Origin of the sequence: Andreprevotia sp. IGB-42, assembly GCF_009848685.1 — a bacterium.
GTDB lineage: Bacteria > Pseudomonadota > Gammaproteobacteria > Burkholderiales > Chitinibacteraceae > Andreprevotia.
Map to the genome: position 1 here is coordinate 54,805 of NZ_WXTX01000001.1, position 56,185 is coordinate 110,989.

At 61.3% G+C, this 56,185-nt stretch carries 56 protein-coding genes (2 of these 56 running past the window's edge); 16 read left to right on the forward strand and 40 right to left on the reverse strand.

What is annotated here, in order from left to right; genetic code table 11:
• The 3 genes from IGB42_RS00305 to IGB42_RS00315 all read left to right on the forward strand — a co-directional run.
• Positions 1-628: the 3' portion of an NAD(P)H-binding protein gene (locus tag IGB42_RS00305; RefSeq protein WP_159664950.1), read on the forward strand. 605 nt of this gene lie to the left of the window's left edge; the window shows 628 of its 1,233 coding nt (coding positions 606-1,233); the start codon falls outside the window, past its left edge; its stop codon occupies positions 626-628.
• A gap of 1 nt (position 629) precedes the next feature.
• The gene (locus IGB42_RS00310; protein WP_159664957.1) at positions 630-1,097 is read left to right on the forward strand and encodes a DUF2269 domain-containing protein; all 468 of its coding nucleotides are present in this window, start codon (positions 630-632) and stop codon (positions 1,095-1,097) included.
• A gap of 95 nt (positions 1,098-1,192) precedes the next feature.
• Positions 1,193-1,393: a Lar family restriction alleviation protein gene (locus IGB42_RS00315; RefSeq protein WP_159664962.1), complete on the forward strand. Its 201-nt coding sequence runs from the start codon at positions 1,193-1,195 to the stop codon at positions 1,391-1,393.
• Positions 1,394-1,487: 94 nt separating this feature from the next.
• Here the strand turns inward: IGB42_RS00315 and tyrS are convergent, their stop codons facing one another.
• On the reverse strand, positions 1,488-2,720 hold the full coding sequence (gene tyrS, locus IGB42_RS00320) for a tyrosine--tRNA ligase (RefSeq protein ID WP_159664965.1): 1,233 nt from the start codon (positions 2,718-2,720) through the stop codon (positions 1,488-1,490).
• 132 nt (positions 2,721-2,852) lie between these two features.
• On the opposite strand from tyrS, the gene IGB42_RS00325 reads away from it, so the two are divergent.
• The 3 genes from IGB42_RS00325 to IGB42_RS00335 all read left to right on the forward strand — a co-directional run bounded on the left by IGB42_RS00325 (position 2,853) and on the right by IGB42_RS00335 (position 8,074).
• Positions 2,853-3,953 (forward strand): anhydro-N-acetylmuramic acid kinase, encoded by a 1,101-nt coding sequence (locus IGB42_RS00325; RefSeq protein ID WP_159664970.1) that lies wholly within the window; start codon positions 2,853-2,855, stop codon positions 3,951-3,953.
• 89 nt (positions 3,954-4,042) lie between these two features.
• Complete coding sequence (locus IGB42_RS00330) at positions 4,043-6,097, forward strand: methyl-accepting chemotaxis protein (RefSeq protein ID WP_159664975.1); 2,055 nt, start codon at positions 4,043-4,045, stop codon at positions 6,095-6,097.
• A 102-nt stretch (positions 6,098-6,199) separates the two neighbouring features.
• Positions 6,200-8,074 (forward strand): MFS transporter, encoded by a 1,875-nt coding sequence (locus IGB42_RS00335; RefSeq protein WP_159664980.1) that lies wholly within the window; start codon positions 6,200-6,202, stop codon positions 8,072-8,074.
• Positions 8,075-8,217: 143 nt separating this feature from the next.
• Here IGB42_RS00335 and IGB42_RS22615 read toward each other — a convergent pair whose 3' ends face one another.
• From IGB42_RS22615 to IGB42_RS00355, 4 genes are all read right to left on the reverse strand, one after another.
• Positions 8,218-8,616: a CstA-like transporter-associated (seleno)protein gene (locus IGB42_RS22615; RefSeq protein ID WP_159664984.1), complete on the reverse strand. Its 399-nt coding sequence runs from the start codon at positions 8,614-8,616 to the stop codon at positions 8,218-8,220.
• The gene (locus IGB42_RS00345; protein ID WP_159664989.1) at positions 8,609-10,681 is read right to left on the reverse strand and encodes a carbon starvation CstA family protein; all 2,073 of its coding nucleotides are present in this window, start codon (positions 10,679-10,681) and stop codon (positions 8,609-8,611) included. Before IGB42_RS00345 ends, IGB42_RS22615 begins: the two co-directional genes overlap by 8 nt.
• A 224-nt stretch (positions 10,682-10,905) precedes the next feature.
• Positions 10,906-11,886, reverse strand: a complete 981-nt coding sequence (locus tag IGB42_RS00350) for a DUF72 domain-containing protein (RefSeq protein WP_159664994.1) — start codon at positions 11,884-11,886, stop codon at positions 10,906-10,908.
• A 188-nt stretch (positions 11,887-12,074) separates the two neighbouring features.
• Positions 12,075-12,401 carry a multidrug efflux SMR transporter gene (locus IGB42_RS00355; RefSeq protein WP_159664997.1) on the reverse strand — a complete coding sequence of 109 codons (327 nt, stop codon included), beginning with the start codon at positions 12,399-12,401 and terminating at the stop codon, positions 12,075-12,077.
• Between the two features lie 250 nt (positions 12,402-12,651).
• Between IGB42_RS00355 and IGB42_RS00360 the strand changes: the two genes are divergently transcribed.
• A complete protein-coding gene (locus IGB42_RS00360) occupies positions 12,652-13,920 on the forward strand; it encodes a glycoside hydrolase family 18 protein (protein WP_159665000.1) in 1,269 nt (422 codons plus the stop codon).
• 63 nt (positions 13,921-13,983) lie between these two features.
• Here IGB42_RS00360 and IGB42_RS00365 read toward each other — a convergent pair whose 3' ends face one another.
• The 12 genes from IGB42_RS00365 to gluQRS form a co-directional block, all read right to left on the reverse strand.
• Positions 13,984-15,165, reverse strand: a complete 1,182-nt coding sequence (locus IGB42_RS00365; protein ID WP_159665003.1) for an O-succinylhomoserine sulfhydrylase — start codon at positions 15,163-15,165, stop codon at positions 13,984-13,986.
• Positions 15,166-15,300: 135 nt separating this feature from the next.
• Positions 15,301-16,854 (reverse strand): amidophosphoribosyltransferase, encoded by a 1,554-nt coding sequence (gene purF / locus IGB42_RS00370; RefSeq protein WP_159665006.1) that lies wholly within the window; start codon positions 16,852-16,854, stop codon positions 15,301-15,303.
• Between the two features lie 98 nt (positions 16,855-16,952).
• Positions 16,953-17,444 (reverse strand): CvpA family protein, encoded by a 492-nt coding sequence (locus IGB42_RS00375; protein WP_159665009.1) that lies wholly within the window; start codon positions 17,442-17,444, stop codon positions 16,953-16,955.
• Between the two features lie 8 nt (positions 17,445-17,452).
• Entirely contained in the window at positions 17,453-18,175 is a 723-nt protein-coding gene (locus IGB42_RS00380; protein ID WP_159665012.1) for an SPOR domain-containing protein, read from the reverse strand.
• A 3-nt stretch (positions 18,176-18,178) separates the two neighbouring features.
• Complete coding sequence (gene folC, locus IGB42_RS00385; protein ID WP_159665015.1) at positions 18,179-19,456, reverse strand: bifunctional tetrahydrofolate synthase/dihydrofolate synthase; 1,278 nt, start codon at positions 19,454-19,456, stop codon at positions 18,179-18,181.
• Positions 19,456-20,328 (reverse strand): acetyl-CoA carboxylase, carboxyltransferase subunit beta, encoded by an 873-nt coding sequence (gene accD / locus IGB42_RS00390; protein WP_159665018.1) that lies wholly within the window; start codon positions 20,326-20,328, stop codon positions 19,456-19,458. Before accD ends, folC begins: the two co-directional genes overlap by 1 nt.
• Before the next feature lie 41 nt (positions 20,329-20,369).
• Positions 20,370-21,173 carry a tryptophan synthase subunit alpha gene (gene trpA / locus IGB42_RS00395; RefSeq protein ID WP_159665021.1) on the reverse strand — a complete coding sequence of 268 codons (804 nt, stop codon included), beginning with the start codon at positions 21,171-21,173 and terminating at the stop codon, positions 20,370-20,372.
• Between the two features lie 18 nt (positions 21,174-21,191).
• Positions 21,192-22,403 carry a tryptophan synthase subunit beta gene (gene trpB, locus IGB42_RS00400; RefSeq protein WP_159665024.1) on the reverse strand — a complete coding sequence of 404 codons (1,212 nt, stop codon included), beginning with the start codon at positions 22,401-22,403 and terminating at the stop codon, positions 21,192-21,194.
• A 7-nt stretch (positions 22,404-22,410) separates the two neighbouring features.
• A complete protein-coding gene (locus IGB42_RS00405) occupies positions 22,411-23,046 on the reverse strand; it encodes a phosphoribosylanthranilate isomerase (RefSeq protein ID WP_159665027.1) in 636 nt (211 codons plus the stop codon).
• The gene (gene truA, locus IGB42_RS00410; protein ID WP_159665030.1) at positions 23,046-23,831 is read right to left on the reverse strand and encodes a tRNA pseudouridine(38-40) synthase TruA; all 786 of its coding nucleotides are present in this window, start codon (positions 23,829-23,831) and stop codon (positions 23,046-23,048) included. Before truA ends, IGB42_RS00405 begins: the two co-directional genes overlap by 1 nt.
• A gap of 164 nt (positions 23,832-23,995) precedes the next feature.
• Positions 23,996-26,713, reverse strand: coding sequence for a FimV/HubP family polar landmark protein (locus IGB42_RS00415; protein WP_159665033.1), 2,718 nt, complete (start codon positions 26,711-26,713; stop codon positions 23,996-23,998).
• Between the two features lie 254 nt (positions 26,714-26,967).
• The gene (gene gluQRS / locus IGB42_RS00420; protein ID WP_159665036.1) at positions 26,968-27,921 is read right to left on the reverse strand and encodes a tRNA glutamyl-Q(34) synthetase GluQRS; all 954 of its coding nucleotides are present in this window, start codon (positions 27,919-27,921) and stop codon (positions 26,968-26,970) included.
• Between the two features lie 68 nt (positions 27,922-27,989).
• Between gluQRS and fdxA the strand changes: the two genes are divergently transcribed.
• The 6 genes from fdxA (at position 27,990) to IGB42_RS00450 (ending at position 31,804) form a co-directional block, all read left to right on the forward strand.
• Positions 27,990-28,313, forward strand: coding sequence for a ferredoxin FdxA (fdxA, locus tag IGB42_RS00425; RefSeq protein ID WP_159665039.1), 324 nt, complete (start codon positions 27,990-27,992; stop codon positions 28,311-28,313).
• Between the two features lie 129 nt (positions 28,314-28,442).
• On the forward strand, positions 28,443-28,805 hold the full coding sequence (rpsF, locus tag IGB42_RS00430; protein WP_159665042.1) for a 30S ribosomal protein S6: 363 nt from the start codon (positions 28,443-28,445) through the stop codon (positions 28,803-28,805).
• Positions 28,806-29,108, forward strand: a complete 303-nt coding sequence (gene priB / locus IGB42_RS00435) for a primosomal replication protein N (RefSeq protein ID WP_159665045.1) — start codon at positions 28,806-28,808, stop codon at positions 29,106-29,108.
• A gap of 8 nt (positions 29,109-29,116) precedes the next feature.
• A complete protein-coding gene (gene rpsR, locus IGB42_RS00440) occupies positions 29,117-29,344 on the forward strand; it encodes a 30S ribosomal protein S18 (RefSeq protein WP_084090305.1) in 228 nt (75 codons plus the stop codon).
• A gap of 17 nt (positions 29,345-29,361) precedes the next feature.
• Positions 29,362-29,811, forward strand: coding sequence for a 50S ribosomal protein L9 (gene rplI, locus IGB42_RS00445; RefSeq protein WP_159665048.1), 450 nt, complete (start codon positions 29,362-29,364; stop codon positions 29,809-29,811).
• A 169-nt stretch (positions 29,812-29,980) separates the two neighbouring features.
• Complete coding sequence (locus tag IGB42_RS00450; protein WP_159665051.1) at positions 29,981-31,804, forward strand: GGDEF domain-containing protein; 1,824 nt, start codon at positions 29,981-29,983, stop codon at positions 31,802-31,804.
• A gap of 50 nt (positions 31,805-31,854) precedes the next feature.
• On the opposite strand, the gene rfaE1 is transcribed toward IGB42_RS00450, so the two are convergent.
• The 14 genes from rfaE1 to IGB42_RS00520 form a co-directional block, all read right to left on the reverse strand.
• Positions 31,855-32,796, reverse strand: a complete 942-nt coding sequence (gene rfaE1 / locus IGB42_RS00455; protein ID WP_159665054.1) for a D-glycero-beta-D-manno-heptose-7-phosphate kinase — start codon at positions 32,794-32,796, stop codon at positions 31,855-31,857.
• A 9-nt stretch (positions 32,797-32,805) separates the two neighbouring features.
• Positions 32,806-34,122: a UDP-glucose/GDP-mannose dehydrogenase family protein gene (locus tag IGB42_RS00460; protein ID WP_159665057.1), complete on the reverse strand. Its 1,317-nt coding sequence runs from the start codon at positions 34,120-34,122 to the stop codon at positions 32,806-32,808.
• Entirely contained in the window at positions 34,119-34,814 is a 696-nt protein-coding gene (gene pyrF / locus IGB42_RS00465; protein WP_159665061.1) for an orotidine-5'-phosphate decarboxylase, read from the reverse strand. The genes IGB42_RS00460 and pyrF overlap by 4 nt, the downstream gene beginning before the upstream one ends.
• On the reverse strand, positions 34,814-36,001 hold the full coding sequence (gene lapB, locus IGB42_RS00470; RefSeq protein ID WP_159665064.1) for a lipopolysaccharide assembly protein LapB: 1,188 nt from the start codon (positions 35,999-36,001) through the stop codon (positions 34,814-34,816). Before lapB ends, pyrF begins: the two co-directional genes overlap by 1 nt.
• A gap of 51 nt (positions 36,002-36,052) precedes the next feature.
• On the reverse strand, positions 36,053-36,355 hold the full coding sequence (locus IGB42_RS00475) for a lipopolysaccharide assembly LapA domain-containing protein (RefSeq protein WP_159665067.1): 303 nt from the start codon (positions 36,353-36,355) through the stop codon (positions 36,053-36,055).
• A gap of 164 nt (positions 36,356-36,519) precedes the next feature.
• Complete coding sequence (locus IGB42_RS00480) at positions 36,520-36,804, reverse strand: integration host factor subunit beta (RefSeq protein ID WP_035054101.1); 285 nt, start codon at positions 36,802-36,804, stop codon at positions 36,520-36,522.
• 18 nt (positions 36,805-36,822) lie between these two features.
• Positions 36,823-38,496, reverse strand: a complete 1,674-nt coding sequence (gene rpsA, locus IGB42_RS00485) for a 30S ribosomal protein S1 (RefSeq protein ID WP_174764154.1) — start codon at positions 38,494-38,496, stop codon at positions 36,823-36,825.
• A 200-nt stretch (positions 38,497-38,696) separates the two neighbouring features.
• Positions 38,697-39,371: a (d)CMP kinase gene (gene cmk / locus IGB42_RS00490; RefSeq protein ID WP_159665073.1), complete on the reverse strand. Its 675-nt coding sequence runs from the start codon at positions 39,369-39,371 to the stop codon at positions 38,697-38,699.
• A gap of 94 nt (positions 39,372-39,465) precedes the next feature.
• Positions 39,466-40,332: a prephenate dehydrogenase/arogenate dehydrogenase family protein gene (locus IGB42_RS00495; protein WP_159665076.1), complete on the reverse strand. Its 867-nt coding sequence runs from the start codon at positions 40,330-40,332 to the stop codon at positions 39,466-39,468.
• On the reverse strand, positions 40,329-40,991 hold the full coding sequence (locus IGB42_RS00500; protein ID WP_159665079.1) for an META and DUF4377 domain-containing protein: 663 nt from the start codon (positions 40,989-40,991) through the stop codon (positions 40,329-40,331). The genes IGB42_RS00495 and IGB42_RS00500 overlap by 4 nt, the downstream gene beginning before the upstream one ends.
• Positions 40,992-41,137: 146 nt before the next feature.
• Positions 41,138-42,154: a 3-deoxy-7-phosphoheptulonate synthase gene (gene aroF, locus IGB42_RS00505; protein WP_159665082.1), complete on the reverse strand. Its 1,017-nt coding sequence runs from the start codon at positions 42,152-42,154 to the stop codon at positions 41,138-41,140.
• Between the two features lie 166 nt (positions 42,155-42,320).
• Positions 42,321-43,484 (reverse strand): MFS transporter, encoded by a 1,164-nt coding sequence (locus tag IGB42_RS00510; RefSeq protein WP_159665085.1) that lies wholly within the window; start codon positions 43,482-43,484, stop codon positions 42,321-42,323.
• A 7-nt stretch (positions 43,485-43,491) separates the two neighbouring features.
• Positions 43,492-44,061, reverse strand: coding sequence for a CDP-diacylglycerol--glycerol-3-phosphate 3-phosphatidyltransferase (gene pgsA / locus IGB42_RS00515; protein ID WP_159665088.1), 570 nt, complete (start codon positions 44,059-44,061; stop codon positions 43,492-43,494).
• A gap of 94 nt (positions 44,062-44,155) precedes the next feature.
• Positions 44,156-44,956, reverse strand: a complete 801-nt coding sequence (locus IGB42_RS00520) for a thioredoxin family protein (RefSeq protein ID WP_159665091.1) — start codon at positions 44,954-44,956, stop codon at positions 44,156-44,158.
• 142 nt (positions 44,957-45,098) lie between these two features.
• Between IGB42_RS00520 and IGB42_RS00525 the strand changes: the two genes are divergently transcribed.
• Together IGB42_RS00525 and IGB42_RS00530 are read left to right on the forward strand one after the other, a co-directional pair.
• Complete coding sequence (locus IGB42_RS00525; RefSeq protein WP_159665094.1) at positions 45,099-45,572, forward strand: DUF4442 domain-containing protein; 474 nt, start codon at positions 45,099-45,101, stop codon at positions 45,570-45,572.
• Positions 45,573-45,619: 47 nt separating this feature from the next.
• Positions 45,620-46,078 (forward strand): GNAT family N-acetyltransferase, encoded by a 459-nt coding sequence (locus tag IGB42_RS00530; RefSeq protein ID WP_159665096.1) that lies wholly within the window; start codon positions 45,620-45,622, stop codon positions 46,076-46,078.
• 106 nt (positions 46,079-46,184) lie between these two features.
• Here IGB42_RS00530 and uvrC read toward each other — a convergent pair whose 3' ends face one another.
• The gene (gene uvrC, locus IGB42_RS00535) at positions 46,185-48,038 is read right to left on the reverse strand and encodes an excinuclease ABC subunit UvrC (protein WP_159665098.1); all 1,854 of its coding nucleotides are present in this window, start codon (positions 48,036-48,038) and stop codon (positions 46,185-46,187) included.
• 233 nt (positions 48,039-48,271) lie between these two features.
• Between uvrC and IGB42_RS00540 the strand changes: the two genes are divergently transcribed.
• On the forward strand, positions 48,272-49,621 hold the full coding sequence (locus IGB42_RS00540) for a sodium-dependent transporter (RefSeq protein ID WP_159665100.1): 1,350 nt from the start codon (positions 48,272-48,274) through the stop codon (positions 49,619-49,621).
• 20 nt (positions 49,622-49,641) lie between these two features.
• Here the strand turns inward: IGB42_RS00540 and IGB42_RS00545 are convergent, their stop codons facing one another.
• The 8 genes from IGB42_RS00545 to IGB42_RS00580 all read right to left on the reverse strand — a co-directional run.
• Positions 49,642-50,772 (reverse strand): MFS transporter, encoded by a 1,131-nt coding sequence (locus IGB42_RS00545; RefSeq protein ID WP_159665102.1) that lies wholly within the window; start codon positions 50,770-50,772, stop codon positions 49,642-49,644.
• 79 nt (positions 50,773-50,851) lie between these two features.
• Positions 50,852-51,184: an EscU/YscU/HrcU family type III secretion system export apparatus switch protein gene (locus IGB42_RS00550; protein WP_159665104.1), complete on the reverse strand. Its 333-nt coding sequence runs from the start codon at positions 51,182-51,184 to the stop codon at positions 50,852-50,854.
• 3 nt (positions 51,185-51,187) lie between these two features.
• Positions 51,188-52,318, reverse strand: coding sequence for a flagellar hook-length control protein FliK (locus IGB42_RS00555; RefSeq protein WP_159665106.1), 1,131 nt, complete (start codon positions 52,316-52,318; stop codon positions 51,188-51,190).
• A 39-nt stretch (positions 52,319-52,357) separates the two neighbouring features.
• Positions 52,358-52,762 carry a DUF2802 domain-containing protein gene (locus tag IGB42_RS00560; RefSeq protein ID WP_159665109.1) on the reverse strand — a complete coding sequence of 135 codons (405 nt, stop codon included), beginning with the start codon at positions 52,760-52,762 and terminating at the stop codon, positions 52,358-52,360.
• A 148-nt stretch (positions 52,763-52,910) separates the two neighbouring features.
• The gene (fliT, locus tag IGB42_RS00565; protein ID WP_159665111.1) at positions 52,911-53,228 is read right to left on the reverse strand and encodes a flagellar protein FliT; all 318 of its coding nucleotides are present in this window, start codon (positions 53,226-53,228) and stop codon (positions 52,911-52,913) included.
• Complete coding sequence (gene fliS / locus IGB42_RS00570; protein ID WP_159665113.1) at positions 53,215-53,679, reverse strand: flagellar export chaperone FliS; 465 nt, start codon at positions 53,677-53,679, stop codon at positions 53,215-53,217. Before fliS ends, fliT begins: the two co-directional genes overlap by 14 nt.
• A gap of 31 nt (positions 53,680-53,710) precedes the next feature.
• On the reverse strand, positions 53,711-56,026 hold the full coding sequence (gene fliD / locus IGB42_RS00575) for a flagellar filament capping protein FliD (protein WP_159665115.1): 2,316 nt from the start codon (positions 56,024-56,026) through the stop codon (positions 53,711-53,713).
• 39 nt (positions 56,027-56,065) lie between these two features.
• Positions 56,066-56,185, reverse strand: partial view of a flagellar protein FlaG gene (locus IGB42_RS00580; RefSeq protein WP_159665117.1) — the 3' portion only. The gene runs 267 nt beyond the window's last position; only the last 120 of its 387 coding nucleotides appear in the window; its start codon lies beyond the right edge, outside the window; the stop codon is at positions 56,066-56,068.

Consider the following 56,185-nt stretch of genomic DNA (forward strand, 5'->3'; position numbering starts at 1 on the left):
CCCGCAAGCACTGCCCTTTGCGGTGTATCTGCGAGCGCTGGCAGGGCGTAGCGCGCTACCGGTGCTGCGCATGCCACAGTGGCTATGCCGGGCAACCGCGCTGCTGGCGGAAAAACTGCCGGGTGGGTTGCTCACCCGCGACAGTCTTGCCATGCTGGCAGCCGGCAATACCGGCGATGGCAGCCGCTTTGCCGCGCTGGTAAACCGTCCGCTACGTGATCCAGCCCGCTTTGCGGGTGCAACGATGCAACTGCGGGCGCAACGGGCAGTCGCGCGTGGCTGGCTACGCACCGGGCTGGCTTTCGTGTGGTTTGCCACCGCAGTGGTATCGCTCTGGGTATATCCGGTAGCAGATAGTCACCAGTTGCTGGCCGCCTGCCATGTGCCGCCGGCATGGTTCGAGCCCATGCGGATCGGCGCGTCGCTATTGGATGCCACATTTGGCGTGCTCACCTTGCTGCGGCCCGGCCGCCGGTTATGGCAGTTGCAACTGGTATTGATTGCTGGCTACAGCGTGCTGGTCGGCCTGTTTCTGCTTGAATTCCTGGCCCATCCGTTCGGGCCGCTCACCAAGAATGCCGGCCTGATGGCCGCATTGTTTGCGCTGCTTGCCACCGAGGAGAAATGACATGGAATACCTGATCATCAAGACACTGCACATCCTCTCGGCCACGCTGATGTTCGGTACCGGTTTCGGCACCGCCTTCTACATGTTCTTTACCAACCGCAGCAAAAATGTACAGGCGATTGCCGTGGTCACACGCTGGGTAGCCCGTGCGGACTGGTGGTTTACCACGCCGGCAGTGATCTTCCAGCCACTGTCGGGCATGTGGATGATGCAGCAGGACGGCTGGACGGCAGGCTGGAACTGGGTGGGGCTTACACTGATCCTCTACACCGTAGCCGGGATTTGCTGGCTGCCGGTGGTATGGCTGCAACTGCGCATGCGCGATATGGCGCAGCTGGCTGCCGCGCAAGGCCAGACCGGATTGCCGGCGCGCTATTGGCGCTTCGAGCGCTGGTGGACGGTGCTGGGCTTTCCGGCGTTTGGCGGTTTGCTGGTGGTGTACTGGCTGATGGTAGCCAAGCCCTTCTGATGCCGCAGAGATCGGGCGTGCACGCATTTCATCGCCGGCCATGCAGCCCGCACGCCACACATTCGTTACAATGGCGTTTTGCCTGCGAGTTTTCCATGAGCGCTGTTCCTGCCGCCGCCCCCGTTACGCTGAAACCCTGCAAGAAATGCGGCGCACCCGGCGAACATGGCCGCTCTGGCTCCAGCCGTTTCTGGGTGCAATGTGCCAAGTTCGGCCGCAATGGCAACTGCAGCCAGATCAGCCAGCAAGGCGCCAACAAGAAAGAAGCCGCCGCGCTGTGGAATGCAATGAACTGAGCTTGCGCCAATACTGAAAACAACAAAGCCGCTTCATCGAGCGGCTTTGTTGTTTGCGGCGGCTGGCATGCATGGCTAATGTGCCCCTGCCTGATCAGGCCACCGTCACCCGGGCAAACTTGCGCTTGCCCACCTGCACCACCAGCGTTTCACCCTTGGCGATGATCAGGCTCTTGTCCTCGACCTTTTCGCCGTTGACTTTTACGGCGCCGGCCTGGATATCGCGCATCGCCTGGCTGGTGCTGGGTACCAGCTGGATTTCCTTCAGCAAGGTGGCAATCGCCACGCCGTCGCCCTCGGCATTGAAGGTGAACTCCGGCATTTCGTCCGGAATCGCATTTTTCTGGAAGCGTGTTTCAAAGTCTGCCAGCGCAGCGTCGGCTGCGGCCTGCGAGTGGAAGCGTGCCACGATTTCCTGTGCCAGCGCCACCTTGATATCGCGCGGGTTGCGCCCGCCTTCGATATCGGCCTTGAACCGGGCAATCTCGGCCAACGGACGGAAGCTCAGCAGCTCGAAGTAACGCCACATCAGCGTGTCCGATACGCTCATTACCTTGCCGAAAATCTCGTTGGCCGGCTCATCGATACCGATGTAGTTGCCCAGCGACTTGGACATCTTGTTCACGCCATCGAGGCCCTCCAGCAACGGCATCATCAGCACCACCTGCGGGGCTTGGCCATTCTGCTGCTGCAGCATGCGGCCCATCAGCAGGTTGAACTTCTGATCGGTGCCGCCCAGTTCCATATCGCAACCCATGGCCACCGAATCGTAGCCCTGCAGCAGCGGGTACATGAATTCGTGCACGGCAATCGGCTGCTGGCTGGCAAAGCGCTTGGAGAAATCATCGCGCTCCAGCATGCGCGCCACGGTGATCGACGATGCCAGCTTGAGCATGCCGGCCGCGCCCAGATCGGTCAGCCAGGCGCTGTTGAACAGCACCCGGGTTTTTTCCCGGTCCAGAATCTTGAACACCTGGCGCTCGTAGGTTTGCGCATTACGCTTCACGTCTTCTTCGGTCAGCGGCGGGCGCGTGGCATTCTTGCCGGTCGGGTCGCCGATGCGGCCGGTGAAGTCGCCGATCAGGAACTGCGCGGTATGGCCCAGGTCCTGCAGCTGGCGCATCTTGTTGATCAGCACCGTGTGGCCCAGATGCAAATCCGGCGCAGTCGGGTCGAAACCGGCCTTGATCTTCAGCGGCACGCCACTGATGCGGCTTTTTTCCAGCTTCTTGATCAGTTCGTTTTCCGGGATCAGCTCTTCCACGCCACGCTTGATGATGGCAAGGGCGGCTTCGGTTTCCGGGTGCAGTGCTTCTTGTTCGGCCATGGTCTTTCGTCTGTGCGGGGTCTGATTGCGCGGCGCAACGCAGCGCGGGAAGCGGCGATTTTACCGGAAACACCGCACTGCTGCCCGCCCGGGATTGACGACAGGGGCAGATCGCAGACTAAACTGCATGCCATGAGCACGCCACGCTACTTTATCGGTCTGATGACCGGCACCAGCCTTGACGGTGTAGACGCCACCATCGTCGATTTTGCCAACACCAAGCCGCGCCTCGTTGCCGCGCACGGGCACCCGTTGCCCGATGAGCTGCGCGATGCGCTGCTGCGCCTGCAAGCGCCCAGCGATAACGAACTGCATTTGGCGCAGCTGGTAGCCAACAAGCTGGCCGATGTCTACGCCGATGCCGTGGTTGCATTGCTGGCCAAGGCCGGCCTGCAGGCACGCGATATCGTCGCCATCGGCAACCACGGCCAGACCGTGCGCCACCGGCCCGATCTGGGCTTCACGTTGCAGCTGGGCAACCACGCCCGGCTGGCCGAGCTGACCGGCATCACCGTGGTCAGCGATTTCCGCAGCCGCGACATTGCCGCTGGCGGCCAGGGCGCACCACTGGTACCGGCGTTTCACCAGGCCATTTTCGGCGATACCACCCGCCACCGCGTCATCGTCAATATCGGCGGCATCGCCAACCTCACCGACCTGCCGCAAAGCGGCGCCGTCACCGGCTTCGATACCGGCCCGGGCAACGTGCTGATCGACATGTGGATACAGCGCCACCTGGGCGAGCGCTTCGATGCTGGCGGTGCCTGGGGCGCCAGCGGCACGGTTATTCCCGATCTGCTGGCATGGCTGCTGGCCGAGCCCTATTTCGGCCAGCCCGCGCCCAAGAGCACCGGGCGCGACCTGTTCGATATCGGCTGGCTGGAAGCACAGCTGACCGGCCGCAACGATAGCCCGGCCGATATCCAGGCCACGCTGACCGCACTGACTGCAGACAGCATCGTATCCGCAATCAAGCAAGCCGGCAGCACGGTGGCCGATGTCTACCTGTGTGGCGGCGGCGCTCACAACCCGCTGATGATGGCACGCATTGCCGCCGGCCTGCCCGGCATCCGCGTGGCCACCACCGAGCAACTGGGCGTGGATCCGGACTGGGTGGAGGCTTACGCATTTGCCTGGCTGGCGGAGCGCTGCCTGGCACGCAAGCCAGCCAACCTGCCTGCCGTCACCGGCGCCAGTGGCTTGCGCGTACTGGGCGCCATCTGGCCCGCCTGAACGGCCCAGTCAGCCTGCTGCTGACGATCAGGCAGCCAGAGCGGGGTTGATCAGCTATACCGGAAGCTGAAGCCACTCTGGAGCCGATCATGTCGCTCGCCTCAATCCGCCGTCGGCCCATCGTCGAACAGATCGTGCTGATGGCCGTGTTTGTATGCGTGCTGGTGTTTGCCGCACTGATCGCCATGACCAGTATCAGCGTGAACCGTGCCGCGCTGAGTGATGCGGAAAAAAATCTCAACGATCAGTTGCAGCTGGTGAAAGGCAGCCTGAAGCTTGCGTATGAAGGCGCGCTGCTGCGCTCCGAAGGCACGCTCGATCTGTTCCAGAAGCAGTTGCCCGGTGATTTCAACGTCGGCAGCGAAACCCAGCAAACCGGCAATGCCGCCGATGCCTACGTGGTGAAGGCCGGCGATCTGCTGATCAACGGCAACAGCGAACTGCTGACCCGGCTCAAAACCCAGACCGGCGCGGAAGCTGCGGTGATCGTCCGCTCGGCTGGCGGCAAGTTCGTGCGCGTGGCTACCTTGCTGAAGGACAAGGATGGCAAATCCATGCTGGGTTCCGCCATCAAGGACGACGACCCCATCTTGCAAACCATCGTGGGCGGCAACGATTACCTGGGGCTGGTGGTGCGCAATGACCGCTACTACCTCACCCGCGCCCGGCCCATCAAGGACGGCAGTGGCAAGGTGGCTGGCTGGTACCAGGCCCGCATCGACCTCTCCCGCGAGCTGGGCACGCTGCAGAAAGTGATCGAAACCATCAAGGTGGGCAAAACCGGTTACGTGTACGTGCTGGCGCCGGACAAGGAGAAAGTGGCGCGCTTCATCGTGCACCCGCAACTGGCTGGCAAGTTTGCCGCCGATGCACTGCAGGGTGATGCACTGGCCACCATCAAGCACCTGGTGGACAGCAAGGAAGGCATCTACCGCTACGAATGGCCGAACAAGGCCAAGGGCGATGCGCTGCAGACCAAGATCGTGGCGTTTTCATCGGTGCCCGATTGGGAATGGGTGGTTGCCTCAGGCAGCTATCTGGATGAATTCACCGAAGACAGCGTGGCACTGCGCAACAAGCTGATCATCGCCAGCGTGATCTTTGGCGCGCTGATCCTGGTGTTGCTCTACCTGGCGCTCAAATCACGCCTCAAGCCGCTTACGCAAATCGTGCATGCGGTAGACCGCTTCGGCGCCGGGGATCTGTCCGCCCGCATCGATATCAGCAGCAGCGAAACCAGCCGCAACGAGATCGAGCAGCTCACACTGCATTTCAACCATGCCGCGCATACGTTGCAGGCGCTGATCGGCGAAATCCGCAGCACCGCCAATGCCGTCGACCATACCGCCAGCGGGCTGGGTGGCGCGGTGGAACAGGTGGCCAATTCCAGCAGGAAGCAAAGCGAATCGGCCGCCAGCATGGCGGCCACGGTGGAGCAGATCACCGTCAGCATCGGCCATATTGCGGAGAACGCCGGCGAGGCAGTACAAACCGGCCAATCCGCGCTGCATGCCAGTGAAGATGGCAAGCGGCTGATGGAAAAAACCGTGGATGAAATGCAGCATATCGCCAGCGCCGCCGCTGATGCATCAGAGCGTATTTCCCGGCTGGGCGAGCGCTCCAGCGAGATATCCAGCATCGTTGGCGTGATCAAGGAAATTGCCGACCAGACCAATCTGCTGGCGCTCAATGCCGCCATCGAGGCAGCACGCGCTGGCGAGCAGGGCCGCGGCTTTGCGGTGGTGGCAGACGAAGTGCGCAAGCTGGCCGAGCGTACCGGCGCATCCACACTGCAGATCAGCAAGCTGGTTGGCGGCATCGTCGGCGATACCCGGCAGGTGGCGGACGAAATCATCGGCGTATCGAGCCGCATGCGCGAAGGCGTGCGCTCGGTGGAGGAAACCGGTGGCGCGCTGGACCGTATCCACGAACAGACCGACCGGGTTTCCGCCGTGCTGAAAGACATAGCCCAAGCCACGCGCGAACAGTCTGCCGCCAGCCTGCAACTGGCTCACGGCGTGGAAGCGGTGGCGCAAAGCGCGCAAGACAACTCCGGCATTGCACAAAGCAACAGCAGTGCCGCACGCGATTTGCGCGAGCAAGCACGCACGCTGCACAGCAAGCTGGATCAATTCACGATCTGAACGGCATCACCTGGTGATACGCAGCAATCTGCCCGCGCGGCGCGCGTTGCCGGTGGCATGTTTCGGTTAAACTGCCACGAACCTTAAATCCAAGTGGCGATCATGCAGCACTCCCAGTTTGACCTGTTCAAAACCCGGCGCTTCCTGCCGCTGTTCATTACGCAGTTCTTTGGCGCGTTCAATGACAACCTGCTGAAAAACGCCGTGGTGGTACTGATCAACTTCCATGGCATGCAGCTGCTCGGGCTGGCGCCGGAACTGATGATCCAGCTGGCGGCCGGGCTGTTCATCCTGCCTTTCTTCCTGTTCTCCGCCACCAGCGGCCAGTTGTGCGAAAAGTATGACAAGGCGCGCGTGGCGCGGCTGGTAAAGGTGCTGGAAATCGCCATCATGCTGATTGCCGCAGTCGGCTTCTGGCTGAACAGCGGCATCATCCTGATGTCGACCATTTTCCTGATGGGTATCCATTCCACGCTGTTCGGCCCGCTCAAATTCAGCGTACTGCCGCAATACCTGCAGCCGCGCGAGCTGGTGGGTGGCAACGGCCTGATCGAGATGGGTACCTTCGTTTCCATCATCATCGGCCAGGTGGCCGGCACGCTGCTGATCAATGCCGATCAAAGCCGCCTTGCCATCATTTCCGCGCTGCTGCTGTGTGCGGTGATCGGTTATCTTGCCTCGCGGCAGATGCCCCCTGCCCCCAGCGCCATCCCCGAACTGAAGGTGGACTGGAACTTTGCCCGCCAGACCTGGGGCATGATCGCGCACGCCAAGCGCAGCCGCCCGGTATGGCTGTCCTTGCTGGGTATCTCGTGGTTCTGGTTTCTGGGTGCGGTCTACCTGTCCAAACTACCTACCTACGCGTCCGACGTGCTGCATGGCGATGAAACCGTCTACACGCTGCTGATGACGCTGTTCTCGTTCGGCGTGGGCCTGGGCTCCATGCTGTGCGAGCGTTTGTCCGGCCAGAAAGTGGAGCTGGGCCTGGTCCCGTTCGGCTCGATCGGCCTGTGCCTGTTCGGCATCGACCTGTACTTTGCCACGCCGGCGTATTCCGCCGTGCAGCTCACCTGGAGCACCTTCCTGCACAGCCCCGCCAACTGGCGGCTGATGGCGGATTTCCTGCTGATCGGCACCTTCGGCGGCCTGTATATCGTGCCGCTGTATGCGCTGATGCAATCGCGCTCCGCGCCGGAATTCCGCTCGCGCGCCATTGCCGCCAACAACATCATGAATTCGCTGTTCATGGTGGTGTCCGCGATATTTGCCGCCGCACTCGCGCATTTCGGTGTGAGCATCCCGCACGTGCTGCTGATTGCCGCGCTGCTCAACCTGGTGGTGGCCGCCTACATCTATACGCTGCTGCCGGAATTCCTGATGCGCTTCCTGGTGTGGATCGCCACCCACACGCTGTACCGCATCAAGCCGGAAGGCCTGTCCAACATTCCGGAGGAAGGCGGTTGCGTGCTGATCTGCAACCACGTCAGCTTCATGGATGCGCTGATCCTGGCTGGTGCAGTACGCCGCCCGGTGCGCTTCGTGATGGATCACCGCATTTTCAAGATCCCCGTGCTCAGCTTCATCTTCCGCACCGCTGGCGCCATCCCGATTGCACCTGCCAAAGAAAACGCCGCGCTCAAGGCCAAGGCCTACGACCGCGTGGCCGAGTATCTGCAGGCTGGTGAGGTGGTATGCATCTTCCCGGAAGGCGGCATCACCCGCGACGGTGAAATCCAGCCTTTCCGCCCCGGCATCGAAGACATCATCCGCCGCACCCCCGTACCCGTGCTGCCGATGGCGCTGCAAGGCCTTTGGGGCAGTTTCTTCAGCCGCAAGGACGGCGCCGCAATGATGAAGCTGCCACGCGGTGTATGGTCCCGCATCGGCTTGCGCACCGGGCTGCCGGTGCCGGCAGCGGATGCCAACAAGGATGTGCTGGAAGCGCAAGTAAGGGCATTGCGGGGGGATTGGCGGTAAGCAGCTGACCGGCACGCGGCTCTGCCTACCAATTTAGGTTCAGCGCCAGCCGCGCGGGGTTTATGTGCCGGTGCCGCCGCGCGGAAACGGCACCAAAACCCACGCGCCGCAGGCGCCTAATCTAGAAACTGCTCATCTCGCCATCAACATGGGCATTTCCCCCCTGCCGCCCTGTCGGCACTGGGATAGCGTGCCTCCAGGCAATACCGGTAGAAATCATTCCGGCTCATCGGCACCGCTTCCGGGTGGCGCTCGCGCATGTGCTGCACGTAATACTCGTAATCATGAATGCCCACCATCAGGCGGCAAGTCTGCACCACCTTCTTCGCTGCATCCTTGAGCCCGCCCAGCCAATCCGCACCCAAGCTGTAACGCTCGAACTCGGCGCGGCTCATGGGCTGGCCGCTTTGGTGCCGGGCCAGATGCTGTGCCAGGTAGCGGGCATAATCATCGCCCTCCTCCGGCACAGCAATATCAGGCGGCGGCACCGTCGCCGGTTTGCCCGTTGCTGGCTTGCCCAACAGCGCGGATAGATCAAGCATGCTTGGCCACCCCCTCACCACGTAGCTGGATATCGCTCTCGCGCACCGTTGGCTGCCGAGCAGCCAGTGCACGGCGGATGTTGAAGAATGCGGAAACCAGCATCACCACCGCCACCAGCATGAAAAAGCCACACAGCGCCGCATTGATCTGGTTGTTGAATGCAATGCGCTGCATGTCCTCCACCGTCTTGGCTGGCGCGGTGATGGTGCCCGATGCGGCGGCAGCGTTGAACTTGTCCGCAATCGCCAGAAAGCCGATCTTGGGGTTGCTGCTGAAGATCTTCTGCCAGCCTGCCGTCATCGAGGTGATGAACAGCCACGCTGTCGGTAGCACCGTCACCCAGGCGTAGCGCTCCTTCTTCATCTTGAACAGCACCACGGTACCCAGGATCAGCGCCATCGATGCCAGCATCTGGTTGCCGATGCCGAACAGCGGCCACAACGTATTGATGCCCCCCAACGGATCGACCACGCCCTGGTAGACGAAGTAACCCCAGCCTGCCACCGCCACAGCGGTGCCGATCAGGTTGCCCGCCCATGAGCGGCTGCGGCCCAAGCCCGGTATCACCACGCCGGCCAGGTCCTGCACCATGAAGCGGCAGGCGCGCGTGCCGGCATCCACCGCGGTCAGAATGAACAGCGCCTCGAACAGGATGGCAAAGTGATACCAGAACGCCATCATGGCTTTGCTGTTGAAGATGTCGGTAATGATGTGCGCCATCCCCACCGCAAACGTGGGCGCACCACCGGCGCGGGAGAGAATGCTCTTCTCGCCCACATCGGCGGCAATCTGGTTCAACATCTCCGGCGTGATCAGGAAGCCCCAGCCGTTGATCACCTGCGATGCCGATTCCACTGTCTTGCCGATCAACGCCGCTGGCGAGTTCAAGGCGAAATACACGCCCGGATCGATCACCGAAGCGCAGATCAGCGCCATGATGGCCACGAACGATTCCATCAGCATCGCACCATAGCCGATCACGCGGATATGGCTTTCGCGCTCCACCAGCTTGGGCGTGGTGCCCGACGCCACAAGGGCGTGGAAGCCGGAGATCGAACCGCAGGCAATGGTGATGAACAGGAAGGGGAACAGGCTGCCGGCAAACACCGGGCCGCTACCATCGATAAAGCGTGATACCGCCGGCATTTTCAGGTCTGGCGCAGCAAACACGATGCCGATGGCCAGGCCGACGATCACGCCGATCTTCAGGAAGGTAGACAGGTAATCACGCGGCGCCAGCAGCAGCCACACCGGCAATACCGATGCCACGAAGCCATAAATCACCAGCGCCCAAGTCAGCTCGGTGCCGTGCAGCGTGAATAGCGGCCCCCAGGTGGGGCTGTGCGCGATGTCTTCGCCGTACACGATGGCCAGCATCATCAGCACGAAGCCGATCACCGAAATCTCGCCGATCCGCCCCGGACGTATGAAGCGCATGTAGATGCCCATGAACAGCGCAATCGGGATCGTCGCCGCGATGGTGAACGTGCCCCACGGGCTGTCGGCCAATGCCTTGACCACCACCAGCGCCAGTGCAGACAGGATGATGATCATCACCCCCAGTGCCCCCAGCATCACGATCACGCCGGCAAATTGCCCCAGCTCCTGCTTGGCCATTTCGCCCAGCGAGCGGCCGTCACGCCGGGTGGAAATGAACAACACCAGGAAATCCTGCACCGCACCCGCCAGCATCACCCCGATCAAGATCCACAGCGTGCCCGGCAGATAGCCCATTTGCGCCGCCAGAATCGGCCCCACCAGCGGGCCGGCTCCGGCAATGGCGGCAAAGTGATGGCCGAACAAAACCCACTTGTTGGTGGGCACATAATCGAGGCCATCATTGCGGCGTTCGGCCGGTGTCATGCGCCGGTCGTCCAGCTCGAACACCCTGTCGGCAATGAAGCGGCTGTAGAAGCGGTAGGCAATCGCGTAGCACGCCACTGCAGCCGTCACCAGCCACACCGCATTCACATGCTCACCCCGGCTGAGTGCCAATGTGGCAAATGCAAATACGCCCACCAGGCCCACCAGCAGCCATATCCCCCATTTCTTCACCGCATCCATGCTCGCTCCCGTGTCATCAAGCTTGCCGGGCAAAAATGGCCCCGGCATGTAGTCGAAACTATAGGACTACTTCTTTCTCAAGACTTGCGATAATCCGCCCACGCGTGTGCAGAACGGTATAGGGGATTTCCGGAATGCGCGTATCCCGCATGGGCAAACTGCGCTTTCCATGCCGGAGTACCCGGCCGGGCGTGCGCCGGGGCGGGAACGATCGCCAGCCGGCATCAATCCACTTTCTTCCTGGCGGCGAGCTTGCGCGGCTTCTTCTGATTGGCGGACTCTTGTGCACGCTGCGTTGCGCCGTCGAAATCCGGCATCGGCGTCAGGCCTTCGTCCTGCCCCAGCATATGCAGCAAGCGGCGGGCATTGAATGGTGCCTGCACTTTCATGGTGTTGTCGAAATAGCAGTACACGTCACGCGTGGCGCGCTTCAATGGCGGTTTGTCCAGCATCAGCGTGGTGTGTTCAGGTTGGCCGCCCGACGCCCACGCGCTGATCTTTTCCGCCCAGTTGGCGAGTACGGCATCGGAATAACCACTGGCGTACAGCGCATCGGCGCCATGCAGCCGCATGTAGATGAAATCCGCCGTCACATCTTCAAATTCCGGCCATTTGCCCGCCGTATCGGCAATCACCAGCGCTACCTTGTAGCGCCGCAGCATTGCGGCAAACTCGGCGCAGGCAAAGCTTGGGTGACGGATCTCCACCGCATGGCGCAAAGGCCGCTTCTTGTCGATCTCCACGCAGGCGCGCGGTTTCATCCATGCGCCGTGCTGGCGGGCCAGCGCCTGCGCTGCCTCGGTATCGTGCGGCAGCAGCTTCAGGAAGGCCTCGAAGCGTTCTGCATCAAAGCGGAAGCTGGGCGGAAACTGCCACAGGATGGGGCCGAGCTTTTCCTTGAGCATGAAGAGGCCGGAAGCAAAAAAATCGGCCAACGGCGCTTCGATATCCACCAGCCGGTGGATATGCGTGATCAACTGCGATGCCTTGATGCTGAAAACAAAGCCTTCCGGCGTATCTGCATACCAGTTGGCATAGCGCTCCGGCGTTTGCAGCGCGTAGAAGGAGCCATTGAGCTCGATGCTGGGCAAGGCGCGCGATGCAAAATGCAGCTCCAGCGCCTGCTTGAGGTCTGGCGGGTAAAACAGCTTGCGCCAGGGCGGATAACGCCATCCGGAAATGCCGATGCGGAACGATGCGGCCATGCTGCCTCCTTGTATGGGTAATCACTGCATAGCAAGCAGCAACCGGCATCGACAGGCAATTAATGACAGGCAGGCGGCACCATAAACGGAACAGGGTGCTTCGGATCACCGGCGCAGGCACGGCTGCTAACGTGCCACGCAGGGTTATGGCAAACCAGCGGTTTCAGATGGCGATCATCTGGCAGCGATCAGGCGATTTTCAGGCCAACGATACCGGCCAGAATCAGCAGGATGGAAACGATACGCATGGCATTGACCGGATCACCGAACCAGAAGATGCCGAGGATCACCGTGCCCACCGCACCGATGCCGGTCCAGATTGCATAGGCAGTACCCACGGGCAGGTGCTTCATCGCATACGCCAGCAGCGCCATGCTGGCGGCGGCAGTCACCGCAAACAGCAAGGTGGGCATGGGCTTGCTGAAGCCGTGCGAGGCTTTCAGCGCCAATGCCCAGGCCACTTCGAACAGGCCGGCCAGAATCAGCGAAATCCACGGGAACAGGGTTGGGGACATGATGTGCACTCCAGCAATGGGGCCGTCCCCGTACGGGCTTGTTTGCGGGGTCGTCCCCACTGCCGATATGACATCATTTTACCCAGCCCGTAGCCGGCAGGCTGTTAAAAATTGCCCCGCGGTATCGCCACGGCGTAGCAGCCACACCACATGCGTGCCCGATCGACAGCACGATACCGCCAATTCGTTTATCTTTGCTGCACGCTGCGGATGTCATGACAGCAGAAACAAACACAGAGGGTCTTTTTCCATGCAAAAAATCGCCACGCTTGTTGCAAGCGTTTTCATTCTGGCTGGTTGTGCAGGCACCATGCAGCAACAGGGCACTGCCGAGGCGGTTGCGCCCAAGCCAGCGCCGGTTGCCAAGCCCAAGGTCGCCACCGTACATGATCACAAGAAGGAAGTGGTTTCCTATATCCGTACCTGGGCCATGGGCACTTCGCCCGAAGCACAGGATGCGGGCCGCCACTGGACAGCCGAGGAAATCGACGGCGATCAGCTGACCACCCTCAACATCTCGTTTGGCCTGATCCGCAACGATACCGAGGTGTATATCAAGGATCTGGAACCGCAGCCGACATCGGACAAGAAAGGCACCATCCCGCCGTTCAGCACGCTGTGGACCGAAGTCGACAAACTGCAACAGAAGTACCCTGACCTGCGCATCAACTTGTCCATCGGCGGCTACGGTGCAGACGGCTTCAGCCAGTTGGCCAAGGCGCCGGAAAGCCGCGCCAAGTTCATTGCCAACGTGATGAAGATCGTCGAAGAACACAAGCTTTCCGGCGTGGATATCGACTGGGAATACCCGGTGGGCCCGGATTGGGACGTGGGCATCTTCACCCACCCGCGTGACCGCACCAACTATCCGGTGCTGCTGGAAGAAATCCGCGCCGCATTCGACAAGCTGGGCGCCAAGACCGGCAAGACGTATCGCCTGTCCGTCGCCGTGCCGGTCGGCCCGTGGTTCACGCAGAAGAACGACATCCTGCGCGTGGCCAAGGCAGTCGACTTCATCAAGGTGATGACGTATGACATGTACGGCGGCTGGAGCAAGTGGACCGGCCACCATGCCAACCTGTACCAGCGCACCGATGATCCGGCCTGGGGCGGCATCAGTGCCGACCAGGGCATCAAGGTTTACCTGAACTATGGCATCGATCCGAAAAAGCTGCTGCTGGGCGCCGCATTCTACGGTTACTCGTGGAGTGGCGTGCCGGACAAGGATCACGGCCTGTTCCAGACCTTCAAGAAGGGTGGCGATCCGGTATCCTTCACCGATGCCAAGGTACTGATGACCCAAGGCTACACCCGCTACTGGGATGATGTGGCCAAATCCCCGTGGCTGTACAACGGCGATGTGTTCGTCAGCTACGAGGATGAGGAAAGCATGAAGGCCAAGGCTGCCTACGCCAACGAAAAAGACCTCGGCGGCATCATGATCTGGGAATACGCGCACGACATGAGTGGCGATCTGGTTCGCGCCATCAACAAGGGCCTGGTCGATACAAAGAAGTAACCGTCAGCCAGAACGCAAAAGGCCACCGCGAGGTGGCCTTTTGCTTTACTGCGGCGCCGGCATTCAGGCCAGACCGCGCGCCAGATCGGCGATCAGGTCGTCGATGTTTTCCAGCCCCACCGAGATACGGATCAGCCCCTCGCGGATGCCTGCCGCCGCGCGCGCTTCCGGCGATACGCGGCCATGCGTGGTGCTGGCCGGGTGGGTGATGGTGCTGCGCACATCCCCCAAGTTGGCAGTGCGCGACAGCAATTGCACGCGGTCGACCAGTGCCCAGGCCGCCTCGCGGCCGCCCTTCACCTCGAACGACACGATGCCGCCACCGCCATGCTGCTGCTTCTGTGCCAGCGCATGCTGCGGGTGCGATGGCAGGCCCGGATAGTACACACGCTCGATTTCCGGGCGGCTTTCCAGCCATTGCGCCAGCTTGAGCGCATTTTCGCAATGCGCGCGCATGCGGATCGGCAGCGTTTCCATGCCCTTGAGGATCACCCAGGCATTGAATGGCGACAGGCTGGGGCCGGCCGTACGCAGGAACAGGTAAACCGGCTCGATCAACTCCTTGCTGCCCACGACCGCACCGCCCAGCACCCTGCCCTGCCCGTCCAGGTACTTGGTGGCCGAATGCACCACCAGATCAGCACCGAGCTTGAGCGGCTGTTGCAGGATGGGGGTGCAGAAACAGTTGTCCACTGCCAGCAGCGCACCGTTGGCATGGGCGATATCGGCAATCGCCGCGATATCGGCCACATCGGTCAGCGGGTTGGATGGGGTTTCCAGGAAAAACAGCCTGGTATTGGGCTTGGCAGCGGCTTGCCAGGCAGCCGGATCGGTCGGGCTGGCATAGCTGACTTCTACGCCGAACTTCATGAAATAGGCGTTGAACAGCTGGATGGTGGCGCCAAACAGGCCGCTCGATGCCACCACGTGATCACCTGCCTTCAGGTGCGCCATGCCCAGCGCCAGGATGGCGGCCATGCCCGATGCGGTGGCTATGGCGCGCTCGCCGCCTTCCAGCGCTGCCAGGCGCGCTTCGAAGGCGCTTACGGTGGGGTTGGTGAAACGCGAGTAGATGAAGCCGGGAATCTGGTTGGTGAACTTCAGCGATGCTTCTTCCGCGCTACCCACGCAGAAGCTGGAGGTCAGGTACATCGCATCGGAATGCTCGCCAAATTCGCTGCGCGTGGTGCCGGCGCGGATGGCCAGGGTATCGGGGTGCAGATCGTCGAAATCGAATTCTTGCATGATGGTGTTATCTCAAAAAACAGGCCCGTGCGACGGGCAGCAGATAAGTAGATATGGCAACGGGAGCATCAGCTCCCGTTTATACCCTGAATGACCAGCATCCGGCCGTCACAGAAGGTACGGCACTGCGGCGCATCAGATCAGGTTTTGTTCGGCCACACCGATATTCATGTCCAGTACACGGCTATCCGGATCGCCTTCCTTGCTTTCCTTGGATTTGGCCGACAGCGGCGACAGGCGCTTGGCTTCCAGCTCGTCCAGGTACTCGTCGGTGATATCACCGGTAATGTATTTGCCATCGAAACATGAGGTTTCGAACTCGGTAATCAGGCCATGGCTGGCATCGCGGCAGGCCACGATCAACGCATCCAGCTCCTGATAGATCACCGCATCCGCACCGATCTCGGCGGCGATCTGCGCATCGCTGCGGCCGGTAGCGATCAGCTCGGCACGTGTCGGCATGTCGATGCCGTATACATGCGGAAACTTCACCGGCGGCGCAGCAGACGCAAGGTAGACCTTCTTGGCGCCGCAATCGCGCACCATCTGCACGATTTCCTTGGAGGTGGTACCGCGCACGATGGAATCGTCCACCAGCAGCACGTTCTTGCCGCGGAATTCGACTGCGATCGGGTTGAGCTTCTGGCGCACCGACTTCTTGCGGCTGGCCTGGCCCGGCATGATGAAGGTCCGGCCGATATAGCGGTTCTTGATGAAGCCTTCGCGGTACGGAATCTTCAGGTCGTTGGCAAGCTCCAGCGCCGAATCACGGCTGGTATCCGGAATCGGGATCACCACGTCGATTTCCAGCTCGGGCGAGATGGCCTTGATCTTCTTTGCCAGGTGCTTGCCCATGTTGAGGCGGGCTTCATGCACCGAGATACCGTCGATGACGCTGTCCGAGCGCGCAAAGTACACGTGTTCGAAAATACAGGGCGCCAGTTGCGCGCTCTGATGGCACTGGCGGCTGGAAAGCTGGCCATCAAAGCTGATGAACAGCGCTTCGCCCGGTGCCACATCGCGCATCAGCTTGAAGCCCAGCGTATCGAGCACCACCGATTCGCTGGCCACGATGTACTCCGGGCCCTCCGGTGTTTCATGCACGCCCAGCGACAGTGGGCGGATACCGTGCGGATCTCGGAACGCGATCAGGCCGAAGCCGGCCACCAGCGCCACCACCGCATACGCACCGCGTACCCGGTCATGTACGGCGGTGATGGCATCGAACACGATGTCCGGCGTCAGGCGTGGGCCATCAGTGCGCTTGGACAATTCGTGCGCCAGCACGTTGAGCAGTGCTTCCGAATCGGAATTGGTATTGATGTGCCGCAAGTCGGTGCGGTACATCTCGTCTTTCAGCTGCTTGTCGTTGGTAAGGTTGCCGTTGTGCGCCAGCACCAGGCCAAACGGACTGTTCACATAGAAAGGCTGCGCTTCCGCGAGACTGGATGCCGAGCCTGCAGTCGGATAGCGCACATGGCCGATACCGGCATTACCCAGCAAGGAACGCATGTTGCGGGTACGGAACACATCGCGTACCAGGCCTTGGCCCTTGTGCATATGGAACATCGGACCGTCATCGGTCACGATACCCGCGGCATCCTGGCCCCGGTGCTGCAGGACCAGGAGCCCATCGTAGAGCATCTGGTTGACGGGGGTTTTGGCGACGAGGCCGACGATGCCACACATAATCCACAATCCTCTGAATCCGGCCGCGACAAGGTATCGCAGCCTCTACAAATCGGTACCGCACATGCGCACTGCCACGCCAGCCTTGCGGCCAGCGCTCAATCGAACTTGATCCGCTCCGCCAGTGCCTGTGGTATCCACGGCAGGCTGAGGCGGGCCAAAGCCTCGAACGGCGGGCTGAACATGGCGTTGCGCCAGGTGCTGGATGCGGGAAACGAGGTCAGCCCCGCCACCAGCACCAGCAACAGCACGAACAACGCCCCGCGCAGCAAGCCAAACACCGCACCCAGCAAGCGATCCACCGGGCTCAGGCCGGCCGATTTCACGAACTGGCTGATGGTGATGCGCAGCAGCGCGGTAAACAGCCATACCCCGGCAAAAATCGCGATCAGCGCCGCTAGGTAACGCAAGCGCTCGTCGGGTATCCCGGCCGGCATATAGATCGATATGGGGGCGGCGTAATAAATTGCCAGCCACGCCGCGACCGCCCAGCCAACCAGCGCCATCACTTCCTGCACCAGCCCGCGCATCACCGACAGCAAGATGGACAGGCCGATGATGGCCAGAACCGCGTAATCAAAACCCGTCACACCTGTCCTCAGTGCACCAGTTGCGGCGCGTAACCCAGCGCCGTGGCTTTTTGCACCAGCGCCTTGGCACGCGCTTCGTCAACCGGGCCGATACGGATGCGCGTCAACGCCACACCCTTGTTGTTCACAGGTTCTGCATAGGCGGGAATACCGTTCGCCTTGAGCTTGCCCAGAATGTCAGTGGCCTTGGCCTTGTCGCCATAGGCGCCGATCTGTACCAGTACCTGCCCGCCGCGGCTTGCCGCTGCCGGCTTGTCCGCCGGCTTGGCCTCGGCCTCGTCCAGCCCTTCCAGAATACGCTGTGGATCACGCGTGGGCTTGGGTGCTGCAGTCGGTTTGAGAGCGACGGTCGGCCTGGGTTTGTCTGCGGGCTTTTCGGTCGGCTTGATCACCGGCCTTTCCGTCGGGGCCTTGCTCGGTTCCACCTGGGAGTTGACCAATCTGCCCGGCAACGGCTCTGCAGCAACCGGGGTTTCAACAATCTGCGCCGGCGCAGAGGCCACCAGTTGCAATGCCGGTGTGACCAGCGCAGCCGCAGGGGCGCTCGCCGAGGTACTCGGCGCGCTGGCAATGATCTCCACCGGGTGGGTGAGCGCCGCAGGCGGCTCGCCATCCAGTACGGTCCAGAGCACGATCAGTGCAAAGATGACCAGGGTAACCGCGCCGATCAGCCGGCGGCGTGCACGTTTACGGAGTTGCAGAAGTTCTTCGCTAACGTTGTCTCGTGCCATGAGCTATCGACCGCGGGCCGCCATGACTTCGGCGACGGTGTAGAAGGATCCGAAGGCGAGGATTCTATCACTCTCGCCCGCCGTCTGTACGGCAGCTTGCCACGCTGCGGCAACGGATCCGAAAGATTCGACCCGCGCGCGCGCAGCACGCTGCATGATTCTGTCTGCCAGCGCAGCCGCCGGTTCTGCCCTTGGCAGGTCTGGAGCGGCCACGTACCAGCGGTCTATCCGGTCTGCCAGGATATCGATGACCTGATCGATATCCTTGTCGGCCATCATGCCGAATACCGCGTGCGTGGTTTCGGCGTAGCCCATCTGGTCCAGTGCGGATTTGAGTGCGCGCGCCGCATGCGGGTTGTGCGCCACGTCCAGCACGGTCAGCGGGCGCCCCGGCAGCACCTGGCAGCGCGCCGGCCATTCCACTTCCAGCAGGCCACGCTTGATATCGGCCAGCGTTACCGGCAGGCGGCCACGCAGCGCATCCAGCATGGACAGTGCCACGGCGGCGTTGCCAAGCTGGTAAGGGCCGCGCAATGCCGGCAGCGGCAGCGCATGCTTGCGGCTCTCGCCGTGCCAGAACATCCATTGCTGGCCTTCAGCTTCTTTCTGCCAGCCAAAATCCCTGCCGACCAGCGCCAGCGGTGCACCGATGCGTGCCGCTTCGTCCAGCACGCTCTGCGGCGGGTTGCTGTCGCCGCACACCGCCGGCTTGCCGTTGCGGAACACACCGGCCTTCTCGCGGCCGATATCCTCGCGGTTGTCACCCAGGTAGGCCTGGTGATCGATGTCGACACTGACCACGGCTGCCACATCGGCATCGAAAATGTTCACCGCATCAAGGCGCCCGCCCAGGCCCACTTCCAGGATGGCCACATCCACCTGTGCATCGATGAATACCTTCATCGCGGACAGCACGCCAAACTCGAAATAGGTCAGGGAGGTATCGCCGCGCGCGGTTTCGATCGCCCGGAAGCTATCCACCAGCGTGGCATCATCCACTTCCTGCAGATCGAGCGTCACGCGCTCGTTGTAGCGCAGCAGGTGCGGGGAGGTATGCGTGCCGACCTTGTAGCCCGCACCACGCAGGATGGTGGAGAGAAACGCACACACCGAGCCCTTGCCATTGGTGCCTGCTACGGTAAGCACCGGGAAGGTGGGCCGAAGGCCCATCACGTCACGCACCAGCGTCACGCGTGCCAGCCCCATGTCGATGGCCTTGGGGTGCAGTCCTTCCAGGTAGGCCAGCCAGTCTTCAAGCCGACTGGCGTCAAAAACCGCCATCAGGAAGCAACCGGTGCCGGCTGCTTCAGGAACAGCGTCAGCAGCTTCGCCAGTTGCAGGCGCATTTCACGCCGGTCCACGATCATGTCGATAGCGCCTTTCTCCAGCAGAAACTCCGAACGCTGGAAGCCTTCCGGCAGCGTTTCGCGCACTGTCTGCTCGATCACGCGCGGCCCGGCAAAGCCGATCAGCGCACCCGGTTCCCCCATCACCACGTCACCCAGAAAGGCAAACGAGGCCGATACGCCACCCATGGTGGGGTCGGTCAGGATGGAAATGAACGGCAGGCGCTTGTCGGCAAGCTTGGTCAGCGCGGCCGAAGTCTTGGCCATCTGCATCAGCGAATTCAGGCCTTCCTGCATACGGGCACCGCCCGATGCGGAAATGCAGATGAACGGCAGATCGTTCTCCAGCGCTACCTGCACGCCGCGCACGAAGCGCTCGCCCACCACCGAGCCCATCGAGCCGTTGACGAAACCGTATTCGAATACCGCCACCACCACCGGCACGTTGTGGATGGCGCCTTGCTGCACCACCATCGCATCGTCTTCGCCGGTACTTTCCTTGAACTGCTCCAGCTGATCCGCGTAGCGCTTGGTCGCCTTGAACTTGAGGATGTCGATCGGACGCACTTCGGAGCCGATTTCGAAACGGCCCTCGGCATCGAGCAACATGTCCAGCCGGCGCCGCGCGGAGATGCGGTTATGGAAACTGCACTTCGGGCAAACTTCGAGGTTGTTCTCAAGATCGGTGCGGTACAGCGTGGCACCACAGGCCGAGCACTTGTGCCACAGCCCTTCCGGCACCGCCGATTTGGCGCCCGGTTCACGGCTCTTGATTTTCGGGGGTAGCAGTTTTTGCAACCAGCTCATTGTTTACTCCTGTTTACTTGGCTTGAACGGCACGGGGCCGATCAGGCGCGAGCGGTATCCATGGCGGAACGAACGCCCTTGATGAAGCTGTTCAGGCGCTCGGCAAGGCCGTCCTCGCCCGCTTCCACTTCCTGCACCAGGCGCGAGCCGATCACCACGGCATCGGCCACACCGGCCACGCGGCGCGCGGTTTCGGCATCGCGGATGCCGAAACCCACACCGATGGGCAGCGAAATATACTTGCGCAGTTCCAGCAGCTTGGCAGCCACGCTATCCACATCCAGATGCGCGGCGCCGGTCACGCCCTTGAGCGATACGTAATAGACATAGCCGCGCGCCAGACGTTGCACTGCCTGTAGCCGCGACGGCGGCGTGGTGGGCGCCAGCAGGAAAATCAGGTCGATACCGTGCGTCTTGAGGATAGCCGCGCATTCCTCGGCTTCTTCCGGCGGCAGATCAACGGTCAGCACGCCATCCACGCCCGCCTCGACTGCAGCCTTGGCAAAGGTCTCGTAGCCCATGGCTTCAACCGGATTGGCATATCCCATCAGCACCACCGGGGTCTTGCTGTCGGTCTTGCGGAATTCCGCAGTCATTGCCAGCACATGGCGCAGCGATACGCGATGCGCCAGCGCACGCTCGGATGCGCGCTGGATCACCGGGCCATCGGCCATCGGATCGGAAAACGGTACGCCCAGCTCGATGATGTCGGCGCCGCCATCTACCAGCGCATGCATCAGGCCGACGGTTACGCCGGGATTCGGATCACCGGCGGTGATGAAAGGGATCAATGCCTGGCGACCTTGTGCCGCCAGAGCCTGCATCGTGGATTCAATTCGGGACATTGTGATGTTCTTCTTGGTTTAAAGCTGGATGCCGTCGAGCTTGGCGATGGTCGGGATGTCCTTGTCGCCGCGGCCAGACAGGTTGACCAGCAATACCTGGTCTTTGGGCAGCGTGGGCGCCAGGCGCGCGGCATAGGCCAGCGCGTGGCTGGATTCGAGCGCCGGGATGATGCCCTCAAAGCGGCACAGGTCATGGAAGGCCTGCAGCGCTTCCTTGTCGGTGGCGGCCACGTACTCGGCACGGCCGATATCCTTCAGGAAACTGTGCTCCGGGCCCACGCCCGGATAATCGAGGCCGGCAGAGATCGAATGCGTCTCGATGATCTGGCCGTCTTCGTCCTGCATCAGGTAGGTACGGTTGCCGTGCAACACGCCCGGCTTGGCGCCTGCGGTCAGCGGCGCAGCATGGCGACCGGTATCGAGGCCATCGCCACCGGCTTCAACGCCGATCAGGCGCACGCCCGGCACGTCCACATACGGGTGGAAAATGCCGATGGCGTTGGAACCGCCACCCACGCAGGCAATTACTGCATCGGGCTGGCGGCCGACCAGGTCGACCATCTGCACCTTGGCTTCTTCACCGATCACGCACTGGAAATCACGTACCAGCATCGGGTACGGGTGCGGGCCGGCGCAGGTGCCGATGATGTAGTAGGTAGAATCGACATTAGTGACCCAGTCACGCATCGCTTCGTTCATCGCGTCTTTCAGCGTCTTGCTGCCGGACGATACCGGCACCACGGTGGCGCCCAGCAATTTCATCCGGTACACGTTGGGCGACTGGCGCGCCACGTCCTCCGCGCCCATGTACACCACGCATTCCAGGCCATAGCGGGCCGCTACCGTGGCCGATGCCACGCCGTGCTGACCGGCGCCGGTTTCCGCGATCACGCGCTTCTTGCCCATGCGGCGGGCCAGCAGCGCCTGGCCGATGGTGTTGTTCACCTTGTGCGCGCCGGTATGGTTCAGATCTTCCCGCTTCAGGTAGATCTGCGCACCACCCAGTTGCTCGGACCAGCGTTTGGCGTGGTAAACCGGGCTGGGGCGGCCAACGTAATGCTTGAGTTCGTAGCGGTATTCCGCCATGAAATCCGGATCGGCAATGGCCTTTTCGTATTCGACACGCAGTTCGTCCAGCGCTGGCATCAGCGTTTCGGCCACATAGATGCCACCATGCTGGCCAAAGTGACCACGTACATCGGGCTGGTGATAGCGGAGCGGTTCGTTCATTACATTCTCACTTGGCAAGCGATGACTGGGCTGCTGCAACTGCATGGATAAAGGCCTGGATTCTGGCAGGATCCTTGATGCCACGGGCAGCTTCAACGCCACTGGATACATCAACCGCCCACGGCCGCACCTTGCGTACCGCGTCGGTTACATTGTCTGGATGAAGGCCGCCGGACAAGATCAACGGCAGCGGCAAGTCGTTCGGCAGCAACGTCCAATCGAACGCCTCCCCGGTGCCGCCCGGCGTGCCATCGACGAAAGCATCGACCAGCACACCCTTCGCATCCGGGTACTGCGCGCAATATTCTACCAAATTTGTATCCGGTTTTACCCGCACCGCCTTGATATAGGGGCGGCCAAACTGACGGCAGTACTCGGGCGCTTCATCGCCGTGGAACTGCAGCAGGTCGATTTTCACCCGCCCGATCACTTCGCGCACCAGCGCCGGGTCTGCATCGACGAACAGCGCCACACTGCTTACGAAGGCGGGCAACGCAGCCACGATACGCGCGGCCACATCGATTTCCACGTTGCGCGGGCTGGGCGCGTAGAACACGAAGCCGATGGCATCGGCGCCTGCACGCGCGGCCAGCAGCGCGTTTTCTGTATCGCGCAGGCCGCAAATCTTGATACGGGGCATCATCAAATCAATCCGTGGCGGGGCTCTGGCTCGGTAGCCAGACCATATTCAGACGGATAGCTTACACCAGCAAGGTAGAGTCCGTCCGGCATGAAGGTGGGCGGTGCGATGGTACGGTCGCGTGCGGCCACCAGTTCGGCCATCCATTCCGGCGGCCGGTTGCCCTTGGCAATATGTAGCAGCGCACCCATCAGGTTACGCACCATGTGATGCAAAAAGGCATCGGCAGAGAAATCGAAGTACAGCAAAGTGCCCTCGGCGTGCACGTCCAGCCTCGATAGCGTCTTGACCGGCGTCTTGGCTTGGCATTCCGCCGCACGGAAACTGGAAAAATCATGCTGGCCGAGCAAATGCGGCACAGCGGCGCGCAAGGCGTCAAGGTCCAGCGGATGGTGCGACCAGCCCACCCTGCCCGCCCACAGCGCCGGGCGTACCGGGTGATTGAGCAGCAGATAGCGATAATGGCGTGCGGTGGCAACGAAGCGGGAATGAAAATGATCGGGCACTTCGCGTGCCCACAGCACGCCCACCCCCTCGGGCAGGAAGCTGTTCACGCCACGCACCCAGGCAGTCAGCGTGCGCTTGGCATCGGTATCGAAATGCACGATCTGCCGGCTGGCATGCACGCCGGCATCGGTGCGCCCTGCCGCATGCACGCGCACCGGCTGGCCAGCCATCTGCGCCAGCGCGCGTTCCAGCACCGACTGCACGGTGACCCGGTCCGGCTGCACCTGCCAGCCGCTGAACGCGCGGCCATCGTATTCCAGCGCCAAGGCGTAGCGCGTCATGTACTTGTCCAGTCAAAACAATGAAAACCCGGCACCGCACGCAGTGCCAGGCCCGCATGGTACCGCGCGGTGCGGTCACACAAAAAGCAAATGGCGTGAATTGCCGCAGCAATCACGCCATTTACCCGCCAGCCGCAGCATGTGCGGCCGGTTTCAGTACCGCATCACAGCGTATCGAGCAAGCCGCGTGCCTCTTGCTGCTGGCCCGCATTCCCCTCGCCGATGGCTTCCTGCAGGATCTCTCGTGCACCTTCAACGTCGCCCATGTCGATATAGGCCTTGGCCAGATCGATCTTGGTCTGCACCGGATCATCACCGGCAAAGTCCGCATGCTCGTCAACCGGCTGCAGCGCGCTTGCAGTCAGTGCATTATCGTCCCCCAGGTCCAGGTTGATATCGTCGAGGTTCAGCTCGCCCAATGCCTCTTCAACCGCTTCCGGGCTGGGTTCGGCCGTGGTGCTGTCGCCCAGTGCGAAATCGAAATCAAGGTCTGTTGCCAGGTCTTCGTCCAGCGCAGCGGCAGGGGCCGGTGCAACCGGCGCAGCCACCGGTGCCGGGGCAGGCGTCGGCATCAGGTCATCCAGCGAGAAATCCAGATCGCTATCAGCGGGCACGTCAAAAGCCGCAGCGGCCGGCGCATCGACAAAGCCCGAGCTAACCGGTGCCAGTGTTTCGGTATGGAACAGCGGCTCTTCAATCCTGGCTGCCGGCGCCGGTACAGGCGTTTCACCCGGCACCACGAATTCATCCAGATCGAAACCCAAGTCATCGTCAAGCGATGCCGTCGGCGCAGGTGCCGGAGCAGGCGTTGCGGCCTCGATCGGCAGATCCAGATCGAAATCATCGGCCAGATCATCAGCAGCCATCGGCTTGGTTTCCGCATCCAGCGCGCCAGGAGCGCCCAGATCGAAGTCCAGTTCTTGCGGTGCAGCTGCCGCCACAGCAGCGGCAGCCCCGGCACCGAACGCAGCAGTCGCGGCAAAGCCATCGGCTGCCGGTTCGTCCTTGCGCTGGTACAGCGGATTTTCCGGATCGATATTGCGGCCCATGAAGGCAGCCTGTTCCCAGATCGGGCCCTGACCGTTCAGTTGCGCATAAAGATCAGCGGCGATTTCTTCAAACGCGGTCTTGTCCTTGCGTGCCGAATAGATTTCCAGCAGCTTCAGGCGCACTTCGTGGCGGTTCGGATCCTTGGCCAGCGCATCACGCAGGATTTCCTCTGCCTGTGCATCACGGCCGTAGGCCATGTAGACCTCGGCTTCGGCGATCGGATCGACTTCATCGGTATCGATGGTGCCGAGGCCCTGGCGGCTGAAATCGGTCAGGAAGGAGTTTTCGGTTGGCTGCGTGCTGATCACCGCACCGCCGGTGTTGCCAAGCACGGTATTGGGCTTGAGATCACCACCGGTGATGATGCTGTCGGCAAAGTTGCCCGGGCGGTTACGGCGACGCGCCCAGATCAGGCCGCCCACGCCGGCCAGGATGGCCGCAAGACCGCCACCCAGCAACAACGGGTTGGCCAGCAGTGAATCAAGGAAAGATTCTTCTTCGACCGGTACCGGCGTCGGCGCAATCTTCACGCGTGGCTTGCTGGCTACCGGCTCACTGGCTACCGGCGCAACGGCGCTGGCTTCCACAGCGGAAGCTGCAACCACGGCCGATGCAGTCTCCACGGCAGAAGCCGCTGTTTCCACAACCGGGGCCAGTGTCGGCTCTGCAGTCGGCTTGGCCGTTGCGGCAGCGGAAGCAGGCAGCTTGCCCTTCACCGCCAGCGCTTTTTCCATATCGCGCACGTTCTTTTGCAGCTCGGTCACGCGCTGATTGGCTTCATCCAGCGATTTCTGGCGTGCAGCAGCTTCTTCTTCCAGTGCCTGCAGCTTGCCCTGCTCTGCAGATGTACCCTTCTTGCCCTTGGCATCGCTGCCCTTGGAAAGCTTGAGTACATCCTTGTTCGATTCGTTCTGGCCCGCGCCCTTGTCTTCCACCTTGGCGGTGATCTTGCCTGCGGCAGCCTTGTCGTCCACTTCGGCAGCCGGCTGCTTGCCGGCAGCTTCTGCCAGCTTGCTGCGATAGCTGCGCCAGTTTTCTGCCTGCGCACGGATTTCCTGCGCGGCTTCGCTCTTGCTCACCGCGGCAATCTGCTCGCGATCCGGCACATTCAGAATCTTGCCGCGCTTCAGGCGGTTCATGTTGCCATCGAATGCATCCGGGTTGGTCTTGTAAAGACTGACCAGCACTTGCTCGAGGTTCACGCCTTCCGGCTTGACCTTGTTGGCAATCGACGACAGCGTATCGCCGGATTTGACCTTGTAGCTGCCCGCAGCAGCTTCATCGGACGGCGCAGCCGGGGTGGCGGACGGCTCTGCCGTGGTCGATGCCTCGGTGGTGCCGGCTGCCTTGGCGCGCTTGGCCTTGCTGCTGACCCGCGGCGCTTTCACTGCACCGGAAACGCGGTTGCCCGGCAATGCCTGATCAGAGAAACGATCTCCGCTCTGGCTGCTGGCGGAACCCGTCGAACCATAGCCGACCGGGTCGAGCAGCGCGGTATATTCGCGCTGGATGCGACCAGTTGCCCAGTTCAGATCAACCAGCAGATCAAGGAATGGCTCGCTGACGACCTGACCGGAGGTCACCAGCACATAGTATTGGCCGCTACCGCGCTTCTCGATATTGAATCGCAAGCCCAGTGAAGTAGGCGGATATGGAATCTGGGCATTTGAAAATGCCTCAGGCGACGCCAGGCTCACCGCCAGCGAATCGGCTTCGCTGGCCTGCACGGAAACCAGGTCTATCTCTGCCCTGAAGGGCTGGCCCAGGCCAGATACAACACTCAGGCGCCCTAGCCCTGCCGCATGCGCGGACCAGGAGCTGGCCAACAACATGGCTAGCGCACAAGCTTTCAATTTCGATTGGATCGGCACGGTACTCCCCCAAGGCTTATTCGCAACACGCAGACAGCTTCTTTTACTATCGGCAGGCAACATAACATCACCTTACACACCCGCGCAAGGCGCGGTGATTCGCAACAACAATCAGTTGCAGATATAGCAAATACCCAATAAGAGGGGAAAGCAATATTTATCAATTCACTATGTTTTGCCACTAACGATCCGTAGCGTGCAAAACCCGCTGCATTTCACGCCTGCCGGCTGCCTGCAATGGGCACGCCACGCATCCCCGGCACCTGTTCAACGCACCAATGAATGTGCGCCCATTGCCAAATTTCCGCCAGCGTTGTTTTAGCCAGATCAACAGGCGGTTTTTGGCCCAGATAATCCAAAGCCTGCCAGAGATTTGAAACGGCATCTGTCGCCTGCAACGGTTTGGCCAAAGTCTGTTTACTCAGCTTCTCGCCGGCAGCATTGACGAGCACCGGAATATGCGCATAGTGCGGCACGGTTAATCCCAGCGATTGCAGCAGATATATTTGTCTTGGCGTGGAGTCAAGCAGATCGGCGCCACGTACCACATGATTGATATTCTGCACCGCATCATCCACCACCACGGCAAGCTGATACGCAAACAGGCCATCGGCGCGGTGCAAGACGAAATCGCCGACCGAATCGGCAAGTTGCTGTGATTGCGGCCCCTGAATCGCATCAATGAACGACACATTCGCCCCGTTTACACGCAGCCGCCACGCACGCGGGGTACGCCCTGGCTGCAAGCCGTTGCGGCAGGTACCCGGATAGACCGGGCCATCGATGCCGGCACGGGCAATTTGCGCCACCTCCCTGCGCGTGCAGGCGCAGGGATAAACCAGTTGCCGTTCACGCAGTTGCGCCAGCGCCATTTCATATACATCCGATCTGGCGCTTTGATACAACACCGGCTCATCCCACGCGAAGCCATGCGCGTCCAGCACGGCAAGGATGCGATCAGCGGCGCCGGCCACCATGCGCGGCTGATCCAGGTCCTCCATGCGCACCAGCCATTGCCCGTCGTGACGGCGCGCCTCCAGGAAACTGGCGACGGCCGCCAGCAGCGAACCCAGATGCAGCTCGCCGGTAGGACTGGGCGCAAAGCGGCCGCAATAGCCGGCGATGACGGGCGGATCAGGCAAATTGAGCGATGGAAATGGCGCAAGCATGGTTTACGGCCGGCGAGCTTTGTTAGAATGCGGGATTGTCGCCAGAACCAGCCAGAAAAGGAAACGCCATGACTTACGTCGTCACTGACGCCTGTGTGAAATGCAAGTACACCGACTGCGTGGACGTGTGCCCGGTCGACTGCTTTCACGAAGGCCCCAACTTTCTGGTGATCGACCCCGATGAATGCATCGACTGCACGCTGTGCGTGGCCGAATGCCCGGTGGAAGCCATTTATGCCGAGGATGATGTGCCGGCCGACATGCTGCAGTACATTCCGCTGAACGCGGAGCTTGCCCAACTGTGGCCTGTCATCGTCGAGAAAAAAGACCCGTTGCCTGATCATGAAGAATGGTCCGGCGTGCAAGGCAAGTTCGACCAGGTCGAACGCTGAACCAGCGCCCTTCCGCAGCAAACATCAGCAGCCCCTTGAGCAGGTGGCTGTTTTCATTCTATAATCTTTCGTTTTACCCCTTGCCTGACCGTGGTCGCACTCGGCAGGCTTAACCCACAAGGAAAACTCATGCGACATTATGAGATCGTTTTCATTGTGCACCCGGATCAAAGCGAGCAAGTGCCCGCCATGATCGAGCGCTACAAGTCCCTGATCGCAACCGGTAACGGCCAGATCCATCGCCTGGAAGACTGGGGCCGCCGTCAACTGGCTTACCCGATCCAGAAGATCCACAAAGCTCATTACGTGCTGATGAACGTCGAAATCGGCCAGGCTACCCTGGACGAACTCGAGCACGCCTTCAAGTTCAACGATGCAGTACTGCGCCATCTGACTATCAAGATGGAACACGCAGTGACCGAAGCGTCGCCGATGATGAAGGAAGAGAAGTCCCGCTCGTTGACTGGCGAACAAGGCCAAGCAGCTGCTTAATTGGATCGTAATCGAGTCGAAATAACCGGGGTGCTGTCTGAATTACCGGCACTGCGCCATAGCCCGGCAGGAACACCGATACAGATGTGCGTGATTGCGCATCAATCGCAACGAATCGAAAACGGCACCGCAAGGAAAGTCGTGGCCGAAGTGGAAGCGATGGCGATCGGAAAAACTGCATTGGCCTTGAGCCAGTTACGCCAGGATCAGCCAGTGCGCGCAACCGGTTTTCTGGCCTGCGCCAATCAAAAGCAGACCCGCCGGCTCGTTTTGCATATCGATGAATTTGAATTACTGAATTGAGGTCTACCATGTCCCGCAATCTGTTCAAGCGCAGAAAGTTCTGCCGCTTCAGCGCCGAAGGCATCAAGGAAATCGACTACAAGGACACCGCGATCCTGAAAGATTTCATTGCTGAAAACGGCAAGATCATCCCGGCTCGCATCACCGGTACCAAGGCGCGTTACCAGCGTCAACTGTCGGCTGCCATCAAGCGCGCGCGCTTCCTGGCCCTGCTGCCGTACACCGACCTGCACTAAGCCGAGGAGAGAGAACCATGCAAATCATTCTGCTCGAGAAAGTAGGCAACCTGGGTCAACTGGGCGATGTGGTCAAGGTCAAGGACGGCTTTGCCCGTAACTTCCTGATCCCGCAAGGCAAGGCCAAGCGTGCTACCGAAGCCAACCTGAAGGAATTCGAAGCGCGTCGCGCTGAACTCGAAGCCCGCCAGGCTGACATCCTGACCGGTGCCCAGGGCCGTGCTGAAAAGCTGGCTGGCGCTTCGGTTACCGTAGCCCAGAAGGCTGGTGTTGATGGCCGTCTGTTCGGCTCCATCACCAATGCCGACATCGCTGCTGCAATCACCGCGACCGGCGTTGAAGTGAGCAAGGCTGAAGTCCGCCTGCCGGAAGGCCCGCTGAAGGCCATTGGCGAATACGACGTGACGCTGGCACTGCATCACGACGTGACCGTCGACGTGAAAGTTGTCGTGGTTGGCGAGCAATAAGCCACCCGGTAACCGGAACAGAAAATGGGGCATCTGCGGATGCCCCGTTTTTTTTGCCTGCGATTCCTGCACACCTGGTTCAACCAGTTTGAAACAGCATTTGATGATCGATGCGAAGTCCTGTCCCGCTCACCCTATAATGTGTGCCTGACCCTGCCTATCATCAGCCATGCGCAAACTGAGCAAGCCCACCGAAATCGCCCGTGAAACGCTGAAGGAATTGACCCAGCAGCGCCTGGATCCGACCCCCGAGCACTATTCGGAGGTCTACCATGGCATTGCCGGCACCAGCGAGGATGAACGGCTGCCAGCGCTGGCATTGCAGATCGAACAGGCGCTGGAAGCACTGCCACGCCAGTCGCCCGAGCTCAAGCGCACGCTGGATCAGCTCAGGAAGGCCAATCGCAACGGCGACTGGCCGGCAGTGCCCGCCCTCATCATCAAATACGTGGAATCACAGGGTGGCCAATCCGGCTTGGTACAGCCTTGGTCGGAGCTGGTGCGCAACCTCGTCAAGCAATGGGATTTGCGCAATCCCGCTTACCCGCGCAACCGGAAAATGGAATCGCTGGAACGGGTGCTGATCCATTTCGGCAGCGATCCGGAGCAGCTGAACGACAAGCTGACCAGCCTGTTGCGCAGCTGGGGCGAAACCAGCAGCGAGAACGATACGCCGGTCAGCGACGAGAACGGTGGCCCGGTCACCAACAGTACCGCATCGTTTTCCACCACCCAGCCGCTACCCGCCTTTCCGCCACCCGCTTCTGCCGGCGGTGATATCTCGTGGCAGCAGGCACTGGCGCATGCCATGTCGCAAGGCCTCGCGCCCCGGCTGCGGCACTACCCGGATCTGGCCAGCGAAGCCACCGAGATCGGCAGCGAGGCGCTGGCGGCCACGCTCGATGCCGACGTACAGAAATTCAATGTGCGGCTGCGCAAATTCTGGATGCGGCTGGAACTATTGAACGACCAGGAACAACGGCTGTGCGACGGGCTGCTCAACCTGTTGCGCCTGCTGACCGGCAATATGAGCGAACTGGTGGTGGATGACGATATGCTGCACGGCCAGATCGCCGTGGTGCACGCCATCATGGAAAAACCGCTGGATATGCGGCTGATCTACGATGCCGAAGCCGGCCTCAAGGAAGTGATCTACAAGCAGAGCATGCTGAAGAAAAGTCTGATGGAGGCCCAGCATGCGCTCAAATCGATGATTGCCAGCTTCATCGACCGGCTGGGCACGCTATCGGACAGCACCGATCAATACCATGGCCGCATCGCAGTTTATGCCGAGCAGATTCAGCAAGCCAACGATCTGGGCGATATTCGCCACGTGATGGCAGACCTGCTACAGGATACCCGCGCCATGCAGCTGGATGTGCGCCGCAACCGCGACGACATGCAGGAAGCGCGGCTGCAAGTGGATCAATCCCAGGAAAAGATCCGCCAGCTGGAAGCCGAGCTGCGCGAAGTCAGCGAGAAAATCCGCATCGACCAGCTGACCGGCGCGCTGAACCGGCGCGGCATGGAAGAATCATACGAGATGGAAGCATCACGCGCGCAGCGCAGCGGCAAGCCCTTGTCGCTGGCGTTGCTGGATATCGACAATTTCAAGCAGCTCAACGATTCCCGCGGCCATGCAGCCGGCGATGCCGCGCTCAGCCACCTGGTGGCCGTGATCAAGGACCTGTTGCGGCCGACCGATGTGGTGGCGCGCTATGGCGGCGAGGAATTCATCCTGCTGCTGCCGGAAACCACTACCCAGGAAGCCGTGCCCACGCTGCAGCGGCTGCAGCGCGAACTGACGCGGCGCTTCTTCATGCACAACAACGACAAGGTACTGATCACCTTCAGTGCCGGCGTGACCGAAGTGCAGCCCGGCGAGCACCGCGCCAACGTGGTCGAACGGGCGGATGCTGCCATGTATCGTGCCAAGCTGGCCGGCAAGAATCTGGTACTGACAGCGGAACTGCCGACCGAACCGCACGCATAGAAAAAGCCGGCTGATGCCGGCTTTTCCGCTCCGCAAGGCCACCGCGCGGCTTAGTCCGCCACGAATAGCTCTTCCGGGTGCACCACGGCAGTCCCCAGCTTGCCCACCACCACGCCTGCGGCGCGGTTGGACCATGCCACTGCGTCCGGCAGCGTCAAACCGGCAGCCAGCATCAGCCCCAGCGTGCCGATCACCGTATCGCCGGCACCGGATACGTCAAATACCTCCTGCGCCACCGTCGGCTGATGCGACACCCCCTGCGAGCGGAACAGCGTCATGCCCTCCTCGCTGCGGGTCACCAGCAGCGCTTCCAGATCCAGCTGCTCGCGCAGCGATTGCGCCTTCATGCTGAAATCGGCGTCATCACGCCACGAGCCTGCCACCTGCCTGAACTCGCTGCGATTGGGTGTGAGCAGTGTAGCGCCACGGTAAGGGGTGTAATCATCCCCTTTCGGGTCGACCAGCACCGGCTTGCCGGCATTGCGCGCCGCCGCGATCATTTCGCGCACATGCAACAGCCCACCCTTGCCGTAGTCGGACAGGATGACCACGTCGATTTCCGCCAGCAGCTTGCGGAATTCGTCCAGCTTGCTGGCGAGGATATCGCGGCTGGGTGTTTCTTCGAAATCGATACGCAACAGTTGCTGCTGCCGTGCCAGCACCCGCAACTTCACCGTGGTGGCGATCTGCGGATCACGGTACAGGCTGGTGCTCACCCGCTCGGTCTGCAACAGCTTTTCCAGGCTGGCGCCTGCTTCATCGTCACCGATGACCGCCAGCAGACTGGCCTGGCCACCCAGCGCCGCGATATTGCGCGCCACGTTGGCGGCACCACCAGCGCGCTCATCCGTGCGGCGTATGCGTGCCACCGGCACCGGGGCCTCGGGCGAAATGCGCTCGACATCGCCAAACCAGTAACGGTCCAGCATCACGTCACCCACCACCAGCACGCGTGCACTGCCGATGGCAACCTGCAAATCAGCGAGATTCATGAAGCGTCCTCAACGGCGGCCAACGGCCTGGTATTCGATCCCGTGCTGGCGCACGAACGCCGGGTCATACAGGTTGCGGCCGTCAAGAATCAGCGGTGTTTTCAACCGGCGTTTGACTGCATCGAAATCAGGCACCTGGAATTGCTTCCATTCGGTGACGATCAGCAGCGCATCTGCACCATCGAGCGCGTCCATCGGGTTTGCCGCATAGGTCACACGCTCGCCCAGATGCCGGCGCGCCTCGGACATTGCCACCGGATCGAACGCCACCACGGTTGCACCATGCTCAAGCAGGCCCTCGATCAGCGCCAGGCTGGGTGCTTCGCGCATGTCGTCGGTCTTGGGTTTGAACGCCAAGCCCCATACCGCAAAACACAAGCCGCACAGGTCATCGCCAAAGCGGACCAGCAGCTTTTTCAGCAGGATGGTTTTCTGGCTATCGTTGACGGCTTCAACCGCGCCCAGCACCTGCAACTGCATGCCGTTTTCCAGCGCGGTGCGTTGTAGCGCCTGCACATCCTTGGGAAAACACGAGCCGCCGTAACCGCAGCCCGGGTAAAGAAAATGGTAACCGATGCGCGGATCCGAACCGATGCCGCGGCGTACGTGCTCAATGTCCGCACCAAGTTTTTCCGCCAGGTTGGCCACTTCATTCATGAACGAGATCCGCGTGGCCAGCATGGCATTGGCGGCGTACTTGGTCAGCTCGGCCGAGCGGATATCCATGATCAGCGTGCGATCATGGTTGCGCTGGAACGGGTGATAGATGGCCTTCATCACCTGGATGGCACGCGCATCCTCGGCACCGATCACGATGCGGTCCGGACGCATGAAATCATCCACCGCGGCACCCTCTTTCAGAAACTCCGGATTGGATGCCACGCTGAATTCGATCGCCTCACCACGCTCGGCCAAGGCGGTGGCGATGGTTTCCCTGACCTTCTCCGCGGTACCGACCGGCACCGTGGATTTGTCGACCACGATCTTGTAATCGGTCATCAGCCGGCCGATGTTGCGGGCGGCAGCCAGTACGTAGCTCAGATCGGCTGAGCCATCTTCATCCGGCGGCGTACCCACGGCAATGAACTGCACCATGCCGTGCTGCACCGATTCGGCTACATCGGTGGTGAAGCGCAGGCGGCCGGCGGCCACATTGCGCGCCACCACGTCATCAAGCCCCGGCTCGTAAATCGGGATGCCGCCATTCTTCAGCAGCGCGATCTTCTTTTCGTCCAGATCAAGGCAGAGCACGTCATTGCCATACTCGGCGAGGCAAGCACCGGTAACGAGGCCAACATAGCCGGTACCAATCACGGTGATGTTCATGCAGCACCCAGGCTGAGATTGATGCTTTGCAGCGTGGCCAGCGGATCGGCGCTTTGCGTGATCGGGCGACCGATCACCAGATAATCGCTACCGGCGGCCACGGCGGCCTGTGGCGTCATCACGCGGCTCTGGTCGTCCAGCGCGGCATCAGCCGGCCGGATGCCTGGCGTCACCAGCTTGAAATCGCGGCCGCAAGCGGCCTTGAGCAGGCCGGCTTCCTGCGCGGAGCACACTACGCCATCCAGCCCGCAATCCTTGGTCAATCGTGCCAGCCGCTCCACCTGTACCGCCGGTTCCGGCAGACCGATTTCCGCCAGCTGCGCAGCATCCATGCTGGTAAGCACCGTCACCGCAATCAGCAACGGGCGCTGCGGCAAGGCTTCCAGCGCATCACGCGTGGTTTCCATCATCTTGCGTCCGCCGGACGCATGCACGTTCACCATCCATACGCCGAGGCCGGCAGCCATCTTGCAGGCTTGCGCAACGGTATTGGGAATATCATGGAACTTGAGGTCGAGGAATACATCGAAGCCGCGCGCCACCAGCGCTTCTACAAGCTGCGGCCCGGCAACGGTGAATAATTCCTTGCCCACTTTCAGGCGGCACAGCCCGGGTGATACGCGTGCGGCAAACGCCAGCGCAGCAGCGGCATCCGGGTAATCGAGCGCAACGACGATACGGGGGTCGGACATCAATAGCTTTCCGTTTGATTGAGACGATTCTTGCGGCCGCGCACCGGAGCAAAGGCTTCCCATTCGGTGCATGCCGGGCAATGCCAGAAATATTGCTTGGCCTTGAAGCCACAGTGATTGCAGAAGTACATCGACTGCTCGCGCGTCGCGTCATTAAGCAGTTTGACGATGATGTCGAGCTCGGCCTTCTGGTCATCCGGCGCCACCAGGAAATGCGCTTCCAGCACCTTGCGCAAACTGGGCATGCTCGGATGTGCTTGCAGGCGTTCACGCACGAATGCATATGCGGCATCCAGCCCCTGCTGGGACAGAATCCGCTCGTACGCCAGATCCAGCACGTCCAGCTCAGGGTACTGACGCAGCAGGCGCAGCAACAGCTGCAAGCCCTCCTCACTGCGCTCCAATGCGTCGTAGGCACCAAGCAAAGCGCGTGCGGCCAGCGCGAGATAAAGCGGATCCTGGTTTTCCAGCTGCAGCCATTGCTCGATGGCCGCGTTCTTGTCGCCTTCAGCCTCGGCAATATCCCCCAGCAGCAGGCGCGCACGCGCGCACTGCCGGTTGGCCTCAAGCGCCTGCTCCAGATAGGCACGTGCTTCATCCGATTTCGAGCGCGTATGCGCTTGCACTGCCAGTTCACAATAGAACTGGGCAATTTCATGTTGATAATTATGGCTGTCGTCGCGGAGCTGGCGGGCAGTTTCAATGGCCTTGTGCCAGTCTTTTTCCTGCTGGTACACGCCCAGCAACTCGGTGCGCGCCTGCCGCGCATAATCGGTATGAGCCAGTTCGGTGAGGATGGCCTCTGCACGGTCGAACAAACCGGCTTTCATGAAGTCCTGCGCCAGTTCGAACTGTGCCTGCTGGCGCTGCGTTTCAACCAGATCACGCCGCGCCAGCAACTTCTGGTGCATGCGGATGGCGCGTTCCAGCTCGCCACGGCGGCGGAACAGATGCCCGAGCGTGAACTGCAGTTCCACCGTTTCAGCGTGATGGCGGGCAATCTCCACATACACTTCGACCGCGCGATTGGTCTGGCCGTTGAGCAGAAAATTGAGGCCCTTGAAGTACGACGCGGGCAGCGAGCGCGTTTCGGACAAGACGTGCTTGATATCGACACGCGCAGCCAACCAGCCCAGACCAAAGAAAATCGGGAACGCGATCAACCACCAGAACTGGGAATCAGGCATGACAAAACCAGGAAGTTATGCGGCAGGAAGCCTGCCCGGAGCGCAACTGCCTTAAACGGCATCGCGCGGTTGCTCCAGCACCAGATCAGGTGCAGGTGGTGTGGCGGCGGTGCGCACGCGCAGCTCGCGGCGCAGCTTGATCACTTCACGCCGGTAGTGGATCACCTTGCCCAGCAAAGCCAGCGCACCAACCATCGCACCCAGCACGAAGAATGCCAGCAATTGCAGCACCAGCGGTGCGGTCCAGGCATAACCGACAAAAAAATTGAGCGTGACAGGCTGAGCATTGCGCAGCGCGAAGCCCAGCGCAATGACGAAGAAGACAAACTGGACAAACCAAATCAGGTAGCGCATGCGTACTCGCTTGAAGTGCTGGCGGCCAGAATTGTGGCTACCGGGTAGATGGGCTGCATTGTAGCCGATTCCACCAGCCACTAGCAGCAGGGCAAACAGCAAGCTTTCACAGATACAAAGAAAAACGGCGTCCTTGTGGGACGCCGTTTTTGTCAGTCTTGGAGTCAGAGCAACTCGTCAACTCTTTCGCGCAACTCTTTGCCCGCCTTGAAATGGGGCACGAACTTCTCCGGTACCTCTACCTTGGTACCGGATTTCGGATTGCGACCCAATCTGGGCGGACGGTAGTTAAGGTCAAAACTGCCAAAACCACGGATCTCGATGCGACGACCTTGCGCAAGGCTTTTCGCCATCGCATCGAGGATGGTCTTGACGGCCAACTCAGCATCTTTCGCCACCAACTGCGGATAACGCTCGGCGAGTTTTGCAATGAGTTCAGACTTGGTCATACCGTCGCTCAAAACAGATTACTCGTTCGAGCCGGACAGCTTTGCCTTCAGCAATGCGCCGAGGTTGGTCGTGCCGGCAGTTGCATCGGACGACAGCTGGCTCATTGCGCTCTTCTCATCGCCCATGTCCTTGGCTTTGATCGACAGGTTGATCGAACGGTTCTTGCGATCAACGTTGATGATCATGGCTTCGACTTCGTCGCCTTCCTTCAGCACGGTACGGATGTCTTCAACACGGTCGCGGGAGACTTCAGTCGAACGCAGGTAGCCTTCGACGTCGTCAGCCAGCAGAACCACGGCACCCTTGGCATCCAGGGACTTGACAGTACCCTTGACGATGGCGCCCTTGTCGCTGCTCGACACGTAGTTGTTGAACGGATCACCTTCCAGTTGCTTGATGCCGAGGCTGATGCGTTCCTTGTCGACGTCGATCGACAGGACGATGGCTTCGACTTCGTCGCCCTTCTTGAAGTTGCGAACGGCTTCTTCGCCGGCAACGTGCCACGACAGGTCGGACAGGTGAACCAGGCCATCGATGCCGCCCGGCAGACCGACGAACACGCCGAAGTCGGTGATCGACTTGATCGAACCCTTCAGCTTGTCGCCCTTCTTGAAGTTGACTTCGAAATCGTCCCAAGGGTTGGCAGCGCACTGCTTCATGCCCAGGCTGATACGACGCTTGTCTTCGTCGATGTCGAGGATCATGACTTCGACTTCGTCGCCCAGCGAAACAACCTTGGACGGGTGAACGTTCTTGTTGGTCCAATCCATTTCGGATACGTGCACCAGGCCTTCGATGCCTTGTTCGATTTCAACGAACGCGCCGTAGTCGGTCAGGTTGGTTACCTTGCCGAACAGGCGTGTGCCTTGCGGGTAGCGACGCGACAGGCCAACCCACGGATCTTCGCCCAGCTGCTTGAGGCCGAGGGATACGCGGTTCTTCTCTTGATCGAACTTGAGGACCTTGGCTTCGACTTCGTCGCCCACCGCGAGCACTTCGCTCGGGTGCTTGACGCGACGCCATGCCAGGTCGGTGATGTGCAGCAGGCCATCGATGCCGCCGAGGTCAACGAACGCACCGTAGTCGGTGATGTTCTTGACGATACCCTTGATGACAGCGCCTTCGCGCAGGGTTTCCAGCAGCTTCTGACGCTCTTCGCCCAGGCTGTCTTCCAGCACGGCACGACGCGACACAACCACGTTGTTGCGCTTGCGATCGAGCTTGATAACCTTGAATTCGACTTGCTTGCCTTCGAAAGGCGTGGTGTCCTTGATCGGACGGATGTCGACCAGCGAACCCGGCAGGAAGGCGCGCAGACCATTGACCATCACGGTCAGGCCGCCCTTGACCTTGCCCGAGATCACGCCGGACATCACTTGGCCACGTTCCAGGCAGTCTTCCAGCTCGATCCAGGCGGCCAGGCGCTTGGCCTTTTCACGGGAGAGCTTGGTTTCGCCGTAGCCGTTTTCCAGGCTGTCGATTGCAACCGGGACGAAATCGCCGACCTTGACGTCCAGCTCGCCATTGTCGTTCTTGAATTCTTCAACCGGGATCAGGGATTCGGACTTCAGACCGGCATTCACGGTCACGAAGTTGTTGTCGATTGCCACGACTTCAGCGGTGATCACTTCACCGGAGCGCATTTCCTGGTTCTGAAGGCTTTCTTCGAACAGGGCGGCAAAGCTCTCCATGGAGCCCGACAGAGTAGCAGTAGTCATTGAGGAGGTTTCCAAATACTCCCATGCCGAAAAGGCGGGGAGCGGGGGGTTAGTTGCACATAAGTCGCCCCGGCCTTGCGCCGGTTTGACCCCAAACGATCAGCTGCCCGCAACCCGGAATGGACCGAGGGCAAAGATCAATCGCAGTATTTTAAGGATTTCTCTTTTACAGTTCAAGCACTTGGCGTGTTTATTGTTGCATTCCACCACGACAGCACCTGCGCAACCGCCTCATCGACGCCCATTGCGGTGGTTTCGAGCAGCCGGGCGTCCGGCAATTGCTGTAACGGCGCCACCGCGCGGGCACGGTCGCGCTCGTCCCGCGCATGCAGATCGGCGGTGATGGCGGCAAGGTCTGCGGCCTCGCCACGTGCCAGCAACTGCCTGTAGCGGCGCTCTGCCCGTGCCTCGGCCGAGGCGGTGAGAAAAACCTTGAGCGGCGCAGCAGGAAATACCGTCGAGCCCATATCCCGGCCATCGGCCACCAGGCCCGGGGCCTGCGCAAAGGCATGCTGGCGGGCCAGCAACGCAGCGCGCACGGCCGGCAATGCCGCAACCACCGATGCGCCGGAACCGATCTCTTCGCTGCGGATTGCTTCGGTCACGTTGCTGCCAGCCAGATGGATGGCGGCGCCGTCGAAGCGCACATCCAGCGTTGCGGCAATGGCCGCCACCTGCGCTTCATCTTGCCATTGCACGCTCTGGCGTTGCGCGGCCAGCGCGGTCAGCCGGTAGATGGCGCCGGAATCAAGATAGTGAAACCCCAACGTATCGGCCACGCGCTGGGCAACCGTGCCTTTGCCGGATGCGGATGGGCCATCGATGGCGATGACGGGAACTGCAGACATGACGGGCTCCTGCTTGGCGACAGCCTATGCCGTCACAATGATATCGGTATGCGCTCTGGTGCAATGACTGGTCGGTCGTGCCGGTTGCAAACGCTCAGCAACTGCCCCAAGCATTGCGGGCGCGGCTGGCGCGCTCGATGTAATCGGTCAAGCCGGCGGTATCGGCGTTTTCCACCAGCTCGATGGCCTGCGCCAGCCGCGCGGCGTTGGCCTTGAGATCAGCCAGTATGGCGGCGCGGTTGGCCAGCGTGATATCGCGCCACATGGCAGGGTGACCACCGGCAATGCGGGTGAAATCACGGAAACCGGTGGCGGCAAAATCCAGACAAGCATCGGCATTGCTGCGATCGAGCAAGGCATTCATGTACGAGAACGCCAGCAGGTGCGGCACATGGCTGACTGCGGCAAAAATGCTGTCGTGCTCGCCGGTACTCATCTCGAACACACTGGCACCGCAGGCTTCCCACAGCGCCCGCACCCTGGCGACTGCGGCCGGTGCGGATTCGGGCAGCGGCGTCAGCACCACGCGGCGGCCTTCATACAGGCCATACTGGGCAGCAGACGCACCGGAAAGCTCGGAGCCCGCGATGGGGTGCGCGGGCACGCACTGCGCCAATCGCGCGCCAAGATGCTCGCGGAACAAGGCCGCCACATCCTGCTTGGTACTGCCGGCATCGCTGATCACGCAATCGTCGGCCAGATGCGGCGCGATATCGCGTATCAGGCCGCCCATCTGCCCAACCGGCGTGGCCAGCAGCACCAGATCAGCGCCCTGCACCGCCGTGGCCGCACTGTGCGATGCTTCATCGATCACCCGAAGCTGCAATGCGCGGGCCAAGTTTTCAGGATTGCGGCCGACACCGACCACGTGACGGACCAGCCCTGCACGCTTGAGTGCAAGGGCAAAGGAGCCGCCGATCAGGCCGGTGCCCAGCAGCACCAGTTTGTTGACTGAAATCATTTACTTTCGAGGATATCGACCAGGATAAGCCGGGTTGCCGGAGCGTCCGCTGGCGGGTTGGGTACCCGCTCTTCGCGCACGCGAAGCCGATAGCTTACACCGGCTTTGAAATCGAAGCCTTCGATTTGCTGATAAAGCAACGTCCAGGGCTCATCTGCGGCACCGCGTACCTGCAGGCATTCCATCTTGCCCACGCCGGTGCATTCCACTTTTTGCGGGGCGATTTCCAGCACCTTTTCTTCCACGGCATCACGGCGCAGCAAGGACACCAGTTCGCCATGATCTCCGCGCAGCACCACGGTTTTCTGTTGCGGGTTCAGGCCGAAGGCATTCACCTTGTCCAGCGTGGCCAGCACTGCGTGCTCAATGGTGCTCACTTCATTTTGTATGCACATCATCCGCGTGCCGGCCAGCGGCCCCAGCGTGATCTTGCTGTCCATGTAGCGGATAGCGCCCATGAAGCGGTTGCAACCGGAAAACCCGCTGACCCGCTCACCCTCGACAGTCAGGCCGATGCGCGGATCAACCGGGCGGATCACTGCGCCGTCGGCGGCCACCACGCGGTCTATACGGTAATCACCGTCCAGCAACGAGCGTGCCTGTGCCAGCGACGCCAGCGCAGAAAGCGCCAGCGCGGAAATGAACAGGGATTTACGCATGGGAGTACTCCTCATCAAATAAACAGGTGTGCACGTGGGCGGCGATCCGGGGCCAGCGGGGCAGCAGGCCACACAACGGGTGCGGCAAGCGCTCGCACACCAGTGGCCGGCCACTGCTGCAAGTGCCACGGGGGCCACGCATGGCGCTAGATATGGCGGCCGATGGCCTGGGCAATTGCGGATAGCGTGGTCACCAGCGACTTGAGCTCGCCCGGGTTGAGCGCCTGATCGGCATCGCACCACGCATCTGCGGGGTTGGGGTGCATTTCGATCAGCAGGCCGTCGGCACCGGCGGCAACAGCTGCCTGCGACAGCGCCGGCACCATCCAGGCCTTGCCGCCTGCATGGCTGGGGTCGACGATCACCGGCAAGTGCGTTTCACGCTTGATCACCGGAATGGCAGTCACGTCCAGCACGTTGCGGTAGGCGGTTTCGAACGTGCGGATGCCGCGCTCGCAGAAAATGATGTTGTGGTTGCCGCCGGCGGCAATGTATTCGGCTGCCATCAGCCATTCCGAAATCGTTGCCGACAAGCCGCGCTTGAGGATGACGGGCTTGTTCACGCGCCCTACTTCCTTGAGCAGATCGAAGTTCTGCATATTGCGCGCGCCGATCTGGATCACGTCCACATCGTGCTTCATGAAGGTATCGAGCATGCGTACGTCCATCAGCTCGGTCACGATGGGCAGGTTGTGGCGTTTTGCCGCTTTCTGGAAATACTCCAACCCGGTCACGCCGAGGCCCTGGAACGCATACGGGCTGGTGCGCGGCTTGAACGCGCCGCCACGCATCATGCTGCAACCGGCGGCAGCAACGGCCTCGGCGGCCAGATCCATCTGCTCTTGCGTTTCCACCGAGCATGGCCCGCCGATGATCTGGATCTGTGGACCACCGATGGGCAGGCCACGCACGTTGACGATGGTGCCTTGCGGGTTGGTATCACGCGCCACGATCTTGTACTGCTTGGCGATGCGCGTGGCACGTTCCACCCCGGGCAGGATTTCCAGATGGGCGAGATCGAGTTTGTTTTCGTCGCCGATGGCGCCGATGATGGTCAGCTCGGCACCACGCGACAGGTGCTCCTGCAAGCCGCAGGAACGGATGTATTGCACCACGGTATCGACCTGTTCCGGGGTGGCCTGGCGTTGCATCACGATGATCATGGATAGCTCTTTGCAGGTTTGGGCGATTGATCTGACGATAGGCGATAGCCGCCATCATCCATATTGGGGCAAATCCTGAAAAAAGGGTGTCAGGATTGCCTTGCAAAAAGGATAGGGTATGGTTATGACCGCCAGCCACGCGTGGCCGATTTGCCGGCCTGCACGCTCAGGCCGGCCGGGGCACCCTGGGCAGGCCGATGGCGGCAATCAGCCAGCCCAGCAACGCCACCACCGCACCCAGCACGAAACACCAGGTACCGCCCAGTGGCTCCCACGCCCAGCCGGCCAGCATGCCGCCAATGCTGCCGCCCAGCCCGAACGATGCGCCGATGTACAGCGCTTGCCCCTTGCCCTGATGCGGGCCGGCAAAATGCTTGTGCACATAGGTCATTGCGGTGGCATGGCAGATGGCAAAGCTCCATGCATGCCCCAGTTGCGCCAGCATCAGCAAGGCCATGCTGTTCACGCCGAAGCCGATCAGCAACCAGCGCGCCCCCGCCACCGCGAAGCACGACAGGAACAAGCCGCGTACCGACCAGCGCGCAGTCAGCTGCGGCATGATCAGGAATACGCAAACTTCGGCCATCACACCCAGCGCCCATAGCCAGCCTATGCTGCTCTTGGCGGCGCCATGCGCGGTGATGAAAATGGAATAGAAGCTGTAGTACGGCCCATGCGACAGCAACATCAGAAAACAGCAGCCAAACACCACCTGGATTTCGCGCCGCGCGATGATCTGCCGGAAGCCGGCAGCGTGCACATGGCTGGCTGGTGCCGCCGGTGCTTCCGGCAACAGCCATGCGCAGATGGCCAGCCCGCTCATCACCAGCACCACCACCATCGGCAAGGTAGCGATGCCATGCGCCTGCATCCAGTAACCGGCCAGCACCGACGACACCACGAAGCCGATCGAGCCCCACACCCGCACGCGCGCATACCGGCCACTGTCGCCCTTGAGCTTGGCCATGGTCAGCCCCTCTACCAGCGGCAAGGCAGCACTCCAGAAGAAGGTGGCGAGCCATACGGCAGCAAAGATGCCGATGAAGCCGTGTACGAACAGCAGACAGAAAAAACCGCTGACGCCCCCGATGCCGGCGATGCGCAGGATCAGCGAGCGCTTGCCGCTACGGTCTGCCAGCCAGCCCCAGATGGCAGGCGCGTAGATGCGGTTTATCTGCGTGAGCGAGGTGAGGATGCCGATCTGCCAGGCGGGAAACGACAGCGCAGCCAGATACACGCCCCAATAAGGCTGGAACAGCCCGGTGAAGGCGAAATAGCAAAAATAAAAACCGCCGATCGCGAACAGACCGGCGGCTGGTTTGAATGGCATGAAAACCTCAGTGCGTTTTGAACTGCTGCGCCGCAACCCGCAGGTAATAGAACATCGACACGATGGTCAGCACCCCCGCGACATACAGCGCGATCATGCCGATCAGCTGGGTGGAAACGCCTGGCAGCAGCGGTCCCCACCACAACAGCAGCAGGATGGCGATCATCTGCGCCGCGGTTTTCAGTTTGCCAATGTAGGCAACGGCAACATTCTTGGACTTGCCAAGTTGCGCCATCCACTCGCGCAAAGCGGAAATGGTGATTTCACGGCCGATGATGATCACCGCCAGCCACGCCGGCGCGCGGTCGATTTCCACCAGCAGGATCAGCGCGGCGGCCACCATCAGCTTGTCGGCAACCGGATCGAGAAACGCACCGAAGCTGGAGGTCTGGTTCCAGCGCCGCGCCAGATAACCATCAAACCAGTCAGTCAGTGCAGCCACCGCAAAAATCAGCGTGCCAACCATGTTTTTCACTTCGATGGGGGGCATATTGGCCGGCAGGTAGAACAGGCTGACAAAGACCGGGATCAGCGCCACGCGCAGCCAAGTGAGGAAAATGGGCAGGTTGAACGGCATCGGCGCGCGATCCGGTGGGCGGGAAATGCCGCATTTTAGCTGCTTGGCCGGCTGGCGCGAAGTACACGGCAAGAATGAGTGACGTTACTATTGGCTAGTGCGTTGCAACAACATTGCAATCTGCGCTCAACGCCTGCAAAACCTGCCCATCTGCGCCATCCTCCAGCCATGCAGCCACGCCGCTGTACTGTGGCTTTTGCCCTGGCGCGAACGCCAGCTGCACGCTGCGGTGCAAATGGCCATCCGCTGCCGGGTTGAACGGGCCAAGCAGCTGCCGCACCACCGCATGATGCTGCAACAGCAGGCCGCTGTTTTCGCCCGCTTTTACCTGGCTATCGAGCTTGTCCTCATACAGCGCCAGGTAAAGTTGCCCCTTTCCCGCCTGCTGCACATCCACTTCCACCGCCACACCGCCCGCGGCGGCTTGCAACTGCAGTTGCATCAGCGCAGTGCGCGCGGGCCGCGCTGCGTGCAATGCGGCATACCCCTGGTGCCAGTTGCGGTTATCGCGCCCATCCACCAGCAACTGCGGGGTATAGACAAACGCCGCACCGCCCAGTGCTGCCCTGGCCCGCTGGCGCTGGCTATAAGCCGCGCTTGCAAAGCGGTCCTGCCAGCCGATGTAATCCCAGTAGTCGACATGAAACGCCAATGGCAACACAGCCTTGCGGGGCAGCCCTGACGCTTGCAGTCCACCCAGCCAGCGATCAGCCGGCGGACAACTGCTGCAGCCTTCCGAGGTATACAGCTCGACCAGCACGGGTGGATGCGGGCTGCTGTGCAGCAAGACGCTGCGGCAAGCTGGTACCGCTTCGCCTGAAGCGAGTGCAGGCAGCGCCGAAGCGCCCGCAATGGCGATCAGCGAGCAGGCCCGATACAGCGGGAAGTGATTCATGGCACGGTGCCCGGAGTTTGCGGATGAACATGAGTCGCGGCGGACAGCCGAACATGACAGCAGGGGCGCATGCAGATTGAAAACAGCATTGAAAAAAACGATCGTTTGATATGTTGGTGGCTCACACCATGGAATGCCCGCGATGAACGCCAGCCTTTTCCGCCACCTCGTCAATGTGTGGCCGCCGTTTTTGCTGACCGGCATCCACGCCACCCGCATCAATCCCGACTACCGTGCAGTCGATGTCGAGTTACGCCTGCGCTGGTACAATCGCAACGATGTCGGCACGCATTTTGGCGGCAGCCTGTTTGCGATGACCGATGCCTGGTACATGCTGATGCTGATGAATATCCTGGGCCGCGATTACTTCGTGTGGGATCAGAGCGCGAAGATCGATTTCCTGGCGCCAGGGCGCGGCGTGGTGACGGCGCGCTTCCGGCTGGAAGAAACCACGCTGGCGGACATCCGCGCCAATACCGCCGAGGGCAACAAATACCTGCCCGAATTCGTCGTCGATATCGTCGATCATCACGGTGCAACCGTTGCACGGGTGACCAAGACACTCTACATGCGCAAAAAACCCAAGGCGCGCCAGGCGCTGGCGGAACCTGCCTGACAACAGGCGGTCGGAATGCCTTCCTTCACTTTGCCGATGCCTGCCTGATGCCGATACGCGAAACCCGCGCCGCCGACTTCCCCGCCCTGTTCGACTTGCGTGCCCGTACGCGCGAAAACGCCATGAGCGTGGCCGAACTGGCTGCACGCGGCGTCACGCCCGAGAGTGCAGCAGAAGCCCTTGCCACCGGGCAAATCCGCGGCTGGTTATACGAAGTGGACGGCAAGATCGTCGGCTTTGCCAGTGGTGATCGCAGCAGCGGTGAAATGCTGGTGCTGGCAGTGCTGCCAGAATTCGAAGCACTGGGCATAGGACGCGCATTGCTGACGCGGGTAACGCAATGGCTGCAGGAATGCGGCCACCAGCATATCTGGCTGACCGCCAACCCGGATTCAGCCGTGCGTGCATATGGTTTCTACCGGCATTGCGGCTGGGTAGCCAGCGGCGAAATGGCCGGGGACGAGGAAATCATGGTGTACCGCCCCACCGGGCCAAACACGCCGTAAGCGGCAAGAGCCGGTAGCCGCTTGCCAAGGCAGGCAAAAAAGGCCCGGGCGGGGTGTCTGCTACCGGTGATCCGCCGCTGATGGCCCCGGCGTCCATGACGGGCGCTCAGCGCAGCGCGGCGTAGATGCGTTCGGCCAGCTCGGCATTGATGCCGTCGACCTGCATCAGGTCGTCCACGCCGGCGGCCTTCACGCCCTGCAGCCCGCCAAAACGCGCCAGCAGCTTCTGTCGCCGCTTGGGGCCCACGCCTTCGATCTCTTCCAGGCTGGATGCCACCCGTGCCTTGGCGCGACGCGCGCGATGCCCGGTGATGGCAAAACGGTGCGACTCATCGCGGATCTGCTGGACCAGATGCAGGCCGGCATGGTCGGCGGGCAGGCGGATTACTGCATGGGTGGTGGCGACGATGAGTTGCTCCAGCCCGGCCTTGCGCGTTTCGCCCTTGGCCACACCCAGCAGGACGGGCTGCGTCAGCCCTACTTCGGCCAGCACCTCCTCGGCCTGCGTCAGTTGGCCTTTGCCGCCGTCGATCAGGATCAGGTCGGGCATCTTGCCCTCGCCATTGGCCACCTTGCCGTAGCGGCGCGTCAGCACCTGCTTCATGGCGGCGTAGTCATCACCCCCGGTGATGCCATCGATGTTGTAACGGCGATATTCCTTCGGTTGCATGTCGCCACGATCAAACACCACGCACGACGCCACCGTAGCCTCGCCCATGGTGTGCGAGATATCGAAGCACTCGATGCGCTGCGTTTCCTCCGGCAGGTTGAGCGCCTCCACCAGTGCGGTCAGCCGGCCAGACTGGCTGGCGGCCTGCGCACGGCGCTGCAGGATGGCCAGCTCGGCGTTCTTGGTGGCCATTTCCAGCCATATGCGGCGCTCGCCATTCGGGTTGCTGTTGATGATGACCTTGCGGCCAGCCTGGTCGGACAGCAGCGTGGCAATCAGCTCGGCGTCGTATGGCGCCGGGTGGCACAGCAGCAGCGGCGGCACATTGCGGTCCAGGTAATGCTGGGCCAGGAAGGCGCCCAGCGCCTCGGCCGCATCGTAATCCTCGGCATGCGTGGGGAACAGGTTCTTGTCGCCCACGTGGCGGCCGCCACGCACCATGGCCAGGTTCAGGCACAGCGTGCCCTGTTCGATCACACAGGCAATGATGTCGGCATCCAGCGCGTTGGTATTGCTGGATACGAACTGGCGCTCCTGGATCTTTGCCAGCGCCTGCACCTGATCGCGCAGGCTGGCAGCAGTTTCGAAATCCCAATTGTCCGATGCCGCCTGCATGCGCGCTTCCAGCTCCACCAGCAGCTCGTTGCCCTTGCCGTTGAGAAAGCGCTCGGCATTGCCGACATCACGCCGGTAATCTTCCGGCTGGATGAAATCGACACAGGGGGCTGAGCAGCGCTTGATCTGGTGCAGCAGACAGGGGCGCGAGCGGTTGGCAAATACCGTGTCTTCACAGGTGCGCAGCTTGAATACCTTCTGCAGCAGCTGGATCGATTCCTTCACCACATAGCCATTGGGAAACGGCCCGAAATACTGGTTACGCTTGTCCAGCGCGCCCCGGTAGTACGCCAGCCGTGGTGACTTGTGCCCGGTGATCACCAGGTAGGGATAACTTTTGTCATCGCGGAACAGGATGTTGTAGCGCGGCGCCAGCGCCTTGATCAGGTTGTTTTCCAGCACCAGCGCTTCGGCTTCCGAACGCACCACGGTGGTATCGATGCGGTCCACATGGGTGAGCATCAGCCGGATGCGCGGGCTCTGATCATTTTTCTGGAAATACGATCCCACGCGCTTTTTCAGGTCCAGCGCCTTGCCCACGTACAGCACCGTGCCGTCGGCAGCGATATAGCGATACACGCCGGGCAGGTTGGGCAAGGTTTTGACATGTGCGACCAGCCTGGCCCAGCGCTCGTCTGGCTGGGCTTCGGGCACAAGATTGGTTTCAGCATCCATGCCGCCATTTTACCGGCAGCGCGGCAGGAAAAACCGCCGATTGCGCAGGCGCCGTGCAGATAGGCGCTGCCGCACCCTGTGCCGCTGGTCTACGCTGATGAAAACCCGCATGGACGCTACCTGTTGCCACGGGCACCTTGTGCGCCTTGCCGCCGTGCCCAAGCCAGCCGCTGCCCGCGGCGGGCAATGCATGCGTGTCTTGTGCCCTATCATGGCCAGTCAAGGATGGAACAATGTCGCAACGTGATGCATTCACGTCCACTTTCGGCGTACTCGTCGCCACGCTCGGCTCTGCGGTGGGCCTGGGCAATATCTGGAAATTTCCTTACCTGACCGGCACCAACGGTGGCGCAGGCTTCCTGCTGGTGTATCTGCTGGCCACCTTGCTGGTGGGGCTGCCGGTGATGATTGCCGAAATCATGCTGGGCCGCACCGCGCGCGCCAACGCGGTATCCACCCTCGCGCAACTGGCGCCGCGCCAGCCGCTCTGGCAAAGCATCGGCTACATGGGACTGCTGGCGGCAGTGCTGATCCTGGCGTTTTATACCGAAGTGGCCGGCTGGGTGTTTGCGTATATCGTCAAGGCGCTCAGGGGCCAATTGCAATTTACCGATCCACACAGCGCAGCGGCCGCATTCGGCGCGCTGGTGGGCTCGCCGTGGCAGGCACTGCTATGGCAGTGGCTGGTGCTGGCGTTTACCGGCGGTATCATCATGCTGGGGGTATCGAAGGGCATCGAAGCGGTGACCAAGCGGCTGATGCCGCTTTTGTTCCTGCTGCTGTTTTTGCTGTGCGTGCGCAGCCTGACCTTGCCGGGGGCGATGGCCGGGCTGGCTTTCCTGCTGCAGCCCGATTTTGGCAAGATCACCACCAGCGTGGTGCTGACTGCACTGGGGCTGGCATTTTTCAAGCTGTCCATCGGCATGGGTACGATGATCACCTACGGCAGCTATTTCCGCGATGAGCAGAACATCCCCGCCACCGCGTTGCGGGTGATGCTGGCCGACCTGAGTGTGTCGCTGCTGGCAGGCGTGGCGATCTTTCCGGCGGTCTTTGCCTTCGGCTTTGCGCCGTCGGCTGGCCCATCGCTGGTATTCATGACCATACCGGCAGTGTTCTACAGCATGCCGGGCGGCAGCCTCTTCATGACGTTGTTCTTCGTGCTGACCGCGATTGCCGCCACCGGTGCCATCCTGTCCATCCTGGAGGTACCGGTTGCCATGTTGACCGAACGCCTGGGCTGGCATCGCCGCAAGGCCACGCTGGTCACCCTGTTCACCATCGCGCTGCTGGGCGTACCTGCGGCGCTGTCACACGGTGTAACTGCAGGCTGGAAACTGTTCGGACTGAACCCTTTCGAGCTGTTCGACTTCATCAGCTCGAACATCCTGCTGCCGCTGGGCGGCATCCTGATCGCGCTGTTCGCGGGCTGGGTGTATGGCCTGCCCAAGCTGCGGGACGCACTCAGCAATCATGGGCAGTTACAGAATACCCGCATCATCGGGCTGCTGTACCTGCTGACGCGCTACGTGGCGCCGTTGCTGGTTGCAGTGATCCTGCTCAAGGGCCTGAATGTGTTCTGAGCACCCTATCCGGCGCCAAGCTACCAGTCGATGCGCGTTGCCGCGTAGGCGATCAGGCCGGCGCTGAGCGCCACAAAGCCCAGCCCCCAGCCCAAGTGCAGATGATGGGCGATGAAACCGATCATGGGTGGGCCCACCAGAAAACCGACGGAGCCGGTGGTCGTTGCTGCGGCCAGCGCCACCGGCCCCTGGCGTGCAGCCACCTGGTAAAGGCACGGCGATACGGCCGCCACGCCTAGCCCCACCATCACGAAACCCAGCAGGCCAGCCACATAGCCACCCACCAGCACCGCACCGCCCAGGCCCAGGCCAGCCAGTAGGCCACCACCCAGCAACAGCCGCCGTGGCCCGATGCGCGTGCGGGCCAGATCGCCAAACCAGCGTGTCAGCAGCATGGTGATCGAGAAGCACGCCAACCCCCAGGCTGCCAGCGATTCGGTGGCGCCGGTGCGCTCCTTCAGGTACAGCGCGGTCCAGTCTGCCATAGAGCCTTCGACGATGGTGCCGCCGAACACGGCCACCACCACCCACAACGCGGCGCCGGTAGGCAACGAGAAAGGCCTGCGCACCACGTCCACCTCGCTGCGTGGTGAATCTGCCAGCAACTGGCCGCCCGCCCAGAGCGCTGCAGCCCACATCAGCACCGCTACCAGCATGAAATGCAACTGCACCTGCGAGGTGAAATGGGTGAGCGCCGCCGCGATCATCGCGGCTGCCAGCATGCCCAGGCTGAATGTTGCATGCAGCCGCGACATGATGGCACGGCCGCCATGCAGCTCGATCTCGGCCGCCTGCGCATTCATTGCCACGTTGAGGCAACTGGCACAGACACCTTCGAACACCATGATCGCCATGGCCAGCGGGTAGCTGGGCACGAAAGCCAGCGCAATCAGCAATAGCGGCAGCAATGCACTCATCAACCAGCACAGCCGTTTTGCGCCCAGCTTGTGCAGCAAGGTGGCAGTAACGGGGAAGGAAAACACCGCACCCAGGCCGCTGGCCAGCAGGAAGAACCCCACCTCGGCATCCGAAATGGCCAGGCGGGCCTTGAGCGCAGGCAGGCGCGCCGCCCAGCTGCCGTAGTTGAGTCCATGCAGGAAGAAAAGTGCGGCCACCGCGTACGGGGCTCTGCGCAAGGCGGATGAAGTCATGGCGTTTTTTCTGGCTGGTTACTCACCCCGGCTGACGCAGTCGGGCGATGCAAACCAAATATAAGTATGTACTTACTTATTACGCCGATTTGTCTTCAAGGTCAGCTAGGGAAAATACCGGGGCGCTTGCATCACCACCCCGTTCGATCTGGTAAACGAAGGCCAGCAGCTCTGCAATGGCGCGGTACAGCTGAGGAGGAATGCGCTGGTCCAGATCAACCTGCATCAGCAGCGAAACCAGCTCCGGGGATTCGTGCACGAACACGCCGGCTTCCTTGGCCTTCTCGATGATCTTTTCAGCGGTGATGCCCTTGCCCTTGGCCACCACACGCGGGGATGCCGTGCCTTCCTGGTAAGCCAGCGCAACGGCACTCTGCCGGTCACTTGTCTGGCGCTGCAGCTTGCGTGCCATGGATCAGCCGGCCTCCCCGGCGTGTTCTTCCTCGGCAACGGCAAACAGCGGCGTGGCAGCCAAGGTCAGGCCCGCCGCCGCAAATTGCTTGCCAAGCAGGGCTTGGCCGGCTTTCAGGCGCTCGGCAGCCTCGGGCGTTTGCGCATCGAAACGCAGCGAGAAACGCCCTTGATACAGGTCCGTACTGATGGAAACCGCACCCAGGCTGGGTAGATCGAGATCGAGCCGGCTTTGCCAGCGCATTGCATCCGCTCCGATATCGCCGCCCGCTTCGCGCTCCGCATGATTATCCAGCTGCATTTGCCAGCGCATCGGCTGGCCCGGCCACGCCTGGCCCTGCCATACCAGCGGCTTCTGTTCGAGTGCGTTCAGTTGCTGCTGCACCAGATTGCGGATCGGCGCACCATCATCGGCAACTTGCATGCTTTGCGCCACCTGGCCCTGGCGTTCCAGCAGGCCGGCATTTTGCGGAACGGATTCATCTGCGACCAGTTGCTGTGCGGGTACCTGCGGCTGTGCCAGATGCGGCAAGGATTGATTCTGCGGCTCCCTCAACAAAGCCTGTAGCGGTCTTTGCCCGCCTGCCCATTCAACCTGATGTGATTCGTAGAACAACCCGCTTTCAGCAATTTTCTGCTGCAGCTTGCCGGCAATCTGTGCCGGGTCCGGTTCGCCTTCGAACAAGGGCACAGTCTGGCTGAGCGGCACCGCGCTGGTCTGCTCACCCTCGGCAGTCAGCACGGTACTGAGAAACTGGCCAGCCTTGCTGAATGCGGCTTGCTCCGCGCTTGGCGGCTGTTGCGGGAGTGTCGCACCGGGAGTTTGCTGCTGCGCGGCGGCTGGCGGCTGACGGGAAACCAGCGCAAAGGTCAGCTTGGGCTGATCCGACACCACGTCCAGCTCCAGCTGCTCGCCCGGCTCGGTATTGCGTGGCAGGTTCAGATCCAGCAACTGGTCTTTGACCAGTACGGCAAAGCGCCCGCCAGGCAATTGCCCGGTTACCGTGGCCTGCAATCTTTCACCAACTGAAAAACGCAGATCACCGGCTTCTGGCCGGATCACGTCGAACAAACCCTGTTGCTGGGTTTTCAGGTATTGCTGCAGCAGGCTGGCTGCTGAATTGCCGGGTAGCATGATGGCTCCTGCGCGCTGGCCGCTGCCGGACGACAGCGATTATTCCGGGCGACGGTAAAGCGCGACGATCAGATCAGCCTCGCCGCGGGTCAGGCCGCATGCGGTGGCCACATGGTTGGCATCCGCACCCAGCTGCGCCATGCGGATGGCCTGCGCGTACGGCGTTTCATCATCCGGCTGCGGTAGTAGCTCGTCAGCAAGGCCGCCGTGCATCAGCGCAGGCTGCTGCATCTGCAATGCCGCCAGGCGCACCTTCAGGCCTTCCACCTCTTGGCGCAGCGCAGCAATCTCGCCTTGCTGCACTTCGATCTGGTGGTGCGTTTCACGCCCCAGCCTGTTCCGGCCGGCCTTCTTCAGAAACAACAGCAATTCGGCCACGTAGAACAGGATCAGGACGAGGCCCAGATACAGCAACTGCTGCCAGGTCACGACGATACCATTCATGATTTTCGCTCCAGCGCACGCTCAAACAACGTGCCTATGAATGGAATCATACGCAACACCGGAAGCAAAAACCTAACTGAACCGCCGAAGCTTACCGCGTTCGCACATGACCACGGCCATACGGTGTTACCCATGTGCATCAACTGCATCAGCGATAGGTCTGCTGCAGTCTGGATGCATTGGTATTGTCCTGCAGCAACGCGGCAAGCTCGGGCCGCCAAGCCTCGGCCTGTGCCACCAGTTGTTCGATCTGCTGCTGCATCGCCCGCAACTCATCGGCCAGCATCTGGCGCTCATTCGTGGGCAGCGCCTGCCAGTTGATGTCACGCAAACCGCCCTGCAGCGTCTGCCAAGCGGGCAGTTGCTCGAATACCTCATCCCATTCGGCACGGCCGGCCGCGTCCACCAGGCGCCCGGCCAGCACGTGCATCGCCTGCAACAGCGTAATCAGGTCAGGCGCGGCCATAGCTCAATGCGTTATCGCCACGATCAGTGGGCGCTTGTGTTGCAACGGGTACCTGCGACACATTGCTGGTAATGCTCTCCCACGCCTCGCGCAGTTGCAGCAACAGGCCAGCCACTTCATCCAGCAGCTCGGGCTTGTTGTTCAGGTTGGCCTCAAACAGCTGGCCCAGCATGTACATGTACAGCGCATCAAGGTTGTCGGCGAGTTCACCGCCCTTTTCCTTGTCCAGCGCCAGCCGCAAACCTTCGTCGACAATGGCGATGGCTTTGCTGATTGCGGCACCCTTGTTGGGGATGTCGCCATTCTGCATATGGATCTTGCCCAGTTGGGTTGCCTTGATCGCGCCGTCGTAAAGCATCACGACCAGGCGGCCCGGACTGGCAGTCTCAACGGCATTTTCGAGGCTTTGCTTGCCATAAGCATCAAGTGCTTTCTTGACCGCTGCCGTCATGGTTTTTCCTTCCCGGTATTTTGGGGTTTCATTAGTTCAGACTGCTCAATGCTGCCAGTTGCTGAGTCAGGAAGTTGCTGGTGGATTTCATCGATGCCACCAGCGAATCGAGCGCGGTAAATTGCGCGCGATAGCGTTTTTCCGTTTCTTCGTAGCGACGGTTCAGCACCACGCCCTTGGCATCGATGTTCTTGACATCCTTGTTCAGGCCATTGATGCGGCTTTGCAGCAGGCCATCGCTGGCCAGCAGGCTGGAGATGGTCTGGTCGAGACGGCTGGCAAAGCCGCGGCTGAAAGATACGGTGCCGTAATCACCCACGGTGGTGGCACTGATATTCAGTTGCAACCCTTCCGACGCACCCGTACCGGTCATGGTCTGGCCATTGCCCTTTGCCGGCTCGCCATTGATGGTGCCTGCAACATCGGTACCGTCGGCATTGAGGAACTTGAGGCCGTAAGTAGCGAGTGCATCGCCACCCACGCTGGTCACCTGGATATTGGATGCCTTGCCGTAGCGGTTCGACTGCATGTCGAATGCGCCGGTCTGCTGGTTGTAGGTGACGGTTACCGATACGCCAGCCTTTTTCAGGCTGCTGTCACCGTTGATTTTCGACTGCATTTCAGCCGCCAGCGCCGCCGGGCTGGCGTAATCACCCGGGGTGAGCTGGATCTGGCCGGACGATGTGCCGTCCACCGCCACCATCAGCGTGTCGTTGCCATTGTTGCTACCGCTATCGGCATGGATATTGAGCGCGCTTTTCGTGGTGAATGCAGCCGCTTGTGAACCGGTGACCGTACCCGGGCTGGCCACGCTGCTGCGCGTGATGTCGAACTTGCCGGAGCTGGTGTTGTAGGCAACGGCAAACGCGTCGTCGGGGCCACCCTGCGCCTGTAATTGCTGCTGGATGGCGGTGGCCAGGCCCGAGCGCGTGTAGCTGCCGCTGGGGATGGTCAGGTTGATATTGTCGCTGCCCAAAGTCACGGCCAGCGCTTCATTGGAGGAATCCACCTTGCTGAACAGCGCTTCGTTACCGGAAATCTTGGCGCGCGTGGCCGGGCTGGTGATGCTCACTGCATACACGCCGGGCTTGGTCACGCTGCTGGAGCCGGTGTAAGTCACCTGCGAGTTGGTGGTGGAGCCGTTCACCGCGAACAGGTTGGCCACATCATCGGGGCGGCTGGTCAGCGCGGTGTTGAGCTTGGCCGTATTCAGCGACATCTTGCCCTTGTCGTCAAAGCTGATGCCGACCGCGCTCAGACTCTGGTAATAACTCCCTTCGCCGAGCTGCTGGTTGATCGACTGGCGCAATGCGCTCTGCAGCGAACGCACCACATAATCGCCATTGAGGATACCGGCCTTCTGGCTATCGTCGGTGGCATCCTTGTTGTAGAAACTGAGGTCGCTCAAAGCGGAACCAAAGTCGTTGTAAGCCTTGACGAAATCCTGCACCGATTGCCCGATGCCGGTGGTATCACGCGCAATGGTCAGCGTGGTGGGAACCGGCTTTGGGGTGCTGCTGCTGTCAAGCGCACTGACCTTGGTCAGGTTGAGCGTCACGCCCTGCAGCACGTCGTTGACGGTATTGCTGGATTTGACGATGTCGATGCCGTCCAGCGTGAACTTGGCATCCTGCGCCGCCTGGGTTTGCGTCAGCTGGTTGGTGGCATCGTCGGAAAGCGGATCGTAGGCAAAGCGCGACAGACCGGTCGCATCCGAATTACCGCCGGCACTGTCGTCCACGGTGATCTTGATGCCGTTGGCGCTACCGCTGTCGGTAGAGCTGAGCAACAGGCGGAAGCCGCTGCCGTCGTTGATGACGGATGCGGTCACGCCGGCGCTTTTGGCATTGATGGCATCGCGCAGGCCAGTCAGCGTATTGTTGGTGCTGTCGATGGTGATATCGAACGCGCCCTTGTCGCCATTGGCCATGAAGGCGCCACCGGTGACCGAGCCGAACTGGATCGACAGCTTGCCCTGCCCGACCGGATCGCTGGCATTGGCAAACACCGCATCGGTCTTGAGCTTCTGGCTTTGTGCCAGTTGGGATACCGCCAGGCTGTAGCTGCCGGCCTGGGCGATGGAAATGGTGCTTACCGTGCCGATGGCGCTATCGCCCAACGACCCTTTCACGCTCTTGTAGGTGCTGGCGCTCGATAGCGACAACACGCGGGCCTGAAAAGTGGAAAGCGCACTTTGCAAGGAACCCAAAGCAGAGATCTTGGTTTGATCGTTCTTGCTTTGCGTGGCGAGTTTATTGAGCGGCGCTTTTTCTACTGCCATCAACTGCGTAATGATGCCTTCGATATCAAGGCCGGAGCCGATACCTGCTGATGTGATCGCCGTCATGATGAAACCCTCTTGCTAGATACAACCAGAATCGGCCGTTTACGCCTGTTCTTTAATCAACATGCCCTTGAACTGATCAATGGCTTTGGCAATCGTCAAAGCTTCTTCAGTAGGTATCTGCCTTACCACTTCCTTGGTGCTGGTATCGATCACTTTCAC

Excerpts from the sequence above, each read along its gene's own strand:
- IGB42_RS00310 (WP_159664957.1), top strand. The coding sequence starts at position 630 with ATGGAATACCTGATCATCAAGACACTGCACATCCTCTCGGCCACGCTG.
- IGB42_RS00315 (WP_159664962.1), top strand. The coding sequence starts at position 1,193 with ATGAGCGCTGTTCCTGCCGCCGCCCCCGTTACGCTGAAACCCTGCAAG.
- tyrS (WP_159664965.1), bottom strand. The coding sequence starts at position 2,720 with ATGGCCGAACAAGAAGCACTGCACCCGGAAACCGAAGCCGCCCTTGCC.
- IGB42_RS00325 (WP_159664970.1), top strand. The coding sequence starts at position 2,853 with ATGAGCACGCCACGCTACTTTATCGGTCTGATGACCGGCACCAGCCTT.
- IGB42_RS00330 (WP_159664975.1), top strand. The coding sequence starts at position 4,043 with ATGTCGCTCGCCTCAATCCGCCGTCGGCCCATCGTCGAACAGATCGTG.
- IGB42_RS00335 (WP_159664980.1), top strand. The coding sequence starts at position 6,200 with ATGCAGCACTCCCAGTTTGACCTGTTCAAAACCCGGCGCTTCCTGCCG.
- IGB42_RS22615 (WP_159664984.1), bottom strand. The coding sequence starts at position 8,616 with ATGCTTGATCTATCCGCGCTGTTGGGCAAGCCAGCAACGGGCAAACCG.
- IGB42_RS00345 (WP_159664989.1), bottom strand. The coding sequence starts at position 10,681 with ATGGATGCGGTGAAGAAATGGGGGATATGGCTGCTGGTGGGCCTGGTG.
- IGB42_RS00350 (WP_159664994.1), bottom strand. The coding sequence starts at position 11,886 with ATGGCCGCATCGTTCCGCATCGGCATTTCCGGATGGCGTTATCCGCCC.
- IGB42_RS00355 (WP_159664997.1), bottom strand. The coding sequence starts at position 12,401 with ATGTCCCCAACCCTGTTCCCGTGGATTTCGCTGATTCTGGCCGGCCTG.
- IGB42_RS00360 (WP_159665000.1), top strand. The coding sequence starts at position 12,652 with ATGCAAAAAATCGCCACGCTTGTTGCAAGCGTTTTCATTCTGGCTGGT.
- IGB42_RS00365 (WP_159665003.1), bottom strand. The coding sequence starts at position 15,165 with ATGCAAGAATTCGATTTCGACGATCTGCACCCCGATACCCTGGCCATC.
- purF (WP_159665006.1), bottom strand. The coding sequence starts at position 16,854 with ATGTGTGGCATCGTCGGCCTCGTCGCCAAAACCCCCGTCAACCAGATG.
- IGB42_RS00380 (WP_159665012.1), bottom strand. The coding sequence starts at position 18,175 with ATGGCACGAGACAACGTTAGCGAAGAACTTCTGCAACTCCGTAAACGT.
- folC (WP_159665015.1), bottom strand. The coding sequence starts at position 19,456 with ATGGCGGTTTTTGACGCCAGTCGGCTTGAAGACTGGCTGGCCTACCTG.
- accD (WP_159665018.1), bottom strand. The coding sequence starts at position 20,328 with ATGAGCTGGTTGCAAAAACTGCTACCCCCGAAAATCAAGAGCCGTGAA.
- trpA (WP_159665021.1), bottom strand. The coding sequence starts at position 21,173 with ATGTCCCGAATTGAATCCACGATGCAGGCTCTGGCGGCACAAGGTCGC.
- trpB (WP_159665024.1), bottom strand. The coding sequence starts at position 22,403 with ATGAACGAACCGCTCCGCTATCACCAGCCCGATGTACGTGGTCACTTT.
- IGB42_RS00405 (WP_159665027.1), bottom strand. The coding sequence starts at position 23,046 with ATGATGCCCCGTATCAAGATTTGCGGCCTGCGCGATACAGAAAACGCG.
- truA (WP_159665030.1), bottom strand. The coding sequence starts at position 23,831 with ATGACGCGCTACGCCTTGGCGCTGGAATACGATGGCCGCGCGTTCAGC.
- IGB42_RS00415 (WP_159665033.1), bottom strand. The coding sequence starts at position 26,713 with ATGTTGTTGGCCAGCTCCTGGTCCGCGCATGCGGCAGGGCTAGGGCGC.
- gluQRS (WP_159665036.1), bottom strand. The coding sequence starts at position 27,921 with ATGCTTGCGCCATTTCCATCGCTCAATTTGCCTGATCCGCCCGTCATC.
- fdxA (WP_159665039.1), top strand. The coding sequence starts at position 27,990 with ATGACTTACGTCGTCACTGACGCCTGTGTGAAATGCAAGTACACCGAC.
- rpsF (WP_159665042.1), top strand. The coding sequence starts at position 28,443 with ATGCGACATTATGAGATCGTTTTCATTGTGCACCCGGATCAAAGCGAG.
- rpsR (WP_084090305.1), top strand. The coding sequence starts at position 29,117 with ATGTCCCGCAATCTGTTCAAGCGCAGAAAGTTCTGCCGCTTCAGCGCC.
- rplI (WP_159665048.1), top strand. The coding sequence starts at position 29,362 with ATGCAAATCATTCTGCTCGAGAAAGTAGGCAACCTGGGTCAACTGGGC.
- IGB42_RS00450 (WP_159665051.1), top strand. The coding sequence starts at position 29,981 with ATGCGCAAACTGAGCAAGCCCACCGAAATCGCCCGTGAAACGCTGAAG.
- rfaE1 (WP_159665054.1), bottom strand. The coding sequence starts at position 32,796 with ATGAATCTCGCTGATTTGCAGGTTGCCATCGGCAGTGCACGCGTGCTG.
- IGB42_RS00460 (WP_159665057.1), bottom strand. The coding sequence starts at position 34,122 with ATGAACATCACCGTGATTGGTACCGGCTATGTTGGCCTCGTTACCGGT.
- pyrF (WP_159665061.1), bottom strand. The coding sequence starts at position 34,814 with ATGTCCGACCCCCGTATCGTCGTTGCGCTCGATTACCCGGATGCCGCT.
- lapB (WP_159665064.1), bottom strand. The coding sequence starts at position 36,001 with ATGCCTGATTCCCAGTTCTGGTGGTTGATCGCGTTCCCGATTTTCTTT.
- IGB42_RS00475 (WP_159665067.1), bottom strand. The coding sequence starts at position 36,355 with ATGCGCTACCTGATTTGGTTTGTCCAGTTTGTCTTCTTCGTCATTGCG.
- IGB42_RS00480 (WP_035054101.1), bottom strand. The coding sequence starts at position 36,804 with ATGACCAAGTCTGAACTCATTGCAAAACTCGCCGAGCGTTATCCGCAG.
- rpsA (WP_174764154.1), bottom strand. The coding sequence starts at position 38,496 with ATGGAGAGCTTTGCCGCCCTGTTCGAAGAAAGCCTTCAGAACCAGGAA.
- cmk (WP_159665073.1), bottom strand. The coding sequence starts at position 39,371 with ATGTCTGCAGTTCCCGTCATCGCCATCGATGGCCCATCCGCATCCGGC.
- IGB42_RS00495 (WP_159665076.1), bottom strand. The coding sequence starts at position 40,332 with ATGATTTCAGTCAACAAACTGGTGCTGCTGGGCACCGGCCTGATCGGC.
- IGB42_RS00500 (WP_159665079.1), bottom strand. The coding sequence starts at position 40,991 with ATGCGTAAATCCCTGTTCATTTCCGCGCTGGCGCTTTCTGCGCTGGCG.
- aroF (WP_159665082.1), bottom strand. The coding sequence starts at position 42,154 with ATGATCATCGTGATGCAACGCCAGGCCACCCCGGAACAGGTCGATACC.
- IGB42_RS00510 (WP_159665085.1), bottom strand. The coding sequence starts at position 43,484 with ATGCCATTCAAACCAGCCGCCGGTCTGTTCGCGATCGGCGGTTTTTAT.
- pgsA (WP_159665088.1), bottom strand. The coding sequence starts at position 44,061 with ATGCCGTTCAACCTGCCCATTTTCCTCACTTGGCTGCGCGTGGCGCTG.
- IGB42_RS00520 (WP_159665091.1), bottom strand. The coding sequence starts at position 44,956 with ATGAATCACTTCCCGCTGTATCGGGCCTGCTCGCTGATCGCCATTGCG.
- IGB42_RS00525 (WP_159665094.1), top strand. The coding sequence starts at position 45,099 with ATGAACGCCAGCCTTTTCCGCCACCTCGTCAATGTGTGGCCGCCGTTT.
- IGB42_RS00530 (WP_159665096.1), top strand. The coding sequence starts at position 45,620 with ATGCCGATACGCGAAACCCGCGCCGCCGACTTCCCCGCCCTGTTCGAC.
- uvrC (WP_159665098.1), bottom strand. The coding sequence starts at position 48,038 with ATGGATGCTGAAACCAATCTTGTGCCCGAAGCCCAGCCAGACGAGCGC.
- IGB42_RS00540 (WP_159665100.1), top strand. The coding sequence starts at position 48,272 with ATGTCGCAACGTGATGCATTCACGTCCACTTTCGGCGTACTCGTCGCC.
- IGB42_RS00545 (WP_159665102.1), bottom strand. The coding sequence starts at position 50,772 with ATGACTTCATCCGCCTTGCGCAGAGCCCCGTACGCGGTGGCCGCACTT.
- IGB42_RS00550 (WP_159665104.1), bottom strand. The coding sequence starts at position 51,184 with ATGGCACGCAAGCTGCAGCGCCAGACAAGTGACCGGCAGAGTGCCGTT.
- IGB42_RS00555 (WP_159665106.1), bottom strand. The coding sequence starts at position 52,318 with ATGCTACCCGGCAATTCAGCAGCCAGCCTGCTGCAGCAATACCTGAAA.
- IGB42_RS00560 (WP_159665109.1), bottom strand. The coding sequence starts at position 52,762 with ATGAATGGTATCGTCGTGACCTGGCAGCAGTTGCTGTATCTGGGCCTC.
- fliT (WP_159665111.1), bottom strand. The coding sequence starts at position 53,228 with ATGGCCGCGCCTGACCTGATTACGCTGTTGCAGGCGATGCACGTGCTG.
- fliS (WP_159665113.1), bottom strand. The coding sequence starts at position 53,679 with ATGACGGCAGCGGTCAAGAAAGCACTTGATGCTTATGGCAAGCAAAGC.
- fliD (WP_159665115.1), bottom strand. The coding sequence starts at position 56,026 with ATGACGGCGATCACATCAGCAGGTATCGGCTCCGGCCTTGATATCGAA.